Genomic DNA, 45253 nt, shown 5'->3' with positions numbered 1-45253 from the left:
ACGCCAGGAGACGGCTTGTCATGGCTCCAATTTTTTTGGTATCGCTCAGAAGAGACTTGTTTAATGACCGTGCCTTTCGTCGAAGACAGCACATCCATCCAGCGCGCAGTAGTCGGATCGGTTTCACTGCCGCGCAAGTCGACGATATTGGTGCCATGTGCTGTCGCGATCCCAGTGTTCAAGGTGATTGCCAAGGCCAGCAAGCTGACATCCGAATACCCAAGAAGCCATTTCGGCGTAAACTTCTTGAAGTCCAGATGCTCCAGCACTTCCAATAACAGCTCCCCACCCCATGGAGGGATGATAGCGTCGACTGTGGAATCGCGCCAAATGCTGAGGAGTTCTTTTGCGCGGATGGCTTCAGGGGACGACTTGGCTTCTTTTTGGGTCCAGGCATTCGCCGTGGCTTTGATAGCAAATCCTTGCTTCTCCAACTGGGCTGTAGCTCCTTCAAGCAAATGATGAAGTTCTTCGGACACCCCTGAAGAAGGTGCCGTGACGCCGATGGTTCTTAACGCTCGATCGGGATAGCGGATCATCGTCTCTCCTCCTTACCAATTGATATAATTGAACAATACATAAACGATGCCCAGCAGTAAAGCGGCTCCAAAACCGGTTAAGACGACATGGACCAAACCGTCTACCAATAGATTCGGCTGCTTGTCGAGACGCTTGCCCTTGAACTGTGAAAAATCCGGCGGCGTTTCTTTCAAATTGCGTTGCTGGATGGACAGGTCATTTTCCTCGAATTGTTTGCTCATATATAAACACCCCTATAATTTAACATTTTTAAATTATTTTTCTTTTTACAATTATACTAAAAATTGTGCCAAGAAAACATGCTAGTTTTTTGCATCATATCCTATATTTTGGCTATAGCTCGATTTTTCGGGTATAGAGTGTAAGTAGCCATATTTTAAGGAGGAAATTGAAATGAAAACACTCGTAATCGGAGCAAACGGCAAGATCGGACAGCATTTGGTGCGCCTGCTTGCGAAACATCCGGATCACACAGTGAAAGCGATGATTCGCAAACCCGAACAGCGCCCGTTTTTTGAAGAGTTAAAAGCGGAAACAGTCGTGGCAAGCCTAGAAGGAAGCGTGGAAGAACTGCAAAAAGCGATGACTGACTGCGATGCAGTGGTCTTCACTGCTGGCAGTGGCGCTTCGACCGGTGCAGACAAAACGATGACCGTCGATTTAGACGGCGCGGCAAAAGCGGTTGAAGCCGCAGAACTAGCCGGCATCGATCGCTTCATCATGGTCAGCGCCATCCATGCCGATGACCGCTCCCATTGGACAAAGGAAATGACGCCTTACTATATTGCCAAACATCACGCCGATCGCATCTTGCAATCGAGTAGCTTGGCGTATACGATTGTCCGGCCAGGCTTATTGACAGACGATCCGGGAACTGGGCAAATTGCTGCTGGCGGGAAACTCGATCCCGGCAGCATTCCGAGAGAAGACGTCGCAGCTGTCATCGTCGCATGTCTTGAATCAAACGACCTCACAGACAAAGTATTCGAGCTGACTTCAGGCGACAGCCAAATCGAAGACGCCTTAAAACAAATTTGATGAAACGCAAAAGCAGGTGAAGAATTTCTCTTCACCTGCTTTTTTCACGCTTTTGTATACTCCTGGCCTTTCCAATTGCGGTAGCCGATCACCGCTTGGAAAACGAATGCGATCGAACAGACCACAATCGCGATATAGCCGAGTATCGTAATCGGCTGCATCAAAATCGACTGAACGACAAGCAATAGCATCAAAGCCGCGATTCCGAAATTGACGATATAGGGTTTATCGTAGTATTTCTTCGACGCGATCCCGACAAAAACCGCCACCCCGATAATTGCGATAAATAACAAAGTATCCATTGAATTCCATCCTTTTTTGAAAGATTAAGTCATTTTCTAACATCAACTACAGCTACTATAGCATAATTAACATTCGAAAAGCGGCTTGCTTTCGGCTGAAACGACAGCCAAAAACCCCCAATCCATAAATATTGGATCGGGGGTTATTAGTCAATGCGCTTTTAATTCCGCTACAAGCTTCCGGTAGTAGTCAAAATCGAATTCGACGCTTCCTTTTTTATAGAACCATAACACGGCATCTTTATCGCCGCGTTCGAGCATGTGCGTAATGACGGCTTTTGGGCTCGACACATCAACGCCTGCTTGGTCCGCTTCACGCAATTTCGTTAGCATTTCCTGTTTCGTAGCCAATTGGGCTTCCCCCTTTTTCATTTCGGCAGCTCCCTCAAATCAAGCAATACCGGCAGTTCATTGAAATCAGGGCGTTGCATCAACTGGATCAAGCCTGATGCTGTGTCTTCCGGGGTGCTAAGTTTGCCGCTGCGCTTATAATCGCGGAAATGCTCGATTTGCGGAAAATCCTCTTCCCCGCTTTCCCGGATTTTTTCTTGCATGCCGGTATCGATAATGCCCGGCGCGACCGAAACCGCTTTAAGGTTTTCATATTCAGCATCCAGACAGGTCGTGTAATGATCGAGACCCGCCTTGCCGGCGCAATAGGCGCTCCAGCCTTTGACCTGTTTTCTGCCGGCACCTGATGAAATATTGACGATGCGGCGCGTCTTTAAGGACTCTGTCCCGCGCAAGAAAGCGGAAGACAAAGCCATCGGCCCCGTCAAGTTCAAGGTGATGCTCTTCTCGATGTCCTGTCCATCATTCGCAGCGGCAAAGCCGATCGGTTCGACCGTTCCGGCGTTATTGACCAAAGTGACCGCGTCCGCCTCAAGTGCAATTTCTTTTGCCGCTCGTGACATGACTTGGGAAATCCCGGCGATATCGGTCAAATCATGGGTGATGAACAGTGCACCTGTCCAGTCTTCAGGCTGCGTGCGGGCAATGCCGATCACTTGATGGCCGGACGCTGCCAATTGCTTGCTGAGTGCAAGGCCGATGCCTTTCGAAGCACCAGTAATGATAAACGTTTCCATCTTCACACCTCCACTCCATTTTTCTCATACATGACTTCGCCTGCGACGACCGTCATTTCCACTTCGGCGTTAAGCAATTGCTCCTCAGGCCCTTCAAACAAGTCGCGGTCAAACACGGTGAAATCCGCATCGAAGCCTTCTTTGATCAAGCCGCGGCGATGCTCCATGCAAATAGCTTGCGCACTGCCGTACGTATACAAGCGAATCGCTTCGAAGCGGCTGAGTTTTTGTTCCGGCAAATATCCTTCATGCGTCTCTTCAGGCTTTCTGCGTGCAACAGCCGCAAACAAGCCTTGGCGCGGGTCGACTTCTTCAATCGGCGCATCGGAGCCACCTGCACAGATGATGCCCTCATCCAATAGCGTCTTCCACGCATACGATAACGCGAGACGGTCATCGCCGAGGCGCTCCACTACCCACGGGAAATCCGAAGGCACAAAACTCGGTTGTAGATCAAGCGCCACATCAAGACGCTTCAAGCGTTCAAGCAAGTCTTCTCTTAGCACCATCGCATGGATCAGGCGGTCTCTCTTGCCTTCAGGCGTTGGGTGAGCTTCGATCGCATCAAGCGCTTTTTCCATCGCGAAATCCCCGATGACATGGATAGCGACCGCTTCCCCGTGTTTTCTTGCGACCGACACGAGGCGTTTCAATTCTTCATCGGAATGAATCGCCACACCGCTAGTCGATGGGTCGTCTGTATAAGGGCGGCTAAGTAATGCCGTTCTGCCCCCGATTGAACCGTCAGCGAATAATTTCATCGGGCCTGGATCGATAAACGGTTCCAAGTAGTCAGCGTTCTCCATCATCTCCTCAAAAGCGATATGGGCGCGCAGCAAATGGGCGCGGAATTTCGTTTCCTTGCCGATGACATTATGGAAAGCTTGCAGCGGCCGTGAGTAATGGCCGTAATACCCCATATCTTCTGTATGGCCTCCTGTCAGCCCAAGCTTGAGCAAATCGTCGACCGAGGTTTTCAGCGCTTTCGTTAAATAATCGACACTCACTTCCGGCACAACATTCGCAACGAGATCCTGGGCTGCATCGAGCAAATACCCTGTCGGTTCACCATTTGTATCGCGCACAATGACACCGCCTTCTGGATCTTCAGTTTCTTTTGTGATGCCTGCTAGTTCAAGCGCGCGCGAATTGGCGAGCACCGCGTGGCGGCACACGCGTTTTAACATCATCGGCGATTCGCAGATGGCATCGAGTTCGCTACGGTGGAAAATTTTCCGATCGGGGAAATTGTTTTCATTCCATCCTTCTCCGATAAACCATTCATCTCCGGAATGGCCTTCCGTCGAGCGGATCAATTGCTGTTTCATTTCGTCTGAACTGTCGATCTTCGATAAATCGACGCGCATCAACTTTTCTCCGTGCTGGATCAGATGCAGGTGGCTATCGACCAGCCCCGGGTACATAGTACGTCCAACCAAATCGATTTCCTTATCGGCTAGTTGACGCAATTCTTCGTAAGACCCTGTTTTTTCTATGCGGTCGTCAGAGACCAGCACCGCTTCTACGGTCTCGCCTTCTGTTGCCATTGTATAAATTTGTCCCCCATAAATAAGCACCTTCATCTAAAACCACTCCTTTTCTCTTTGTTCATCATAAATATATTTTTCAGTGCATTCAATAAGTTTGGCCGGAAACGGCTAAATTTTTCTACGCCTGCCCGCTGATACAAGATTCCCCATTTATGATATACTATGCACAACTTTAGAAAGCTGAGGTGAGCTCCCGGACATGGGGGACGAATTGGACAGTATATTTTATCTTTATATCGCAACCGCAAGTATTCTTTTATTTTTTACCGCTTTTTTTGTTGGAGCGGAATTCTCCATCATCCGGGTGCGCTTGTCGCGCATCGAACAAGCCTTGTCGGAAGGGCGTAAAAATGCCAATTGGCTGGAAAAAATCAGCAATAATCTGGATTATTATTTATCCGTTTCGCGCTTTGGCATCGCAGTGACAGCAATCGGCCTTGGCTGGCTGTCAAAAAACATTGCCGAATTGCCTTCTGTACAGGCAGTGGCAGACAACGCCGGACCAAATGCGGCAGGCCCAATCGCTTATATCACTGTGCTCGTGCTGGTCTTTTCCATCCGTGCGATCATCGGGGAACTTGCGCCAAAAGCATTGGCGGCCCAGTACGCAGAACGCGCGGCCTTTCGCCTCGCCCCTGCACTGAGTCTTGCAGGCAGTGTATTTGCACCGATTCTATGGCTGCTTAACGCAGCGGCACGGCTCCTATTGCGGCCGCTCGGCATCCGGACTTTACAGCCGGAATACGGCCACTCCGAAGAAGACTTGAAGCATTTGATGCATGAAAGTTACCAAAGCGGTGAAATCAACCAGAATGAATTGGCGTATATGCAAAACATCTTTTCGTTTGATGAACGGCTGGCGAAAGACATCATGCTGCCGAGAACGCAAATGATTACCATTTCACTGGAAATGGAGCATGATGAATTAATGGAAATTATTGAAGAACATCAATATACACGCTATCCCGTAACTGAAGACGGCGATAAAGACGCCATCATCGGCTTTGTCAATATCAAGGAATTGCTGACGAGCTACACGACAGCAGGAGATCTCTCGAAAAGCTTGACGATCCATGACTTGCCGTTCGTCCATGACCAGGCGCCAATCCAGGATGTTTTGCTGCGCATGCAAAGCCAGCACGTCCATATGGCAATTGTCGTCGATGAATACGGCGGGACAGCCGGTGTCATCACCATGGAAGACATCCTGGAAGAAATTGTCGGTGAAATCCGCGATGAATTCGACCATGACGAAACTGATGATATCAAACGGATAGATCATCATAATTTCCTCGTCAACGCCCGGGTGTTGCTGTCAGAACTCGAAGCCCGCTTCCCGATCGAATTCGAAGAAAGTGAAGACATCGACACTATCGGAGGCTGGGTCCAGATGATGGACACGGACATCGCAGAAGGCGGCGTCATTGACTTGACCGACTTCCGCTTTATCGTGCGCGAGATGGAAAACCACCAAATCATCACTGTCCAATTGAACAAGAAAAACAAATCATAGAAAAACGGCATTGCTTGTCATTAGCAATGCCGTTTTTCTATTTACTTTTTATCTTCCAAGAGCGATTTTTCGTATTCGAATTTCTTCATCAGCATCTCACCGGTGTAGCCTTCTTCGATCAACTTCGCCAGTACCGCTTTCGTCTGGTCATCAGCTGCTTCCGGATGCTCATCGCGGTCGATTTCCACGACACTGTCCTCATCAGAGATCCAGTCGGAATAGCTGCCGACATACAGTTTCAAGCCTTCGTACTGTTTTTCGGCAAGCATGGCATACAGCGCAGCCGCCGTTACGCCGCTGCCGCAGTAGACCACCGCCGGCTCTTTCGGCTGCAGCAAGCCGCCGAACTCTTCGTCGGTCCGGAATGCGCCATTGGACACCAATTGCGACCAATCGTAATTGCGTGCACCCGGAATGCGCCCGGCGACGGCGTCGATCGGTTCGTTGATACCAGAGTAGCGCTCAGGAGAACGGGCATCGATCAAGACGCCCAATTCTTTGCCGTCGACGATTTGCTGGACGTCTTTACGCGTCGCAAGCAAGCCATCGTCAAACTCCGGCGTAATGGATGAAGCTGAATAGGATGTTGATTCTGTCGAAGTGGCAATGCCTTGCTGCTTCAGTTCTTCAAAACCGACACGGCTGATAAAAGCGTTTTCGAATCCGGCATAAGAAAGCAGCCACCATGCCCGCGCGGCATAGGGAGAGCCGCCCTGGTCATAGACGACAATCGAATCTGTTAATTCCAGGCCTGCTGCTTGGAATAATTGCGTCAGCTGTTCTTTACTTGGCATCGGGTGGCGGCCGTTTTCAGACGACATATCGGATAAATCGTTCTCCAAGTCCCAATGGATCGCCCCTTCAACATGTTCCGCCGCAAAGCTTTCGCTTCCCCATGCGGAATCCTTTAAGTCAAAGCGTGCATCGATCCAACGGTATTTCTCTGTATCTATCGTTTCAATAAAAACAGTCATATTATCCCCTGCCTTCCATCAATTTTTCGTGCAATTGCTTCCATTGAGCCAAAATTTCGCTTTGCTGCAACAAGCTGCGCTCCGATTCGATCTGCTCGATCGCCTGGCGCAACAGATGCTGACGGAGCCCTTCCGCTTCCTGTTCAATCCAGAATTCCGACCATTCGATCAATGCGGCTTTTTCATGCTCCAAGTAACGGCTTGCGTCCGGTTCCATCATTCCCTGCAAGGCGTCGCGCATCGCTTCTTTTTCGTTTTTCTCAAAAAAGCTCTTGTTGTTTTTATAATACGATTTAGCCGTGGAATAATCAGCATCGTCAAACGGCTGGCCCGCTTCCAGTAACTGTGCTTCTTTCACTTCATATGGAAGGAACGAAAACTCCGAATTCCAGTCCTTCAGTTTGGCAGCATCGTCTTTAAAGCGTTCCGTCAATTTCTTCTCGACAAATCGTGCAAGTCGCAGATTGGTCACTCTCATCTCCTGTTGGAAATCAAAAGCGGTCATTTCCTGCAAATCGCGCAATGCCGTATCAAGCGCTTGCTTCGAGGATTCTCTTGCGAATAGCGAAGGGTTGAATGCTTCCTTGAAGAAATCGTTGAAGCGGTAAAATACGCGTTGTTTCACATAATACAGCAATTCGCCGAGTTCTTGGCTCGCTTCTTGCTCCAATACCGGCGCCATCGTTTCGCTATAGCGTTTGCGTACTTTCTGTTCCAATTGCTTTAATTCTTCCAAGCGTTCGTCTTTGCGTTCCAAGTTCTTTTCGGTCGACTGAATCAAATTGCGGAAACGGTCCACTGTCTTCTGTTCTTCTTCCGACAATGACTGGACCGCCATTCCTTTCAATTCTTCTTTCAGGAAATGCTGGAAGTTTTCTTCGAACTCCGGCATGCCGGAAATGTCGCGGTCTTTCAAGGCTTGCAGGCTCGAAACACCGAATAGGCGCGGGAAGCGGATGCCGAAACGCTGCAATTCGTTGCCGACATAGTCGATGACTGCCTGTTTTTCCTCTTCATTATTCGCCAAATCGATGGCGTTGACGACAAAGAACATCTTATCCATTTCGAACGCGTCTTTCACGCGGCCGAGCTGGATCAAAAATTCGCGGTCCGCGCGGGCAAAGGCGTGGTTGTAGTACGTGATGAACAACACAGCATCAGCATTGCGGATATACTCGAATGCGACATTCGTATGACGCGCATTGATTGAATCCGCACCTGGCGTGTCCACCAAGGTGACGCCGTTTCTTGTCAGTTCACAATCGAAATAAAAATCGATTTCCTCGACAAAACAACTGCGTTCTTCTTTGGCGACGTACAAGCTGAATTCTTCGCGGTTTACGCGCAAGGTTTCGCCAAGATGGCCGGAAAAGGCTTCGTATCCGCCTTTGAAGGCCAGCAAGAACGATTTGTGGATTTGCTGCTCGGTCGTTGCATCGTCTGGCAGCGCATCGGTTTTCGCATAGGCCTGTTCCAATGTCTCCACATTCACGCCGAACACGGCAAATGAGTTTTTGACATCTTCGGTCATCGCCGACACGGTTTTCAAACGCACATCAGCGGTTTCATGCGGATGGGCGTCGGTAACAGGGCGAATCCGGTTGATGGTCGCAGTCGTCGGGTTCGGGGAGACCGGGAGCACCGTCTCACCCATCAATGCATTCGAGAACGAGGATTTCCCGGCACTGAAAGCACCAAATAAGGCGATAGTAAATTCCTGGCCTTCCAAACGCTTCGCTTTGCGTTTCAAATACGCTACTGTTTCCGAGAATCCTCGCACCGGCTCTAAAATATCGGCAGTTGTCTTCACGCGAGACAGTACTTGCTGTTCATCAAAAGATGCCAGTTCGTGTGTCGGGGCACTTTCGCCATCGTCCCATTGTTGCTGTTCTTCCTCTTCAAGCATCGATGGCGTGAATTCCACCATGTCTTCAGCTGACAAATGAAACGCATCTTGCCATCCGGCCACTTGTTTTTCTGCCGCGTCCATCTGCTTCGGCAAAATGGCGGTAAAGGATTTTTTCACTTTATCTATCGCTTCGTCCATTTCCTCGAGCGTGCGGATCGCAAGCACCTTTTGTTCAAGCGACTCGGATTTCATGTCGATCTCTGTTCCCGCATCGTCTGGAAGCCCTTCGAAGCCCTCCTTTTGGCGAGCTTTCCATGGATCGGTTTCCTGGATGAGCCAGCGCTGCACTTGAGCGGTCAGGCTCTTGCTGACATTGAGCACCGTATCCGCAGTCATCGTAGCCGTTTCGGGAACATTCTTCTCGACAACCGAGAACGGCAAGTCGAATTGCATCTTGTCGATTTCAAGCGACTCGGTGTCCGTCAAAAGGCCGGCTTCTCTCAGGGAGGTCTTCATCAATTTTTTTAAATGACCGGACATTTGTGAGTCGATCGTTTTCGACAGCTTGTCCTGCAAGTCTTGTTTACGGTTTTCCCGCTCTTCTTCGGTTTTCTTGCCGCTGAACAACAAGCCCACTTTGAATCCAGGTTGACGCGCTTCTATATAAGCACTGAGCGCATCCCTCACTTCATACGGCATGATATTGGCGTTTTCAAGCAGCTCTTTGCGCTTTTTCTCGAAATTCGATCGCCAATTGTCGTAATCCTGGACAGAACTGCGGCGCTTGATCAGTTCGTGTTCTTTTTTTAGGTCTTCGCGCGCAGCCCATTCTTCTTCAGACAACACATTCGCGAAAGCTTCAAGCCGCTCCGCTTTTTCATCTTCCAAAAACCCGATATGCTCATCTTTTAATTGACGAAGTGCAGACGCCGAAGCTTCGCCGAGATGCCCTTGCCAATTGTCCATAACTGAGGAAACGAGCTGTTTCACTTCTGGAAATTCATTGCCCGGGAAGTCATGGACTTTCAATGAAGTGAAAAAGATGCCTTTCGGTTCGACGCCCCAAGCGGCAAAACTATCCGCAACTGATTGCTGGAATTCCGCGAACGACATCTCGCTTTCCTGATGCTTATCGATTTGGTTAACGATCAAATAAAGATCCGTATATTTCTGCAATTCCTTTGTGAAATTGAAATTGAGTTCGGATTGCACATGGTTGTAATCCATCACGTAAAACACCATGTCGGCCACGTGCAAAGCCGATTCAGTCGACATCCGATGGGCATCGTCCGTTGAGTCGACGCCTGGCGTATCCATGACGGTGATGCCTTCTGGCAACACGGAAGTCGAATGCCCGATGTCGATTTGCGTGACGTCCCCGCTTTTGCAGAAATCTTTCACTGCCTGGAATTCATAGTTTTCAGGGAAATACACTGGACGGTCTCCCCTGCGGTTGACGATGGCATAGTCATTTTCTGCCTTATGGACATTGACGATGTTCGCGCTTGTCGGGATCGGGCTCGATGGCAATAATGTCTCGCCCGTCAAAGCGTTGATCATTGACGATTTTCCGGAGGAGAAATGGCCGGCAAACCCGATGATGAATTGGTCTTTCAAGATTTTGCGCGCAAATAATTCCGCTTTTTCTTCACGTTCCGTGTCTTCATTGTCTTTGAAAATCCGGTAAAGATGCGCTGTTTCGATTAATTCCTGTTTATGGTCTGTCGCTGTCATATGTATATCTCCTTCACCGTTACTTCTATTCATCATATCATTTTTTCCAGCAGAACGAAAAACATCCTTCCATTACTGGAAGGATGTTTCTTCATGAAAATCCGTGGATCGACATGCCACCATCGATGAACAAAGTCTGCCCGGTGATATAGCCCGCTGCATCCGATGCAAGGAACACGACAGGCGAAGCGACTTCCGGCAACTCCCCGACGCGCTTCAGCGGTGTCACTGCAAGGATCGAATCCAGGTATTCCTGATCCGACAGCAAATTCTCCGTAAGCGGCGTACGGAAATACCAAGGGCCGATTGCATTGACGCGGATGCCCCGCTCGCCCCATTCCATTGCCATCACTTTCGTCATTTGAATAATTGCTGCTTTGGAAGCCGCATAGACGACACCTGTTTTCAACGCCCGGTCGCCGCCGACGGAACTGACGTTGATGATCGAAGCCCCTTTAGTCATGTGTTTCGCCGCTTCCTGGGAAAACATGAATACGCTTTGCGCGTTGGTATCCATGATTTTATGCCACTCACTATCGGTCGCATCATCCAGTTTCGAACGAATATTCATTCCTGCATTATTGACTAGGATGTCGACCTTGCCGAACCGCTCAACCGCCGCTTCGACTGCTTTTTGGATATCGCCTCGGTCGGTCACATCAGCCACTGCATAGGATGTCCGATCGCTAGCCATTTCCCCCATCACTTGCTCGAGGTCGCTTTCGGTCCGTGCGACAAGCAAGACATTCGCCCCTGCTTCACCGAGTGCCAATGCAATCGCACGCCCGATGCCTTTGCCGGCTCCGGTGACGATCGCTGTCTTGCCTTCTAAACGAAAAGATGCCAACACAAGTAAATCCCCCTTTTAGTCATTCCTTATTCATCTTTTTGCTTTAATCCAATTGATAGATTTTTGCATATTTCGATTCCAAGTATTCGGCTAGATAATTTCCATTCAAGCCTTCGCCAGTCGCTTCTTCCAAAAGCTCAAGCGGCTTCTTGACAGCTCCGTGTTGGTGGACTTTTTCAGTCAGCCATTCTGTCACTGGGCCGATTTCTCCTTTTGCCAGCAATTCATCGAAATTCGGGATGTCTTTTTGCATGGCATTCTTGAACTGCGCTGCATATAGAAGCCCCAATGCATAGGAAGGGAAATAACCGAAGCTTCCGCCTGCCCAGTGCACATCCTGAAGCACGCCTTCCCCGTCATGTTCCGGTCGGATGCCTAGATATTCCTCGTATTTATCGTTCCATAAAGCTGGAAGATCCTTCACTTCATAGTCGCCGTCGAACAAGCCTTTTTCCAATTCATAACGAATCATGATATGGAGCGCATAAGTCAATTCATCGGCTTCGATGCGGATCAATGAAGGCTTTGATTCATTGATGGCTTTTAAGAATTCATCGAGCGCCACGTGTTTGAATGAATCCGGTGTGTAAGACAGGAATTTTTCGTAGTTATGGCGCCAGAATGATTCGTTGCGCCCGACAAAGTTTTCAAAGAACAATGACTGTGATTCATGGATGCCCATCGACGATCCGCCGTCGACCGGCAAACCGCTCAAATCATTGCTGATGTTCTGTTCGTACAAAGCATGGCCCGCCTCATGGATCGTGCCAAAGACGGCCGTGCGGAAATCCTCTTCATCGTATTTCGTCGTTACCCGGACATCGCCACGGTTCACTGCGATCATGAACGGATGGACTGTTTCATCCAGTCGTCCGGCTTCGAAGTCGTAGCCCAACTGGTTCAACACATCCAAGCTGAAATCCTGCTGGGCTTGTTTCGGGAAATGCCCATATAAGAATTCGGTGTTCGGCTGGTTTCCAGACTCCTGGATTTGTTTGACGAGCGGCACGATGCGCTCTCTCAATTGCCCGAATACCTGATCCAGTTGTTCGGTCGTGACGCCCGGCTCATACTGGTCGAGCAAAGTATTATAGACACTGCCGTTTTTTATTCCCCAATAGCCGACAAAGCGTCGAGTCGTTTCCACGAGCTGCTCAAGGTATGGTTGGAACATGGCGAAATCTGCCTGCTCTTTCGCCTCTTCCCAAACGGATTCCGCTTTGCTCGTCAAGATAACGAAATCGCGGTATTCTTTTGGCGGAATTTTGGCGTTCAATTGGTATTCGCGGTCAGCTTCTTCCACAGAGCGCTGCATTGCAATTGATAAACCGTCCTGTTTTTTCAGCTCAGCGATTAGCTTGCCATATTCCTCGGATGTCGACATCGCAAACAGGTCTGAAGACAAGGTCCCGATCGTCTCTGAACGCAAGTCTTGGCCTTTTTTCGGTGCGCCTGTCCGCATATCCCAATACAGCAAGGAGATAGCTTCGTTATAGCTTGTCATTTTCTGGTGTAGTTCCCTGAATTGTTGTTCCATTGACACAATATTCCTCCTTCTTTACCGGTCTATTGTATCATAAGGAGTCTTTTCCCTGTCCCATCAGCTTTTGAAAATTTCAGTTCTATAGGCAACTTTTCGGAAAAAGACAAAAAAATCAGCGGGGAAGTTCCCCGCTGATTCGTCACGTATTCTATTTAGCGATTTTTCGCCGGCACTGGCAAGACATTCTGCCAGAGGTGTTCAATGCGCAATTCCTCTTCGGTCAATAGCAAGTGGATTTCGCCGTGATCGGAAGAAGAACGGATGAGTCGTCCGACGCCTTGCTGCAGGCGCAGCTGCATGAACGGCAAGTCGATCTCTTCTAGCGGATGTTCGCTGAATTTACGTTTCGCGTCGAATACCGGATCGCTCGGCGGCATCGGCAAGTCGACGATAATGACTTTCGTCAAGGCATCGCCAGGCAAATCCATCCCTTCCCATAGATGATGGGAACACAGCACTTGGAATTTGCCTTCCTGGAAATCGCGCACGACGGACGATAGCTCACGGTCACCTTCGAACTCAATGGCAAGTGGAGAGTCTGTCGGCACTGCGCGTTTGAAAGATTGCATGGCAGCTTTTGATTTGAACAACACTAAGGTTTGTCCGCCTTCCGCTGCCAACTCCAGTACTTTTTGCGCTTTTGCTTGCTGTTCAACCGGATGCTTGAAGATCTCCATTACTTCTTCGTATTCAAATGGTGATGGCACCGAGAATGATTCAAAATTGTCGATTCCCAAAGTATCCGCGAGATAAGTGAAATCCTTCGCGACGGACAATGTGGCGGAAGAAAAGACGATCGGCAGTTTGCCATCGAATAATTTCTCATCGAGAATATCCGTCACAAGGCGTGGCATGATGACCAAGGTTTCAATTTCATCTTTTTCTTCAAGCCAACTGATTGCGTCGCCATTTTCGACAAACAAGCCCATCGAGAAGTTATACTGCTCGAAATACTCCTCAGCCAAATTGAGTTCATATTCAGGAATGCTGAACAATTCCCCCTCAAAGACGAATTCTTCCAACAGGCTGTCGACGGTGCGGATCAATTCTGTCCCGATGCGTTTCAGCAACGGGTCTTCCTGGATCGCTTTGCGGTCTTCTTCGCTTGGGATCAAGTTACTGCGCAGTACACGGAAAAACTCGGTATGCAAATCGATGGTCCGTTCAATGAGGCCAAGTGTCTTTTCACGGACGCCGTCGACCATGACTTTTTCCGTCACATCGTAAAGCGAGCTTTCCTGCACTTCATAAGTAAGCGCGCGCTGTGCAGCGAATTCCAGTAAGTGGCCTTCATCGAGCACGATTTGTGAAACTTCCGGAAGCAATGGCGCCTGGCCTTCGTGCTTGCGGTTTTCTTTCGTCCAAATATGCTCCATCAAGAAATCATGTGAACAAATGACCAGGTCAGTCGCTTCCCGGTAATGGTTGCGGTGCAAGGTCAATCCGCATTTATTGCGCATATCGCAAGCGTTGCAGTTTTGGATCGGATGGTAATTGACTTGCTGCCACTGGTCATCCGTGAGTTCCGGATAACTTGAGCGTTCGCCATATGGATACATCTGCTGCATCGAATAGGTTTTGTTGACGAATTCGGGAAGCGTGTCTTCGATATGGTCGAGAAAATCCGCTTCGCTGCGTTTTTTCGCCCCTTCGAAACGCTGCAGGCATAAATACTGGTCGCGCGATTTCGCAAGGCGCACGTCCAGGTTCAAATTGAACAATTCATCTAACCGGTCGATATCGCCGCCTTTTTTCACCAATTGCTCGATCAATGCCTCATCGGCACAAGAAATGAGCGCCGGCTTGCCTGTGTAGCGGGCATAGGCAATCGCTGGCAATAAATACGCCATTGTCTTGCCTGTGCCGACGCCAGCTTCTGCAAATAGCACTTGACGTTCTTTCAGCGCTTTTTCCAATTGAAACGACATGAAAATCTGTTCATCGCGAAGTTCATACCCTTTTTCAGGCAGAATATCGTAGAAGATATCCCCGATCCAGTCGTTCAATGAGTCAAAGAACGTTTTATCTTTGGATAACGGAAATGGCAATGCTTGTCTCATATAAAACCCCTCACAGAGAAACGGAAGGGCTAGCGCCCTTCCGTTTTCCTCATTTATTTTTTGGACGTTCTCCCCAGAATTGGAACAGGTCCGTGCGGATAAAGCCATTATATAATTTGCGTTTTTTCGTCGCTTTTTGGCCGTAGAGTTTTTCAAAGCCTTCCATCGAAGACAGCATATAAACAGACCATGTAGGGTATTTCGAGAACATTTGTCCCATATCCCCAATCATTTCTTCGATGACTTCCACTTCACCGATCCGCTCGCCGTACGGCGGGTTCCCGATGACAACACCGTTCTCTTCAGTTGTTGTGAAATCTGTCACTTGGCGCTGCTGCAAGCGGACAATCCCTGCAAATCCAGCTTCAATGACGTTTTCTTCGGCGATTTGGATCATCCGGTGGTCGATATCCGTGCCGAGAATATTAAGCGGCTGGTCGTAATCCGCTTGTTCTTCAGCCTCTGCACGAACTTCTTCCCAGATCTTGGAACCGATCCATGGCCATTGTTCGCTATCGAATTCCCGGTTATAGCCCGGCGCGATGTTCTGGCCGATCATTGCTGCTTCGATGACGATTGTTCCTGAACCGCAGAACGGGTCGACAAATGGGCGATCTGGGCTCCAGCGCGACAATTTGATAAGCGCTGCCGCTAAAGTTTCCTTTAGTGGTGCTTCCCCTTGCCCGACGCGGTAGCCGCGTTTATGGAGTCCGGCTCCGCTTGTATCGATCGATAACTGCACTTTGTCTTTCAGGATCGATACCTCAATCTTGAAGCGCGGTCCCGATTCATCCAAAAAGGCGTTGCGGTGATATGCTTTTTTCATGCGTTCAACAATCGCTTTTTTGACGATCGATTGGCAAGTCGGGACGCTGTGAAGTTTCGATTTGACCGATTTCCCTTGAACCGGGAATTCTGCATCGACAGGCAAGTATTTCTCCCATTCGATCGCTTTTGTCTGTTCGAACAGATCATCGAATGTCGTCGCTTCGAATTCGCCGGCGATCAATTTTACGCGGTCAGCGGTGCGCAGCCAGAGATTCGTTTTCGCGATATCGCGGGCAGTTCCTTCGAAAAATACTTTGCCGTTGTCTGTCGTCGTTTCGTACCCAAGTTCTTTTACTTCATTTGCCACGATGGATTCCAGACCCATCGCCGCAGTGGCCAGTAATTTATAACTAGTCATAACAACTTCCTTTCCGTCTTCCTAATACCTGTTTTAGTCATATAGCAACGACTGCTGAAAATACCGGATGTTGATAGACAGCAGCTTGAACCATATATAATTTTTCACTTCAAATTTTTCTTCATTCATATGAAGAAAGGCTCCCCAGCAGGAGAGCCTTTCAAAGATAATAAGTTAAGACCATTCAAAATTCTATAAGCCATGTTTTGTCTCCACGTACTCAAACAGCCAAAGCCTCGTACTAGCGGATGGCAATCATCTATCTGCGGATTCACTCCGCCTCTTCCGTCGGTTCATTTCCCTTGGAAAAGTGCCCCTACCATAATTTGGGTTTCTCACTCGCGGGGTTTACCTCGTTCCACCTGCATAGTTTCCTATACAGCTCCGTCACTGTGGCACCTTCAGGGTATTTCGGCCATATCCGAAGACTTAGGCGTTCTACCCGCCGTCAGCATAAATGCTGCCCCAGCTTATTGTTTCGCTGGGCGCGATCACTACGGTCATCGCAGATCCGTGTGAGCATGGACTTTCCTCTCCTGCATCAAGTGCAGGAGCGATTGCCAGAATTTCAAATGGCTAACTAAGTATACGCTATTCGGCTGCCGTTGACAAGCTTGTTATCGATTGTCGAGCTTATTGCCGAAGACGTGATTCTCCAGATGGGACAATCTGCGCAAAATATCAAAATTGGTCGTTCCAGGCGCGGGAGTTGCTTGCTTTTTTGGCGATTCCTCCAGCTCCGCTCGCAATCGGCGGTTTTCATTTTGCAATTGTTCGATTTTTTTGTTGTACAATTCATAGTCTTGAATGATTTCATCCAGGAAATGGTCCACTTCGTCCTGGTTGTAGCCGCGCATGGCTGTTTTAAAGTCTTTTTCAAGAATGTCTTTTGCTGCGTATTTAATATCCATTCGAATCGTCCTTCCATTAAAAGAAACTTCATGAAATATGTCTATTCCTTACGGCTAGTATAGCATAAGCGATATTTAACGTGTTCTGTGAACCGTAGATTCGGCGGCTTTTTTTCGTTTTTTCTCCTCAAGCCGCAATTCGCGCTTGGCCAAGTCATCCGATATCGATTTTCTGACTTTCGTATGGTTGGCTGCTTCTTTTGCAAAGCCGGTCATGACGAGCGCTTGCGCCGGGTCTTTAAATTGATGTTCATGGAGTTTTGCTAAATGCACCCACGCCTCCACTTCCACCGGACCACGCAAATGAGGCGCCGCTTCTTTGAACAATTGAAGCGCTTCCTCAAATTCGCCTTTGCGCTTTTTTTGCACTGCCAGTAAAAAGCGGGCAAGCGCACCGGCGTCTCCGCGCTCAAGCGTGACATGTTCGAGATAAGCGGCGCTTTGGTCGAATTGTTTCAAGTCTGCATACCATTTGCCGATATTCGTATAGGCGCCGCTCGATTCGCTCGAGAGATCCTCCATCAGCAAATCGGATGAACGGATGTACAGCGAAACGAGCGACAGGATGTCCAGTTCATTATGATACAGCACTTTCGCCAAGCCTTCCGGAAAGCCGCTTTTGACCGCATCGAGGTAAATCGCGGGAATCAAATATCCCGGAACGTCCCCGCTGCGGGCAAAGCCGAGCTTTTCTTCTTCGATGACGCTGAGCTTGAGCCGCTGCAATTCGTTTTTCCAGATCCGTTTCGTGCCGTGGAATAAATCGATCTGCTTCGGGTCTGGCAGTTTCGGCAAGGCCCCGCGGTGCATCGTCCAGCGCGAATGAAGCTGCGGCCAGTCAAAGCTTTTGCCATTATAGGAAAAAATAACCGAATCCTGGGCCTGCCACAAATTCGACTCATAGAGAAAAGCCGCTTCCTGCGAAGGGTCCGGCATGATCCATTGGGTCATTTCAAAACCGCCTTGTTTCCGTTCCAATACGCCAAGCAGGAAAATATACGCCCCCGTCCCACCGAGCCCCGTCGTTTCCGTATCGAAAAATACCAAAGGGGCTTCTTCGGAGAGTTTGAACGGATGATCATACTCGGTATTCTGCCATGCTTCAAGCACACGGTCGAGTTCGCCCAGCACGACATTGCCGTGGCGGTAATCAATCGGATACTCGATTTTCTTCTCAAACACAAAACCGAATTTATTTTCCTTTAAGGTCAAGCCGATTTCTTTCCATTGCGTTTCGTGAGGCGGCCGTACAGGAGTCGTAGTTTTTTATTCAGCATGCCTTTCATCTGCATCAACTTGTTTTCAAAAGACATACGCTCACCCCTCTTTCTCCAATTCCACGAGCAATTCGATGACGCGCCCTTTCATATCCATCGCCGCATCCTGAGCGCCGATGCATGACGGGCAACCATCAAAGCATGGGCATTCCGAGACGTGCTGGCGCGCTTTTTCAAGTAGCGGCTGCCATAACTCATAGATGCGTTCGCTGATGCCGATGCCGCCCGGGTAGGAATCATGAATAAAAAACGATGGCTGGTCGTTATGCGGTGATTTCACTTGCGGTACGACGTGGACATCGCGCCGGTCGCATTGTACGAATATCGGGATAAAGCTTTCGATTGCATAAGCTGCGCCGGTCATCATATCCGACAAATCCGAATCGCTGAAATCGGCTGGCTTGTCAAAACTGAGCCAAGTCGATGAGGTATGCAATTCTTCGGCTGGAAGTGAAATCGGCCCTGAGCCGATATTGTCATGTGTATCAAAGCGTATTTTCTTGAATATCGTCGGCATAGCAAGAACCGCCACATCTCCGTAAAAAACGTTGGACTGGTGGAGCTTGCGATGCTTGTCTTCGCTGATCACTTTCAGTTCGATCGCCAAGTTCGCGTCCGTGAAATAATCGACGTCCACTTCGCGCACATACGCTTTTTTCTCTTCCCAATCCAAGATCTCTACTTGGAACTGAGTGCCTTGGTGAAGGTAGATCGCTTCTTCGTGCAAAAGCGTCATGGCACTGAAGCGGTCCATCTCGCCGATGACTTTTGTGTCGGCCGGAACCGATTGGTCGACGATGACGACATTTTCCTGCGTTGCCGAACGCAAGGAGATATCATGCGCCGGGAAACGGTCGCTCATCCAATGCCAGCGGTCTGATGTCCGGACGAGCACCCCTTCTTCCTGAAGGTATTCAAGCAAAGACTGGACATCAAATTCCCCGTACATATCATCTGTCGAAAACGGCAGTTCGAATGACGCGCATTTCAGATGGTCCATCAAGATGATGATGTTCTCCGGATGGATGCGCGCTTCCTCCGGTGATTGGTCGAGAAGATATTCCGGATGATTGATGATGTACTGATCGAGTGCCGTTGACTGGGCGACATAGACAACGAGCGATTCGTCCTGGCGCCTGCCTGCACGCCCTGCCTGCTGCCAGGCGCTTGCGATATTCCCTGGATAGCCGGTCATGATGCACGCCTGCAATTGGCCGATGTCTACACCGAGTTCGAGTGCATTGGTCGATACGACGCATTGGATGGAACCGTCGCGCAAACCTTTTTCGATGGCGCGCCGCTCCGAAGGCAAATAGCCGCCGCGGTAGCCTTTAATCGATTCGTCCTGCAACTTATATTTTGTAATTTCGTTTAAATAAGTTACCAGCATTTCCACACGCACGCGTGATTTGGCAAACACGATTGTCTGGACGCCTTGCTTGACGAGATATGTCGCGAGATCACGCACTTCGAGCACCGCACTGCGCCGGACGCCGAATGTTGGGTGGACGATCGGAGGATTGTAGAACAAGATATGCTTTTTGCCTGCTGGCGCGCCGTTCCGGTCGATCAACTCGTGGTCGGTATTGGTCAAACTTTCAGCCAGCTGCTTCGGATTGGCAATGGTCGCCGACGTACAGATAAAGACCGGATCGCTGCCGTAAAAGTTGCAGATTCGTTTCAGGCGGCGGATAACGTGTGCCACATGGGTGCCAAATACCCCTTTGTAAGTGTGCAGTTCATCGATCACTATATAATGAAGGTTCTCAAAAAGAGACACCCATTTCGTATGATGCGGCAAAATGCCGGAATGGAGCATGTCGGGATTGGTCATGACGATTTGCCCGGCTTTCCGCACTTTCGTCCGGATCGACGGGGAAGTGTCGCCGTCATAGGTATAGGACAAGATCGACTGCTCGGTCTTTTCAATTAAATCGTGCAAATCACTTTTTTGGTCTTGCGCCAAAGCTTTTGTCGGAAACAAGTACAATGCCCGCGCATTCGGGTCATTCAATATTTTGTGCAGCACCGGCAAATGATAACAATACGATTTACCGGATGCGGTCGGCGTTACGGCCGTAAACGAATTGCCCGCTTGCGCCAAGTCGAACGCCTGCCTTTGATGGGTATACAATTGTTCGATGCCTTTTTTGCGTAAAGCCTGTTTCAGGCTATCGTGCATCGCTTCCGGAAAATCGGCATAGCTTGCCGGTTTCTCAGGCTTCGTATGCCAATGGTAAATGCGTTCCATCATCTCCGGCTCAACTTTCCACTCTTTAAGGATTTCCGGTATTGTCTTTTTGATTCTCATTGTTTCTCATCGCCCTTTTCATCTATCGCTGTAAGCAAGGTCTGTATCGTGTACTGAGCCGCTTGGATCGTCTGGACAAAACGTTTTTTGCTCGTATCTTTATAGAAACTCTGGACGAATACTTGCCCCATGCCTTCTGCCGCATTGTCGATTTGCAGCTTGTGGACGTATTTCGGCCGTTCGCTCCGGATAAACATAAGCGAAGCATCTTTCCATTCATCTATGGCAGCATGCCATTTATCGGCATATGGTTTTACATCTTGAAAAAAATCAGGATCTGCATCCAGCTCACGCATTTTCTTAAAGCGCGCGAGACACATATCGCATTCGTGGTAAAGATCGGTTGATAATTGCTTGAGGTCCATTTTCTTCCCCCTCCATAGCCATTAGTTTATCACAATCCGGCAACCCATATACAGTATGCCGAACAAGCATTCTTTTCAGTTGGAGATGGCTCAAAAATCCGCTATTATTAGGAATAAAGTTCGGAAACCTTTCATCATATTTATCGTCTAGGTGCGTGTGATATGATAAAGTAAGCGAGGTGTATCACAAATGGCAATCAATTACCCAAATGGAAAGAAATTTTCTCCACCGAAAGATCAGCCGGTGCAGAAGAAGAAAAAAGATGTTTCATTCAGCAATCGCGGGAAAACCCTGGAGGATGAACTGAACGAAACGAATAGTTTTTATTTACAGCGCGGGCTCGCCGTTATCCACAAAAAGCCCGTGCCGGTGCAAATCGTGCGTGTCGAATACCCCTCTAGGAGCGCTGCGGTTATACGGGAAGCTTATTTCCAAGCCCCGTCTACGACCGATTATAACGGCATCTGGCAAGGCCGCTACGTCGATTTCGAAGCGAAAGAAACCGAAATCCGGACTTCTTTCCCGTTGAAGAACATCCACGAACACCAAGTGCACCATATGGCAGACATCATCCGCCACGGGGGCCTGGCCTTTTTGATCATCCGATTCTCTTCCCTCGACCGCTATTTTGTCTTGCCATTCGAAATACTGGAAACCTATTGGAAGCGAATGGCCTCAGGCGGAAGGAAATCGATGACTTTAGCGGAAGTCGAAGAAGCTTCGGTTGAAGTAAAGCCAGGTGCTTTCCCGAGAATCGATTATCTGTCCGTGCTCCATCAGCTAATGAAATAGCATATACATGAAAGTGAGGAAGCGCATGTGAGTGATAAGAAAATATCGCGTGAAGAACGCAGAAAATCAATTGAACGGCAACGGAAAAACTCGAACAAACAAAAGAAATCCGGTGCAAAAACGTGGATTAAAAGAGGGTTACTGGCTATTGTAGCCTTGGCCGTCGCCGGCTTTCTATTCGGGGTCGTCTTATTCGCTGTCTATGCGTCCAGTGCGCCTGAACTCGACGAAGAACTGTTGAGAGACCCGATCAGCCCTGTTTTCCTGGCAAATGACGGTGAAACTGAAATTCCGTATTTCACTGCCCAAAACCGGGAATATGTCGAATATGACGATATTCCGCAAGTAATGGAAGATGCGATTCTTGCAACTGAAGACAATCGCTTCTATGACCATTCCGGAATCGATTTGATCCGCCTCGGCGGCGCGGTTGTCGCCAACATCACAGGCGGTTTTGGATCTCAAGGTGCCAGCACCATCACCCAGCAAGTCATCAAGAACTCCTTCCTGTCCAATGAAAAAACTTTGAAGCGTAAAGCACAGGAAGCCTACTTGGCATTCAAGCTTGAACAGGAATATTCCAAAGAAGAAATTTTTGAAATGTATTTCAACAAAATCCTGATGTCAGGCAATACTTATGGCTTTGGTACTGCTGCTGAGCAGTTCTTCGGGAAACCCGCAGCTGAGCTTGAACTTCACGAAGCTGCCCTTCTTGCCGGAATGCCGCAAAGCCCGAACCGTTATAATCCGTTCAAGAACCCGCAAGCAGCTGAAGAGCGCCGCGATATCGTCTTGAATTTGATGGAACAGCACGGGAAAATCGATGCAGCTCAAAAAGAAGAAGCGTGGAACACGCCAGTCGAATCCACACTTCTTCCTGAAGATCAGCGCACCACAACGGAAGAAAGCACGGAATACACAGCATTCATGGAAATGGTTGTTGATGAGCTCGAAGCCCTCGAAGGCGATTATTCGCTCGATGAAGGCTTGACGATTTATACGACACTCGAACCGTATGTACAAGAACGCGTCAATGAAACGATGTCTTCAGATCTCTTCTTCGATGACGAAGTTGAATCCGCCATGACAGTCGTCGATACACAAACCGGCGGCATCAGTGCAGTCGGGGCGGCCCGTGAATACGAAGGTGATGTGCGCAGAAACTTTGCAACATCCAGAGACCGCGTCATCGGTTCAACAATTAAGCCGCTTGTCAGCTATGGACCGGCCATCGAGTACCTGGATTGGTCAACCGGACAGACATTGGTCGATGAAGAATATTCTTATAGCGATGGCCAAGAAATCCGCAACGTCGATGGCCAGTTCCTTGGGCCAATGACAGCGCGCGAAGCCTTGTACCGCTCACGAAATATTCCGGCAGTTAAAGCGCTAGCGGAAGTTGGATCTGATAACGCTAGCGATTTCACTCAAAAACTCGGCTTGGACTTTGGTAGCATTTATGAATCCGCAGCACTAGGAACTCCTGAATTCAATATTTCTACTGTCGAACTGGCCGGTGCTTTCGCGGCTTTTGGCAACAATGGGGTATTCACTGAACCGCATACTATCAAAAAAATCGTCTTCCGCGATGGTTCAACAGAAGAAGTAGTCGCCCCTGAACCAGTGACGGCGATGAAAGACAGCACCGCTTATATGGTGACAGACATGCTTCGTGATGTCGTCGACACAAGTATTTCGGGATCGACAGGCAAAGAAGCCGCCATCAGCGGATTGGACATGGCCGGCAAGACTGGTACTTCTAACTACAGAGAAGACGACTTGACCAAATATGGCTTAGATGCAAGTTCCGCGCCGGATGTCTGGTTTGCAGGTTATACGACCGATTATTCCATTTCGGTCTGGAGCGGATACCCATCTATAGCTACACCAATCGACACCGCTTCAAACGAACGTCTGCTTGCACAGCGTTTGTTCAAGCAAGTGATGAGCCAGATCTCTTCACCGGAAACGGCAAGCTTTCAACAGCCGGACTCGGTATCCCAGGAAGTGATCGAAGTCGGCACTGAACCGCTTCGCCTGGCAAGCCCGTTCACCCCGTGGAGCATGCGCAGTGAAGAATTGTTTGCAAGGGGGACGGAGCCCAGTACAATATCAGAGCGATTTGTGGCAGACCCTGACCGACCTTCTGGATTAAGAGCAGACGTCAGCGGCTCAACAGCTAACTTGAGCTGGAGCCATGGTTCGGATGATGTGTCATTTGAAGTTTCCGTCAACGGCGAAGTGCTGACGACGACAGATGACACCAGCTATTCTTATGATGGCCTTGAAGAAGGCGTCACATATACATTCCGCGTCGTCGCCACTCAAAATGGCAGACGCAGTGACCCGGCTTCCACGACCATCGAGATCACGCCTCCTCCTGAAGAGGAGCCTGAGGAAGAGCCGGAAGAAGAACCTGTTGAAGAAGAACCAGTAGAAGAAGAACCGACTGAAGAAGAGCCAGCTGAAGAACAACCGGCCGAGGAAGAACCTACTGAAGAAGAACCTACTGAAGAAGAGCCTACTGAAGAGGAACCGGCTGAGGAAGAAGAAGCCACTGAAACTCCAGATGATCTCGTAGACATTCCTGAGCAGCCGGAAGAACCGGAAGAAGGAAACCAAGAAGGGTCAGGCAGCAATGCCTCATCCAACGAAAACGGCAATCGCAATGGAAACGAGAATGGAAATGACGATGATAACGGAAACAACTCAAACAATGAGGACGATGAAGACGCAACTTGATTTTCGTCCCAATTTTAAAAGGCCTGCTCTAGAATTCTAGGGCAGGCCTTTTTTTACGCAAAAACCTCGGGCAGAAATGGTTTCTGCCCGAGGTTCAATCATTCACTCAGCTGGGTAGCCGATCTTTATGCGTGCGATTTTCTTCTTTAGCTCCACGAATAATTGCTCCAGCTGTCGAGAAGCTGCGTGTGCACTTTTGGAGTTTCTCACAAACTCAAGCCGCTCGCGTTCATTCAATGGAGACGGAGCAGAGCTCCCGAACAAGTCATCAAGCGTTTTTCGCAATGCTTCGTAGACCTCATAACCTTCTGCAATGAGCTCGTGGCAGTCACCGGCCTGCTGCTGAAAACAGGATTGGATATCCTGCCCTAAGCCAGCCCAGGCTTCGTAGAACGGCGAAACGGCTTGGTCAATTGATTTCCGTGACAGCGTCATGTTTCACAAGTCCTTTTTTATCGCGTTTTTTCCCTTCGCGGCAACGGTCGAACAACGGACAGACGTGACAGCCGGGGTTTTGCGCCTTGCAGTGGTAGCGGCCGAAGAAGATGATTTGGTGATGGGTTTTCGACCAATCCTCTGCAGGGGTTTTTTTCATAATCGTCTCTTCGACTTGCAAGGGAGAATCTTTCCAGCGGCATAAGCCGAGACGTTTCGAGACGCGTTCGACATGGGTATCGACGGCCAGCGCCGGCTTATTGAATGCGACGGAAACGACCACATTGGCGGTCTTTCTTCCGACGCCTGGCAAAGTCATCAATAGGTCGCGGTCTTCCGGCACACGCCCGCCGTGCTGCTCGATCAGTATTCGGCTAAGCGCCTGGATGTTCTTCGCTTTATTGCGGAACAAGCCGATCGAACGGATATCCTGTTGCAATTCTTCCAAAGGAACCGAAAGATAATCTTCCGGTGTATGGTACTTCTCGAAAAGATTTGCCGTCACTTTGTTGACGAGCTTGTCGGTGCATTGTGCAGACAATAATACCGCAATGACCAAATCGAACGGGTTGCGGTGGATCAATTCACAATGGGCATCAGGAAACATATGGTCCATTTCCTCCAGGCAAGCGAGCCATTCTTTTTTCGTCATCATCCTATCACCTGCTAATTCCGTTCTTCCAGCCAATTATAGAATTGCACTTTTTTTGCGGTGCTTTCCTGCGGCTGGATGCGGATGTTTTTTTCCCGGAACGAATTCGCATGCCGTGACACTTGGCTCGACGTCCGGATATTCTTTTTCTTCCACTCGAACAAAATGCGGTCGACATAGCGCAAGCTGATCTTCTGCGCGATGACGGCTTCCTTCAAAGCCATGCGGATGACTTCCGGCGTATGGCCGTCCTGGTCCATCCACATGGAAATCGTTTCGATCTCCATCGGCGATAGAAAACGGCCAAATTCTTGTTCAAACAGCTGGAAGATCTCGCCTTCCTGTTCTTTTTGCGTATGCTCTTTTTCGGTTTGCGCTTTAAGCTCTAAGCAGTCGACGAGTTTGTCCCATAAAGGCTGGAGCGAAATCGTCTCGGTCAGCATCCCGTCGGCCGTTTCCTGGTGTATCGACAGATAGCCTTGCTGCATCAATTTCTGCAGCATCGTCGTCACGCTGTTCTGGCTGGCAGACATCCTTGCGGCGATTTCATCCGGTGTCGGAAACACGTTTCCTGCCTGTTGGAAGGAATGGATTTGCAATAGCATAATCGCTTCCTCGTCACTAATCTTCAAGCGCCGGTAAAACTGAAAAAAAAGCTGGGAAATGGTCACATTTCCCTGCTCAATCCATTGTTGCAATCGGTCAGACTGTCTCATATCCCAACCACCTTTCTGTATGCAAATTTCTAGCTGTCTAAATCTATTAGGATATTTCATCCACCGCAGCAGAAATCCTGTTTAAGGGGTTTCTGCCGGGCAGTTTCTTGTTGTCTTGTTTAACTTTTTTAAGGGTATAGACGGTTCAACAAACGCGGGAATGGAATCGATTCGCGGACATGTTCTGCTCCGCTGATCCAAGCGACTGTGCGCTCAAGGCCCAAACCGAATCCGGAATGCGGCACCGCTCCATATTTGCTGAGGTCCAAATACCATTCATACGCAGCTTCGTCCAAATTATGCTCTTGGATGCGCTGTTTCATCAACTCGTAATCATGGATGCGTTCAGATCCGCCGATGATCTCGCCGTAGCCTTCAGGCGCGATCATGTCAGCGCACAACACGACATCATCGCGGTCGGGATGCGGCTGCATATAGAACGGTTTGATGCCAATCGGGTAATGCGTGATGAAGATCGGCATATCGTAGCTTTCAGCTAACGCAGTCTCGTGAGGCGCGCCGAAATCTTCGCCCCATTTGATATCGTCAAAGCCATTGTCGTTCAGCCATTTGATCGCTTCATCATATGTGACGCGCGGGAACGGTGCTTGGATTTTTTCCAATTTCGTCGTGTCGCGGCCAAGGCGCTCGAGTTCAAGCTGGCAATTCTTCAAGACGGATTGTACGATATGGGCCACGTATTGCTCTTGGACTTCCAAGCTCTCTGCATGTTCCACAAAGGCCATTTCCGGTTCGATCATCCAGAATTCGATCAAGTGGCGGCGGGTTTTCGATTTTTCGGCACGGAATGTCGGCCCGAACGAGAACACTTTTCCTAATGCCATCGCAGCCGCTTCCATATAAAGCTGGCCGGATTGTGACAGATAGGCATCTTCATCGAAGTATTTTGTTGCAAACAATTCCGATGTGCCTTCAGGAGACGATCCTGTGAGAATCGGCGGGTCCACTTTGACGAATCCATTGTCATTGAAGAATTCGTAAGTGGCACGGATGATTTCGTTGCGGATTTTCATGATGGCGTGCTGTTTTCTTGAACGCAGCCACAGGTGGCGGTTGTCCATCAAGAACTCAGTACCGTGTTCTTTCGGCGTGATCGGGAAATCTTTCGCTTCCTGGATCACTTCGATCTCTGAAATGGCCAACTCGTAGCCGAACGCAGAGCGCTCGTCTTCTTTCACTTCACCAGTCACATATAATGAAGTTTCTTGCGTCAATGCTTTCGCTTTGGCAAAGATCTCTTCGCCCGCTTCTGCTTTGACAACGACGCCTTGCACGAAGCCGGATCCATCGCGCAATTGAAGAAAGGCGATTTTTCCGCTGGAGCGTTTATTGGCGACCCATGCGCCGAGCTTGATGGTTTGTCCGTTATATTTTGCCATTTCGGCGATAGTGATTTTTTTCATCTATTCAATAGCCTCCAAATGTATAGTGCTTATTCTTTCCAATTCTTGTGGACGAATTGGCTGATGCGTTCTACTGCCTCTTCCAACAATTCAAGAGATGTTGCATAGGACAAACGGATAGTCGAATGCGCGCCGAATCCAGATCCTGGAATCACCGCTACGTTCGCTTCTTCGAGCAATGCTTTCGCAAAATCATCCACTGATGAAAAACCGGTTTTCGCTGCAGCTTCAGAAACGTCCGGCAGCAAATAGAATGCCCCTTGAGGACGCAAAACGGTGAATCCTAGAATTTCTTCCAGTTTAGGGAAAATAGCTTCCAGACGGCTTTCAAATGCCTGGCGCATTTCTTCCACGGCATCTTGAGGCCCATTATACGCCTCGATTGCAGCATATTGTGATGTGGTCGTCGGGTTTGAAGTCGAATGGCTCGCAAGGTCAGTCATTGCTTTGATCAATTCCTTATCGCCAGCTGCATAGCCGATGCGCCATCCGGTCATTGAATGCGATTTCGACACGCCATTAATGATGACCGTGCGGTTTTTAGCATCTTCTGACAGCTCTGCCACTGAAATATGGACAGCATCGCCGTAGATCAATTTTTCGTAAATTTCATCGGAAACGATGAGGATATCTGCTTCGCGGCACACTTCAGCGAGTGCTTCAAGCTCTTCTTTCGAGTACAGCATGCCTGTTGGATTGCTTGGCGAGTTGATGATAACGGCTTTCGTGCGGTCTGTAATCGCTTCGCGCAATTGTTGGGGAGTGATTTTATACGATTGCCCGGCTGTCGCTTCTATGTAAACCGGCACGCCTCCAGCCAATTTCACCTGTTCCGGATAGCTGACCCAATAAGGAATCGGGATGATGACTTCGTCGCCTTCGTTCAACAATACTTGGAATAGCGTATAAAGTACATGTTTTGCCCCGACGCCGACCAGGATTTCATTTTTATCATAGCTTAGTCCCTGGTCGCGCTGCAATTTGTCCTGGATCGCTTGTTTTAGCGCCGGCAACCCGCCCGCAGGCGTATACTTCGTCTTGCCTTCTTCCATCGAGCGCTCGGCTGCATCGAGAATGTTTTGAGGCGTATTATAATCCGGTTCTCCTGCCCCAAGCCCGATGACGTCAACGCCTTGCGCTTTTAGTTCATTCGCTTTTGCCGTAATCGCCAATGTCGTGGATGGCGTTAAGGTCTGTACGCGGTTTGCTAATTTCAACAAATTGATCAACCCTTTCACAAATTCAATATGCGTTTCCACCAAGTGCCGTCTTCGGCTAAAAGATAGACGTAGTTCAAGCGTCCCGCTTCGTTCAAAAAGGCGATTTCCCATACAGCCCCGGCCTCTTCCATGCCAAGCTTTGTATGGAGGATTTCCTCGACTTCCATATCTTCCTGAACGATTTCGCGCGCTTGTTGAGCGGTCAATTGGTCTTCAAGCATTAATGCTTCCATGTCCCCTTCTTCAGGAACGAAGGCGGCTTTTATCTGTCCTTCCCCGTCCGTTCCAAGAACCGTCACGGATTGGGTCGAGCTGGAATAGACGTATGCCCGCTCCACTTCATCGAGCAGCCCTTCCGCCTCCACTTTTTCTACGGCTGCTTGTTCCGCTTCTGAGAACGGTTTATTGCCGAGGAATAAAATGACCAGCACAATAGCTACAGCCAAAAAAGACAGAAAAACAACGATGAATTTCATCCATTCTTTCATATGATCACCTAGGTTTTATAAATTGTGAAAACCGCTTTTGTCTGGTCGTCTTTATCAAGCGCCAGGCCAAACATCAAATCACGGTCTTTCAATGTCCGGTTCAATGCATCGACCACTTTGTACAGGTCGGATTGATACTCGACTTGCACAGTGTTTAATACTTCGATCTTGGATTCCATTGTTCGGCACTTCCTTTCGATTGAGGGAACCGTTCTTCCCTCTTTATCCTTGCTTATTATACCAATGTTCAATATCGGTTACCATCTTTTCCAAAGACACTTTGGCGACCGGCACGTCCGGCAAGGCATGAAGGAATTCCTCGCCGTATGATTTCGTTTCAATGCGGCGGTCCAGCACGATAAACAAGCCCTTGTCCTTTTTCGAGCGGATCAGCCGCCCGAACCCTTGGCGCAAACGCAGCACAGCTTCTGGCAAGGCATAATGCATAAATGGATTAATGCCTTCTTTCGAGATGATCCGTGATTTCGCTTTAAAAACAGGCTCTTCAGGCGATGTAAAGGGCAACCTTACGACGACAACAGCTCGCAGCGCATCACCAGGCACATCGACGCCTTCCCAAAAACTATTCGTCCCGAACAATACCGATTTCTGGAATCGCTGGAACGACTTCAATAATTTCATACGGCTTCCCGAAGACATGCCTTGCGCAAACAGCATATAATCATCGAGCAGCTGGGAATCCTGGATCAAATCGACCGTTTTCCTCAGCATGTCCTGTGAAGTGAACAACACAAAACAGCGCCCTTCGGTGACAAGCACCGTCTGGGTGACCGCGTCCGCCACGGATTCGATGTATTCCTGCTGGGACACTTGCTGGATGTCCGGCATGTCTTCAACGATATAGACTTTTGCGCCGCTGTAAAATTGATCGGCAGGTTCAAACTTTTCGATCGGCACCTGATTCGGTATGCCGAGCTGGTTGACGATAAAGCGTTCGTTCGATGGGACGCTCATCGTGCCTGACAGCCAAATGACCGCTTTTTCGCCTCTCGCCTGGCCGATGACCTTATCGACCAGCGACGCGACTTCATAGGGCCGTTTGTAGAGCGATAAGCTCGTCGGCATGCTGCGTAAGTCTCCTTCGATCCAGGAAACTTCATCTTCTTTCGGGAACAGGAAAATTTCACTGAACTCCACCGATTTCAGCATCAATTCTTCTGTCCAATAACGGAAATCTGCGAGCACGAGCCGTTCATTCATCGTCAGTTCCGTGAAGCGTTCTGCTTTTTGCAGGATGGTCTGGGCGATGTCGATCCAACTATTCAAGAATCTCAGCAAATCCATGAAACTTTCCCGTTCGAAATCCAATTCATCCAATAAAGATGCGCATTTCCGTGTGCGGCTATTATGGAATTTGTTCTGGAAAGCCTGCGCAAGATAGAGCGTCACTTCATCGAATAAACTGGTGTACTTCAAATACAAAGATTCCATTTGCAAAAGCTCAGGTACCCTGGCAAAGCCGTGCGATTCGGCGACGCGGTAGAATTTTGAAAACAGCTGATTTTCATCAAAGCTCCCCAACTGGCCGAATACATAGCGCCATTGCGTGTAGACGAAAGTCTTCTCTTTATAGGCAACTGCTGCCTGCACGACTTGATGTGCTTCATCCCATATATAGGCCTCAACGTTCTTCAATATTGCGCGCTTTTGGTTATGTGGATTCAATAGGAATGCGTGGTTGGTCACAATGACATCGGCATGTTCGGCTTCTGTCAGTGCGTGTTCGTAGAAATCGACGGTTTTTTCAAGCTTTGTCAATTTCCTCAAATGTGAACGGCGCACTTTGTCGACCAGCAACTGGCCGCCGCTCGACACGTTCAATTCATTTAAATCGCCCGTCTTGGTCGAAGTCAGCCAGACCATGATCTGCATGATCGTGAACGTTTCATCATAAGACTCATCTTCCCCGTGAAGCAACTCGAAAAAGCGTCCCAAATCGATATAATGCGACAGCCCTTTAATGAGCGCGACGTGGATGTTTGCGCCGAGAAACTCTTCTGCGAGCTTGACTTCCTTGGAGACGAGCTGGTCCTGCAGGTGGGTCGTATACGTACTGATGACCACTTGCTTGCCGGATTCCTTAGCATAGGCCCCTGCTGGTAATAGGTAGCCCAGTGTCTTGCCCATGCCGGTCGATGCTTCAATTACCAGTTCACTTCGCTCATGGATGGCCCGTTCCACCGCTTGCATCATCGCGACTTGGCTCGGCCGCTGTTCGTATTCCGGCTTAACCGTTTCCAATCCATTTCGCCAAGCCGACTGCTGCGGCGAATCATTGAAGACTTGCGCGCGCTCCGCTTTCGGGACAATCGGAATGCCGCGGAAGCGACCATATCGATCGGCTTGGCCGTTGCGTTTTTGCTGCGTAATTTCAAATAGCAGCCGCGACAGGTCCGATTTCAATTGGAAAGACCGTTTATGCAAAAGGACAAGCGTATCATAAGGAAGTTCAGCCAACTCCTGTTTCGCACCTAAAAACAGTTCAGCCGTCGCCAAGGCATCATCATCAGCACGATGTGCGTTGTTCAAGCGAATGCCTTGTTCTGCCGCAATGTCCTGCAATTTATAACTGAAGGCAGTCGGATAAACCAGGCGCGAAAGCTCTACGGTATCCATGGCCAGCCCCTGCCATTTCGGCATGCCGGCACGGCTCAGTTCTGCCTGAAGAAACGGTAAATCAAAATGGATATTATGGGCAATGAAAATAGCGCCTTCCAATTGCCTGTAGATTTCCTCGGCGTACGCTTCAAAAGGCTCTGCACCTTCCACGTCCCGCTCCGTTATATTGGTCAGATCCTGTATGAACGCCGGAATTTTCCGTTGCGGATTGATAAATTTCGTATATGTATCAACGATTTCTCCTTGTTCGATCGCCACCATCGCCAGTTGGATGATCCGGTCACCTTTTGCAGGGGAATGGCCCGTTGTTTCGATATCGACAACGACATATTTTTGGGAATTCATGATAACCCCTCTTTCTCAGGTGATTCTCTCAGGAAAAATTGTAACATATTCGCCAGCTGTTCGCCGGCGGGAACACGCCAAAAAAAGAAACACTCCAAAAGGGGGAGCTTTTCCCTTTTGGAGTGTTCAAGGATCGATCCTTACATGACCGTCGCTTCCGGTTCGTAATGGATGATTTCTTTGATGGAATTGTCTGCGTCCATAATTGCCACAGTCGGTTTATGGCTGCGCGCATCTTTATCCATGACATAGCCGTAAGATAAGATGATGACGATGTCTCCGCGCTGCACGAGGCGCGCTGCTGCCCCGTTGACACAGATAACGCCGCTGCCGCGTTCTCCGGCGATGATATACGTTTCGAAGCGGGCGCCATTATTATTATTGACGATATGGACTTTCTCATTCGGCAACATGCCGACTGCATCCAATAGATCCTGGTCAATCGTGATGCTGCCGACATAATTCAAATCGGCTTCAGTTACTGTCGCACGGTGGATTTTGGAATTGAGCATCATTCTAAGCATAGGTCAGTTCTCCTTTAAATTGAAAATGATATTGTCGATAAGCCGGGCTTTTGGGAATTGGACAGCGAGCGCGAGGATCGCTTGCCCGTTCGGCGCTTCGGTCAAGTCCGGATAAGACAGCAGCTCGATGTAATCGATTTTGCCGGAAGTTTCCGACTGGATAAAACGGGTCATCTCCGGAATCGGATTTTCTCCATCGCGAGCGGCTGTCACTCCCCGTTGCAAGGCTTGATAAAGTTTCGGTGCTTCCACACGTTCTGTTTCGCTCAGATAGACATTACGCGAGCTTTTGGCAAGCCCGTCCTGTTCACGGACTGTTGCGATGCGGCGGATTTCAAGCGGGAAATCGAAATCCCGCACAAGCGACTCAATGATCGCCAGCTGCTGTGCATCTTTCTGGCCAAAATAGGCTAGGTCGGGTTGAACAAGATGGAATAATTTCGTCACTACTTTCAACACGCCATCAAAATGTCCCGGGCGGCTTTCCAGCTCCCATCGTGATTTGCGATTTACGCGGGTACATCTCTTCTACAGACGGCGCAAAGATCACGTCGACGCCTGCTTTTTCAGCGAGCATGCTGTCGCGGTCAAAATTGCGTGGATAGCGGTCAAAATCTTCATTCGGGCCGAATTGCGCCGGGTTGACGAAAATGCTCATGGCCACCACGTCGTTTTCCGATTTTGCGGATTCAACAAGTGCCAGATGCCCTTCGTGCAAAAAGCCCATCGTCGGCACCAATCCAATCGACTGACCGCTTTCTTTTGTGCTCAGGACCCAGTTTCTTAAGTCCTTCACCGTGTTTACGACTTTCATGTTTTCCTCTCCTTTTTAGGAGAAAACCATATAAAAAGCCCTCTGTCAGAAGACAGAAGGACAGAAAATTCAAATTCGGTTTCCTCCGTCCCTGTCACGTAATGATCAAGGCAGAATCATATTCATTTATTGTTTGTTGTTGCGTGCCACGGTGCAGTTCCCATCGGATACTGCCCGTTATTTTCACTATAGCAGAATTTCTGAAAAATGCCTATATCCTTTACTTTAGCTCGATATCTGCGGAATAAATGCCATGAAGCTTGCCGTCTGCTGTACGGAGCTGCAAGACGCCGTCTTCTGTAATGCCTTCCGCTATGCCTTCTAAGGTTTCACGCGACATGCGGGCGCGAACCGCTTTGCCGATTGTCGCGGAATGCCCTTCCCATAATATTTTTAACGGGGCAAATCCTTTTTCAATATAGAGCTCTGTATAGATTTCAAGAAAGTGCAGGATTTCCTGCACTAATTCCCTGCGGTTTACCAGCTCACCGGACTCAAGGCGCAAAGAAGTGGCGATGTCCTGAACGCCAGCATCAAAATCTTCCCGTTCTTGATTGACGTTGACGCCGATGCCGATGATCAAAGCTTGGATGCCATCAGCGTCCGATTGCAGCTCTGTCAGGATGCCTGTCGCTTTTTTGGTACCGAACAGGATATCGTTCGGCCATTTGATCGATGCTTCTAAACCCGTCACCGATTGAATCGCCCGGACGATCGCTACCGCAGCGACCAATGTGAACTGGGGGGCTTTATGGGGCGGGACGTCGGGACGCAAGATGATGCTCATCCAGATTCCTTGCCCCTTCGCCGAATCCCATTTTCTCATCAAGCGGCCTCTGCCTTCTGTCTGAAGCTCCGCAATGACCACCGTTCCATCCGGCGCGCCTTCTTGTGCCAGTTGGTGCGCAACGATTTGAGTCGATGCACATTGTTCCATATACTCGATCTGCTTGCCGATTTTTTTCGTTTTGAGGTCGGCCTGGACAAGAAAAGCTTCCAGGCTGTCTGGGCTTTTTTGGATGCGGTAGCCTTTTTTGCGCACCGATTCGATTTCATAGCCCATTTCCTCAAGTTCTTTCATATGTTTCCAAATCGCCGTTCTAGAAACCCCGAACTCGTCTGCCAATTGCTGGCCTGACACCGGTTCAGATCCCGCTTCCAATAGCCGTGTCGCCAATTTATGTGTGACGGTGATATTCATCTATGAACCAGTCCTTTATCCGTTCTTTATCATTGGCCAAGCGGCGTTCGACCACTGCTTTTTCAATATGCAAGGTCCATTCTTTCAGCCATGGCCCCGCCTTTTTTCCAGTCCATTCCATCAAATCACGCCCATTCGCCGCAAGTTCTGATTTCGATTGGATTGGCAATGCCTGTTGCCGCTCTTTCACCGCTTGCGTTTTATGCGATGTAGTCTGTGCAATCGTCAATTGGCGTTCGGTGAAGCTGTAATAGACCCAGTCGTCCCAAAGCGACAGCCGGCTCGCTTCAAGCGCCCGTTGAAGGTCTTTTTTGTCTTGGTTGGAGAAACGGTATTCACGTATTGCACCGAAAGTCTCGCCATTTTGATGCAATAGGTAAAACCAGCCCGACAATGGATCTTTGTTGGATGTGTATCCAGACCAATCCAGCTCAAAAAGTCCGCCGGATGGCAAAAATTGGTTCAGGCGGGTTTCGATCAAATAACGCATGCTGATGTGCGGGGCTGCAGAAACCATGACTTTGTCCAATTCCGCCTTGATGCGCTCCATCGCGACGGACTGTATCTTCTCTGCATGTTCGATGATAGCTTGTTTGGTCGCGGGCTCGATATGGAAATTCAGCTGCCCAGAAAAGCGGATCGCCCGCAGCATGCGCAAAGCATCTTCTGCGAAACGCTCTTGTGGAACACCGACGGCACGGATGATGCCTGCACTTAGATCTTCTTTGCCGCCGAAAGGATCGATGATTTTCATTTGTTCAGTCATCGCCATTGAATTGATGGTAAAATCACGGCGTTTTAGATCTTCTTGCAACGAATTGACGAATTCCACTTTATCCGGCCTCCGATTATCCGAATAGCCGCTTTCTGTTCGGAATGTCGTGACTTCGGTTCCTTGGCCCTCAATGAGGATCATAACCGTCCCATGCTCGATTCCTGTATCGATCGACCGTTCGAATAGGGCTTTCACTTGTTCGGGTGACGCCGATGTCGCTACATCGATATCATGAGGCACGGATCCGCGCAAATAATCCCGCACCGCGCCGCCAACCATATAGGCTTCAAATCCCGCTTCTTTTAAACGCGCGATAATCTGCTTGGCCCGTTTCATTGCTTATCGGCCTTTTTCAGCAAGCGCGCGTATAGCGTTTCGTATTCGGCGAGGATTTTCTCTGAGCTAAAGCGTTTGGTCGCGGTTTCCAAAGCCGTCACCGACAATTTTTCATGGAGCATATCGTCGGTCAATATGCGGATTGCCGCATCAGCCGCAGCATCAATATCGCCCAGTTCCACCAAAAAGCCGTTTTCGCCCGGTTCGATGATTTCCGGAATGCCTCCGATTTGCGTACCGATTGCCGGCACGCCGCAAGCCATTGCCTCAAGCAACACAAGGCCAAACGCCTCTTTTTCCGACATCAGCAATTTCACATCGCTCATGCTGTAAAGCTCGGATAGATTGTCGCGCTTGCCGAGGAACAAGACCTCCTGTTCAATATGGAGGTCTTTCACTTGCTGGTGGATGCGGCTCATTTCAGGGCCGTCGCCGACCAGCAATAATTTGGCGCCGACCGTCTTTTGCACTATTGCAAAAGTGGAGACGACATCTTCCACCCGCTTCACTTTGCGGAAATTCGACACATGGATCAATACTTTTTCATGCGCTTCAATGCCTAGCTCTTCCTTCAACTTAGCTGAATCGTGCAGATGATATTCCCGTTCGTCGACAAAATTATGGACGGTTTCAATCTCTTTGTCCGGTGCGATCATGTCATAGGTCTGCTGTTTCAATGAATCCGACACTGCCGTCACGATATCGGATTTCTCGATGCCGTAACGGATTGCATCTTTTAAAGAGCTGTCTGTACCGAGGACTGTAATATCGGTGCCGTGCAAAGTCGTGACAATGCCGATATCGGACCCTGCCATATCGCGTCCCAATATCGCACAAACGGCATGAGGGATCGCGTAATGCACATGCAGAAGGTCAAGTTCTTCGTTTTTGATCACTTCCGCAATCTTCGTTGCCAGCGCGATATCATACGGTGCATATTGAAACACTGAATAGCTGTTGACATCCACTTGGTGGCTGAATATATTCGCATACAGCCGGTTTAGCCGGAACGGTGTACTCGAGGTGATGAAATGGATTTCATGGCCTTTTTCAGCCAGCATTTTCCCCAGTTCCGTCGCCACTACACCAGATCCGCCGACTGTCGGGTAACATGTAATTCCGATTTTCATTTTTCGCAAAATTTCTCCTCCTATTTCCGGCGGTCGCTGAGGAGCCGCCAATCGACCAAGCCATTTTCCAAACCTTTCAGGAGGACTTCGGCTGTTCCCATATTGGTCGCAAGCGGGATTTGGTATACATCACAAAGGCGGATTAAAGCCGTAACGTCCGGCTCGTGCGGCTGGGCTGTCAGCGGATCACGGAAAAAAATGATCATATCCATTTCATTCTGTGCAATCATCGCCCCGATCTGCTGGTCACCGCCAAGCGGCCCGGATTGAAAACGATGGACCGATAGGCCAGTTCCTTCTACCAAGCGGGAGCCGGTCGTTCCTGTTGCGTACAACTGATGCTTCGCCAAGATAGGTTTATAAGCTAATGCAAATTGTATCAAATCATCTTTTTTTCGATCGTGCGCAACCAATGCGATATTCATCAAATCGCCTCCATTATTTTAGCCTATGATATGTTCCAGGCCGTAAATTAATTCTTTGCGTTCTACCACTTCGCGAATCGACAAACTGACGCCAGACATGAACGAACCGCGGTTGAACGAATCGTGGCGCAATGTCAAAAGCTGTCCTTCGCCGCCAAGCAGCACTTGCTGATGGGCAACTAATCCCGGCAGGCGGACGCTATGGATGCGCATACCTTCGTAGTCTGCACCGCGAGCGCCTTGCAAAGTTTCTTTCTCATCTAGATGCCCTTGCTGATGCACGGGCCGCGTTTCACTCATCATATGCGCTGTCTTCATTGCGGTACCTGACGGGGCATCCAGTTTTTGGTCATGATGCATTTCGATGATTTCCACATCCGGCAAATATCTTGCCGCCTGTTCTGCAAATTTCATCATCAAGACTGCCCCCACCGCAAAATTAGGCGCGATGATGCAGCCAAGCGCTGAGGTTTTGGCAAGTTCTTTCAATTCTTCCAATTCCTCAGTGGAAAATCCTGTTGTCCCGACGACCGGGCGGATACCGAGCTGCAGCGCTTGTTTGGTATGCGCATAGACATGCTCGGGCGTCGTCAAATCGACGAGGACATCCGGTGCATGCTGGCCGTGAAGCTTTTCTAGATCGGTAAAGACCGGCACTTGAAAACTTTCAGGAAACAAGCCTGTCTCCGCCAACGTTGCACCGATATCTTTATAATCCAGTGCTGCCACGAGTTCCATATCGGTATTTTCCATTACAGTATGTACAGCTTCTTTGCCCATTTTCCCGCGGGCTCCGGCAATCGCTACTTTTATCGTCATCATTGTTCTTCCTTTCTTGTCCAGCGGTCTTTATCACGGGTCCGGAATTTTTCCATGACCCCGTCGTGGGCTTCCTGCAAATCGATATTCATAGAGTTGGCCATGGAAATCAAGACAAATAGCACATCGCCCATTTCCTCTGCAATCAGCTTTTCGGCCTCTGTCTCTTTTTTCTTTTTCGGCCCGTACACATGATTGACTTCACGCGCCAATTCCCCAAGCTCTTCGGTCATTCGCGCAAGCATTTCCATCGGCTCAAAATATCCTTCTTTAAACTGCCCGATATGGCGGTCCACTTCTTGCTGTAATTGCCTCATGCTTTTATCTGCGTTCACTGTCATCACACTCCCATTCAATCGTAAAGAAAACGGGGGGTGTTGTCAAAAACGGCATCATGGCAGATAATACAGAAGTTAATGACAAAAAAGGGAGGCTGCTTTTTTATGAAAGATCTTCAGTTGAAAAATATCTTTTTCATCCTTCTCGGCTCAGCTATCTATAGTTTCGGCTTTGTTCATTTTAATATCCAAAATGAGCTCGGTGAAGGCGGCTTCGCAGGGATCACGCTGATCCTGTATTTCCTTTGGAACTGGGATCCTGCACTGATGAACCTGTTATTGAACATTCCCTTATTCTTTATCGGCTGGAAGCTGCTTGGTCGCAAGATATTTCTTTATACGATCATCGGCACGGTCGCTGTTTCTGCTTTCTTGAAAATCTTCCTTGTCTACGAAGTCCAAATCCCCTTGCGTGATGATTTGTTTCTCGCCGCTTTGTTTGCCGGCGTCTTTGTCGGGATGGGGCTAGGTATCATCTTCCGCTACGGAGGGACGACCGGCGGGGTTGATATTATCGCCAGGCTCGTTCAAAAATACCTCGGCTGGAGCATGGGCAAGACGATGTTCCTGTTCGATGCCATGGTCATCATGCTATCGTGGCTGACGTTCCTCGACTACCGCTCCATGATGTATACGCTCGTCGCAGTCTTCGTTGGCGCCCGCGTTATTGATTTCGTCCAAGAAGGGGCCTATTCCGGACGCGGCGCGTTAATCATTTCCAATTCACAAGAAGAGATTGCAAGCCGCATTGCCATCGAAATGGATCGCGGCATCACGATTCTTCGCGGCTATGGCCATTTCACGAAAGAAGAGCGCGAAGTCCTTTACTGCGTCGTAGCGCGCAACGAACTCGTCAGATTGAAGAACATTGTCAATTCCGTCGATCCCCACGCATTCGTCTCATTAATTGAAGTGCATGATGTCATGGGTGAAGGGTTTACGCTCGATGAACAAAAACAGCCTCTTTAATGAAATTGGGCCAAATAAAAAACGGTCCCGTTTCGTTTTATTATGAACGGTCCATGCTTGTGTAGATCAAGATCAGACGAGCAAGTTCGATCACGGCAACTGCAGTCGCTGCTACATAAGTCATCGCTGCTGCGTTCAATACTTTTTTCGCATGTCTCTCTTCATCGTTGCGGATGATGTTATGCGACAACAGCTGGTCCATCGCGCGGTTTGAAGCGTTAAACTCCACCGGCAAAGTGACCAATTGGAACAACACACCAACTGCAAGAAGCGCGATACCGATCAACAAGGCTCCGCTCATCTGTGCGAACAAGCCGATCATGATAAACACCCAAGACATATTCGATGAAATATTGACCATCGGCACAAGGCGGTGGCGGAAACGCAGGAACGAATAATCCGTCGCATCCTGGATCGCGTGCCCCACTTCGTGCGCTGCGACAGCCGTGCCGGCTACCGATGGCTCATGGTAGTTATGGCTGCTGAGCGCAACCGTTTTGGTCATCGGGTTGTAATGGTCGCTAAGCATGCCGCGGCTTTCGACTACTTTCACATTACTCAGGCCGTTCTGGTCAAGGATGATGCGAGCCACTTCGGCCCCTGTATGCCCGGAAGTCGACCGGACTTTGGAATACTTCTTATATGTGCTTTTCAATTTCATTTGAGCCCAAATCGGCACAATCAACAAGACGATAAAATAAATCAAATAGCCGCCCAATCCCATTTTAATGATCAACCTCTCTTTTTGTTTCTATATCCCTATTTTACTTGTTTTTCTGACTTTCGGTCAACTAATACGCCGCGGTTCTAGATGGCGGTTCTGTGACGCCGTGAACCATGCAAACGCGATGCAGGCAATCGACAGCCAGAAGGTAAAATAGCCGATTTCTGAGCTGAATTCGCTCAAACTCGAATAGATTGGCATTTGCCCGAAAACATAATCGATGACATCGTTATGCAAAGTCCAGATCGCGGTGAGTGCCACCGATATATAGCCGAAGCGGTAATGCTCGAAATAAAGCACCGCTTGCAGTGCCATGGCGAAATGAGAAGCGACGAGCATCCAGCCCAGCCACCCGATCGACCCGGTGTGCACGAGCGTCAACAAATTCATGACGACCGCCCATAGGCCATATTTGATCAAGGTGACAAAAGCGAGTGCTTCGATGAGCGGACTGTGCTTGCCGATGATCCATAGTCCAAGGACAATCGTAAAAAACAAGCTCGCGGTCGGGCTATCCGGCACGAAGATGAGAAATATCGGCTCCGTAATGCGCAATTGCCAACCATACCATATGTATCCGTAAATGGTTCCGCCCAAATTGACGAAAAACAGCAATATCAAAAACGGACGGAACATTAGCCAAGCCGAAATTTTTGCTGTGAATTCCACCATCCAATCTCCCTTTCCTGTGCAAAAAAAAGAGCCGGTTTCCCGGCTCTTTTACATTGCATTATTCAGCTTCAAGTCCAGCAATAAACTCAGTCATAACTTGAAGATCTTCTTCTGAACCATCCCAAGATGGCGGCATGGATTGAACTCCGCCAGCTTCGATACCATTCACGGCAATTTCAGCGATTTCTTCTGCTGACAAGCCAGTTCCGATTAAGCTCGGCCCGACTGCCCCTTCCAAATTGTCGCCGTGGCAGCTGATACAAGCCGCTGCTGAATAGATTTCATATCCAGGGTCCGCTGTATCAATTTCAACTTCTTCCGTGATTTCCCCTTGGCGAGCCGCTGCTTCCCAGTCATGGTTAGCTACGGATTCCCAAGTAAGGAAAACGATGGATGCGATTGCCAAAAGCATGAAGCCCGTCGGCAATGGGCGTTTCGATGGACGGCGTTCCGGTCCGCGATCAAGGAACGGAGCAAGCATCAAGGCACCGAACGCAAGGCCCGGCATGATGATTGCGCCGACGATGTTAAATGGGCCGGACGCAAATTCATATTTCAATAATTGGTATAAGAACAAGAAATACCAGTCTGGCAATGGAATATATGCCGTGTCTGTCGGATCAGCCTGGCCTTCAAGAGGCGAAGGGTGGGCGACAGTCAAGAGCAAATAGCCAATTAGGAAGACAGAACCGATCATCCATTCTTTTAGAAGGAAGTTCGGCCAGAAGGCTTCTGTTTTGCCAGGATATTCGGAGTAATCTTTCGGGATATTCGGTTTCCGAAACTCCTTGCTCGGAACACGTGAATCCCCTACAAATTTCATCCCTTTTCCGCGGTGCATAGTGTCCCCTCCTTAAAATCCTTGGTCAAGGATGAATTACAATGGTCCTGAAATACCTTGTCTTCTGATCATGATAAAGTGTGCTGCGAGCAACCCAAGCAAAGCAGCAGGCAAGAAGAAGACGTGGATCGCGAAGAAGCGTGTCAAAGTTTGTGCGCCGAGAATCGTTGAATCCCCTGCAAGCAAAATTTTGATCGTTTCGCCGATCACCGGTACAGAAGCTGCAATTTCAATCCCAACTTTTGTTGCGAACAATGCTTTCATATCCCATGGAAGCAAGTAACCTGTGAAAGATAGGCCGAGGATTACGCCAAATAGCATAACGCCGACTACCCAGTTGAGCTCACGAGGTTTCTTATAAGACCCTGTGAAGAATACGCGCAGTGTATGAAGGAAAATCATAACTACTACTAAAGAAGCTCCCCAGTGGTGCATCCCACGCACGATTTCTCCAAAAGCGACTTCATTCTGGAGATAATAAACCGACTGCCAAGCATTTTCAATATCCGGCACGTAATACATGGTAAGGAACATGCCAGACAGGATCTGGATGACTGTGATAAAGAACGTCAGTCCTCCGAAACAATAGACAAATGCTGAAAAGTGGTGTGCGGGGTTAACGTGTTCCGGTACTTCATGGTCTGCAATATCGCGCCAGATCGGCGTGATGTCCAATCGCTCGTCTACCCAATCATATAACTTGTTTAGCACTGGTGTCGTACCCCCTAACTATTAAACTAAAGTATTTGGTTTTACTTGTCCGATGGCTACAAAACCATCCTGCTCTTGAACGTCGTACTCATCAAGAGGTCCGAGCGGTGGCGTACCTGGAATGTTCTGGCCGTTTTTCTCATAGCGTCCAGCGTGGCACGGGCAGAAGAACTGTGTTGGCTGTTCTGGGTCCCCGCCCCAGTTGACTGTGCATCCCAAGTGTTTGCAGACAGGCGAGAGTGCGATTAGCTTGTCGCCTTCTTTGTAAACCCATGCAGAATTTGTGACTTCAGATGTATACCATGCGTCCACTTGTTCAAATGTAAAGTCGACACGTACAGGCTCTTCTGTGATATCGGCAACAGCCTGGTCAGTCAAAACATAATCTCCAGCGTCTTTTTGCTGCAACACCGGATCGACTGCAAAACGCACCATCGGCATTAACATTCCTGCTGCCATGAAACCACCTACACCAGTCAGTGTGTAACCTAAAAATTGGCGTCGTGATACACGATTATTACTCATTCTTTTCCCCCCTCTAACATTCAAGGTCAGTCCAATGGACATACTCATTCAAATATAATTACTAGGACAACCTAATGATATATCAATCAAAACTTAAGGTCAATATCGCATTCAGTCTAATGGAATAGTTTGTGAACATTTCATGAATGATGTGTCCATTCTTTGGTAAACAGCGGCAACACTTGGCGCAGCTGGTCTTCCATGACCGATTTTTTGAAGGATTGGTCCATATCTCCCGTTGGAATGGCCGGCAGCCAGAGAACATTGTCAAGTTCTTCGACCGAGCGCCATTTCGGGTCAGTCGTTAGGTAGAAAATATGCTTGAATCCTGTTTCCGACAGTTCTTTTTTCAATTGTTCGCCCAGCTCTGTTCGGTCTGCCGCCCGGACATAAGAAATAGGCGGAAGCAAAAGAATCCGCCCTTTGAATTGCTTTTCCAGTATAACAGTTAGCGATTGCAAATATTCGGAAGCCCCAGCGCTCGCCTTCATGCCTGAAGCAGTCAAGTCCAATTCGATCAGCGGCACGACCGCCGTATCGACATAATCTTTTTGGCTTGCGTATAAATCGATGTCTTTGCTGTTGAAATGCATGTATTCAGTCACTCTCCATTTTTTTGGCCGATTTCACTACAGACAGCAAGGCAGACAGTTCAAAGAACCGGTCTTTATCTCCTGCGTCCAGTGCTTCGTCGATTTTTTTGAGGATCGTTTCTTCCTGGTAAGACGATAAACTCTCATTCAGTACCTTTTCTGCTATCAAGCGGTCCTGTTCGCTGACCGATGCCCCTTTTGGCATGTGTGGATTCTCTTCCAACACCGCGAGATACAACGGTGCAGGCGGAATGCTCGGGAAATTCAATTGCACAAATAAAGGTTCATCGGGATGGAGCCTGAGGTCGTGGAAGGACTTTTCGGCATCAGCGGTCATCAACTTGCCTTTATAGAATTGGAACGGGATTTGTTTGGATTCAGTCGTCGACATGACCATGGCACGGGGACAATAATGCGCTTCTTCCACAAAATGCGTTTTCTCCAGCAATTCATCATTGCTCAACAAGTAGTTGAGGATCCAAATGCATTCACGCCTTTTCATCTTATAAGACCCGAGGAACCAGCGGACAAATTGTTTTTTCTCCCCTACAGAAACAGATGCAGTCATATCGTCTCCCCCTTTCATTCAAACGATTGCAGCCAATCGAACCATTGTGGATTTTCGGGCTCCAGCGCTTGAAGTTGTTTAATTATTTCGAGAGCGCGGTCGCGTTTCCCTTCCTCTACTAAAAATAAGGCGAAGGACTCGAGGAACTCGGGATCGTCGGAAAATGCCGGATAGGCCTTGTCGTAATACTCCAGAGCTTTGCCGAACTGTTCTGTCCGGTCATACGCTTTAGCAATCATCGGATACAGTGCATGCCAGTCATTGCCGCTTTCGACAGCCATGGAGGCGAGTTCGAGCAACTCCTCGTCACGCTCTTCTGCATGGAAATAAGAGATCAGGGCATACAAGGCTTCCATATATTCGGGATCGAGCGCGATTGCCTGGCGCAGCATCTCCACGCCTTCCTCCCCTTTGCCGAGTTTCAGCGCGAGTTTCCCTGCGAACAAATACAATTCCTTGTCAAACTCATCACGCGCGAGTCCTTCTTTGATGGCATCGTAAGCACGTTTGTAATCTTCCATCATATTGAAGCATTGCGCTTTCAATAGATAAGCAGAAAAATAATCGGGATCGGCTGCCAACAGATCATCCAGCCGCTTCACCGACAATTCATATTGTTTCGCCTGAAAAGCGGCAAATGCAGCGCCGAACAAAACATCCGGCTGCGCTTCATCTTCGAGTGCGCGTTCATAATAAGGCAAAGCTTCCTCATAAGCCGCACCCGCACTGTATACTTCAGCCA

Annotated in this window: 44 protein-coding genes, 1 other RNA gene and 1 pseudogene; 5 read left to right on the top strand and 41 right to left on the bottom strand. The window is 49.0% G+C overall.

Annotated elements, in window-relative coordinates:
- Window positions 1–539: LD-carboxypeptidase (locus ON064_RS02675; RefSeq protein ID WP_274623501.1), on the bottom strand; the 539-nt coding region annotated here is incomplete at its 3' end.
- 12 nt (window positions 540–551) lie between these two features.
- The gene (locus ON064_RS02670; protein ID WP_058380604.1) at window positions 552–761 is read right to left on the bottom strand and encodes a hypothetical protein; all 210 of its coding nucleotides are present in this window, start codon (window positions 759–761) and stop codon (window positions 552–554) included.
- A 172-nt stretch (window positions 762–933) separates the two neighbouring features.
- On the opposite strand from ON064_RS02670, the gene ON064_RS02665 reads away from it, so the two are divergent.
- Window positions 934–1578 carry an SDR family oxidoreductase gene (locus ON064_RS02665; protein ID WP_274623500.1) on the top strand — a complete coding sequence of 215 codons (645 nt, stop codon included), beginning with the start codon at window positions 934–936 and terminating at the stop codon, window positions 1576–1578.
- A 44-nt stretch (window positions 1579–1622) separates the two neighbouring features.
- On the opposite strand, the gene ON064_RS02660 is transcribed toward ON064_RS02665, so the two are convergent.
- The 4 genes from ON064_RS02660 to ON064_RS02645 form a co-directional block, all read right to left on the bottom strand.
- Window positions 1623–1880, bottom strand: coding sequence for a hypothetical protein (locus ON064_RS02660; RefSeq protein WP_274623499.1), 258 nt, complete (start codon window positions 1878–1880; stop codon window positions 1623–1625).
- Between the two features lie 150 nt (window positions 1881–2030).
- Window positions 2031–2231 carry a hypothetical protein gene (locus ON064_RS02655; protein WP_274623498.1) on the bottom strand — a complete coding sequence of 67 codons (201 nt, stop codon included), beginning with the start codon at window positions 2229–2231 and terminating at the stop codon, window positions 2031–2033.
- Between the two features lie 17 nt (window positions 2232–2248).
- Entirely contained in the window at window positions 2249–2968 is a 720-nt protein-coding gene (locus ON064_RS02650) for an SDR family NAD(P)-dependent oxidoreductase (protein WP_274623497.1), read from the bottom strand.
- Window positions 2969–2970: 2 nt separating this feature from the next.
- On the bottom strand, window positions 2971–4551 hold the full coding sequence (locus ON064_RS02645) for an amidohydrolase (RefSeq protein ID WP_274623496.1): 1581 nt from the start codon (window positions 4549–4551) through the stop codon (window positions 2971–2973).
- A 166-nt stretch (window positions 4552–4717) separates the two neighbouring features.
- On the opposite strand from ON064_RS02645, the gene ON064_RS02640 reads away from it, so the two are divergent.
- Window positions 4718–6031, top strand: coding sequence for a hemolysin family protein (locus ON064_RS02640; RefSeq protein ID WP_274623495.1), 1314 nt, complete (start codon window positions 4718–4720; stop codon window positions 6029–6031).
- A 41-nt stretch (window positions 6032–6072) separates the two neighbouring features.
- Here ON064_RS02640 and ON064_RS02635 read toward each other — a convergent pair whose 3' ends face one another.
- From ON064_RS02635 to ON064_RS02585, 11 genes are all read right to left on the bottom strand, one after another.
- On the bottom strand, window positions 6073–7005 hold the full coding sequence (locus ON064_RS02635; protein WP_274623494.1) for a sulfurtransferase: 933 nt from the start codon (window positions 7003–7005) through the stop codon (window positions 6073–6075).
- 1 nt (window position 7006) lies between these two features.
- Window positions 7007–10588 carry a dynamin family protein gene (locus ON064_RS02630; protein ID WP_274623493.1) on the bottom strand — a complete coding sequence of 1194 codons (3582 nt, stop codon included), beginning with the start codon at window positions 10586–10588 and terminating at the stop codon, window positions 7007–7009.
- Window positions 10589–10679: 91 nt separating this feature from the next.
- Window positions 10680–11438, bottom strand: coding sequence for an SDR family NAD(P)-dependent oxidoreductase (locus ON064_RS02625; protein WP_274623492.1), 759 nt, complete (start codon window positions 11436–11438; stop codon window positions 10680–10682).
- A 43-nt stretch (window positions 11439–11481) separates the two neighbouring features.
- The gene (locus ON064_RS02620; RefSeq protein WP_274623505.1) at window positions 11482–12975 is read right to left on the bottom strand and encodes a carboxypeptidase M32; all 1494 of its coding nucleotides are present in this window, start codon (window positions 12973–12975) and stop codon (window positions 11482–11484) included.
- 158 nt (window positions 12976–13133) lie between these two features.
- Entirely contained in the window at window positions 13134–15041 is a 1908-nt protein-coding gene (locus ON064_RS02615; RefSeq protein ID WP_274623491.1) for an ATP-dependent DNA helicase, read from the bottom strand.
- A gap of 49 nt (window positions 15042–15090) precedes the next feature.
- Complete coding sequence (locus ON064_RS02610; protein WP_274623490.1) at window positions 15091–16227, bottom strand: THUMP domain-containing class I SAM-dependent RNA methyltransferase; 1137 nt, start codon at window positions 16225–16227, stop codon at window positions 15091–15093.
- Window positions 16228–16417: 190 nt separating this feature from the next.
- Window positions 16418–16796, bottom strand: an RNA gene (gene rnpB / locus ON064_RS02605) — RNase P RNA component class B.
- 48 nt (window positions 16797–16844) lie between these two features.
- A complete protein-coding gene (gpsB, locus tag ON064_RS02600) occupies window positions 16845–17138 on the bottom strand; it encodes a cell division regulator GpsB (protein WP_068869266.1) in 294 nt (97 codons plus the stop codon).
- Between the two features lie 75 nt (window positions 17139–17213).
- A complete protein-coding gene (locus ON064_RS02595) occupies window positions 17214–18350 on the bottom strand; it encodes a ribonuclease H-like domain-containing protein (protein WP_274623489.1) in 1137 nt (378 codons plus the stop codon).
- 105 nt (window positions 18351–18455) lie between these two features.
- On the bottom strand, window positions 18456–20726 hold the full coding sequence (locus ON064_RS02590) for a DEAD/DEAH box helicase (protein WP_274623488.1): 2271 nt from the start codon (window positions 20724–20726) through the stop codon (window positions 18456–18458).
- A complete protein-coding gene (locus ON064_RS02585; protein WP_274623487.1) occupies window positions 20723–21091 on the bottom strand; it encodes a YppE family protein in 369 nt (122 codons plus the stop codon). Before ON064_RS02585 ends, ON064_RS02590 begins: the two co-directional genes overlap by 4 nt.
- Before the next feature lie 190 nt (window positions 21092–21281).
- On the opposite strand from ON064_RS02585, the gene recU reads away from it, so the two are divergent.
- Window positions 21282–21884, top strand: coding sequence for a Holliday junction resolvase RecU (gene recU, locus ON064_RS02580; RefSeq protein ID WP_274623486.1), 603 nt, complete (start codon window positions 21282–21284; stop codon window positions 21882–21884).
- 27 nt (window positions 21885–21911) lie between these two features.
- On the top strand, window positions 21912–24626 hold the full coding sequence (locus tag ON064_RS02575; protein ID WP_274623485.1) for a penicillin-binding protein 1A: 2715 nt from the start codon (window positions 21912–21914) through the stop codon (window positions 24624–24626).
- Between the two features lie 102 nt (window positions 24627–24728).
- On the opposite strand, the gene ON064_RS02570 is transcribed toward ON064_RS02575, so the two are convergent.
- From ON064_RS02570 to ON064_RS02495, 16 genes and pseudogenes are all read right to left on the bottom strand, one after another.
- Window positions 24729–25061, bottom strand: coding sequence for a YpoC family protein (locus tag ON064_RS02570; protein ID WP_274623484.1), 333 nt, complete (start codon window positions 25059–25061; stop codon window positions 24729–24731).
- Window positions 25036–25716 carry an endonuclease III gene (nth, locus tag ON064_RS02565; protein WP_121297559.1) on the bottom strand — a complete coding sequence of 227 codons (681 nt, stop codon included), beginning with the start codon at window positions 25714–25716 and terminating at the stop codon, window positions 25036–25038. Before nth ends, ON064_RS02570 begins: the two co-directional genes overlap by 26 nt.
- Before the next feature lie 11 nt (window positions 25717–25727).
- Window positions 25728–26429 carry a DnaD domain-containing protein gene (locus ON064_RS02560; protein ID WP_274623483.1) on the bottom strand — a complete coding sequence of 234 codons (702 nt, stop codon included), beginning with the start codon at window positions 26427–26429 and terminating at the stop codon, window positions 25728–25730.
- A gap of 128 nt (window positions 26430–26557) precedes the next feature.
- Complete coding sequence (gene asnS / locus ON064_RS02555) at window positions 26558–27853, bottom strand: asparagine--tRNA ligase (RefSeq protein ID WP_274623482.1); 1296 nt, start codon at window positions 27851–27853, stop codon at window positions 26558–26560.
- Window positions 27854–27882: 29 nt separating this feature from the next.
- Window positions 27883–29073: a pyridoxal phosphate-dependent aminotransferase gene (locus ON064_RS02550; protein ID WP_407951588.1), complete on the bottom strand. Its 1191-nt coding sequence runs from the start codon at window positions 29071–29073 to the stop codon at window positions 27883–27885.
- Window positions 29074–29087: 14 nt separating this feature from the next.
- Window positions 29088–29561 (bottom strand): cell wall elongation regulator TseB-like domain-containing protein, encoded by a 474-nt coding sequence (locus ON064_RS02545; protein WP_274623481.1) that lies wholly within the window; start codon window positions 29559–29561, stop codon window positions 29088–29090.
- An 8-nt stretch (window positions 29562–29569) separates the two neighbouring features.
- Window positions 29570–29740, bottom strand: a complete 171-nt coding sequence (locus tag ON064_RS02540; RefSeq protein ID WP_101190435.1) for a YpmA family protein — start codon at window positions 29738–29740, stop codon at window positions 29570–29572.
- A 43-nt stretch (window positions 29741–29783) separates the two neighbouring features.
- The gene (gene dinG, locus ON064_RS02535) at window positions 29784–32546 is read right to left on the bottom strand and encodes an ATP-dependent DNA helicase DinG (protein ID WP_274623480.1); all 2763 of its coding nucleotides are present in this window, start codon (window positions 32544–32546) and stop codon (window positions 29784–29786) included.
- Between the two features lie 140 nt (window positions 32547–32686).
- The gene (panD, locus tag ON064_RS02530) at window positions 32687–33070 is read right to left on the bottom strand and encodes an aspartate 1-decarboxylase (RefSeq protein ID WP_058380581.1); all 384 of its coding nucleotides are present in this window, start codon (window positions 33068–33070) and stop codon (window positions 32687–32689) included.
- Window positions 33071–33073: 3 nt separating this feature from the next.
- Window positions 33074–33884 (bottom strand): annotated as a pseudogene (panC, locus tag ON064_RS02525) (pantoate--beta-alanine ligase).
- A 220-nt stretch (window positions 33885–34104) separates the two neighbouring features.
- Window positions 34105–35085, bottom strand: coding sequence for a biotin--[acetyl-CoA-carboxylase] ligase (locus ON064_RS02520; protein ID WP_274623479.1), 981 nt, complete (start codon window positions 35083–35085; stop codon window positions 34105–34107).
- Window positions 35063–36196, bottom strand: coding sequence for a CCA tRNA nucleotidyltransferase (locus ON064_RS02515; RefSeq protein WP_274623478.1), 1134 nt, complete (start codon window positions 36194–36196; stop codon window positions 35063–35065). The genes ON064_RS02520 and ON064_RS02515 overlap by 23 nt, the downstream gene beginning before the upstream one ends.
- Window positions 36193–37335: an N-acetyl-alpha-D-glucosaminyl L-malate synthase BshA gene (gene bshA / locus ON064_RS02510; RefSeq protein WP_274623477.1), complete on the bottom strand. Its 1143-nt coding sequence runs from the start codon at window positions 37333–37335 to the stop codon at window positions 36193–36195. Before bshA ends, ON064_RS02515 begins: the two co-directional genes overlap by 4 nt.
- Before the next feature lie 11 nt (window positions 37336–37346).
- Complete coding sequence (gene mgsA, locus ON064_RS02505) at window positions 37347–37751, bottom strand: methylglyoxal synthase (protein WP_058380577.1); 405 nt, start codon at window positions 37749–37751, stop codon at window positions 37347–37349.
- A gap of 18 nt (window positions 37752–37769) precedes the next feature.
- Entirely contained in the window at window positions 37770–38570 is an 801-nt protein-coding gene (gene dapB, locus ON064_RS02500) for a 4-hydroxy-tetrahydrodipicolinate reductase (protein ID WP_274623476.1), read from the bottom strand.
- Entirely contained in the window at window positions 38570–38887 is a 318-nt protein-coding gene (locus ON064_RS02495; protein WP_407951587.1) for a nucleotide pyrophosphohydrolase, read from the bottom strand. The genes dapB and ON064_RS02495 overlap by 1 nt, the downstream gene beginning before the upstream one ends.
- Window positions 38888–39013: 126 nt before the next feature.
- On the opposite strand from ON064_RS02495, the gene ON064_RS02490 reads away from it, so the two are divergent.
- Entirely contained in the window at window positions 39014–39877 is an 864-nt protein-coding gene (locus tag ON064_RS02490; RefSeq protein WP_274623475.1) for a YitT family protein, read from the top strand.
- A 40-nt stretch (window positions 39878–39917) separates the two neighbouring features.
- On the opposite strand, the gene ON064_RS02485 is transcribed toward ON064_RS02490, so the two are convergent.
- The 8 genes from ON064_RS02485 to ON064_RS02450 form a co-directional block, all read right to left on the bottom strand.
- Entirely contained in the window at window positions 39918–40601 is a 684-nt protein-coding gene (locus ON064_RS02485) for a zinc metallopeptidase (protein WP_274623502.1), read from the bottom strand.
- 63 nt (window positions 40602–40664) lie between these two features.
- The gene (lhaT, locus tag ON064_RS02480) at window positions 40665–41273 is read right to left on the bottom strand and encodes a lipoprotein heptaprenylglyceryl N-acetyltransferase LhaT (protein WP_274623474.1); all 609 of its coding nucleotides are present in this window, start codon (window positions 41271–41273) and stop codon (window positions 40665–40667) included.
- A gap of 58 nt (window positions 41274–41331) precedes the next feature.
- A complete protein-coding gene (locus ON064_RS02475) occupies window positions 41332–42114 on the bottom strand; it encodes a menaquinol-cytochrome c reductase cytochrome b/c subunit (protein ID WP_274623473.1) in 783 nt (260 codons plus the stop codon).
- Between the two features lie 36 nt (window positions 42115–42150).
- Window positions 42151–42825 (bottom strand): menaquinol-cytochrome c reductase cytochrome b subunit, encoded by a 675-nt coding sequence (qcrB, locus tag ON064_RS02470; protein WP_058380570.1) that lies wholly within the window; start codon window positions 42823–42825, stop codon window positions 42151–42153.
- Window positions 42826–42846: 21 nt separating this feature from the next.
- Window positions 42847–43350: a QcrA and Rieske domain-containing protein gene (locus ON064_RS02465; protein ID WP_274623472.1), complete on the bottom strand. Its 504-nt coding sequence runs from the start codon at window positions 43348–43350 to the stop codon at window positions 42847–42849.
- Between the two features lie 140 nt (window positions 43351–43490).
- Window positions 43491–43955, bottom strand: a complete 465-nt coding sequence (locus ON064_RS02460; RefSeq protein WP_274623471.1) for a YpiF family protein — start codon at window positions 43953–43955, stop codon at window positions 43491–43493.
- Window positions 43948–44511, bottom strand: a complete 564-nt coding sequence (locus tag ON064_RS02455) for a ReoY family proteolytic degradation factor (protein ID WP_274623470.1) — start codon at window positions 44509–44511, stop codon at window positions 43948–43950. The genes ON064_RS02460 and ON064_RS02455 overlap by 8 nt, the downstream gene beginning before the upstream one ends.
- Before the next feature lie 14 nt (window positions 44512–44525).
- A partial coding sequence (locus ON064_RS02450; protein WP_274623469.1) for a tetratricopeptide repeat protein occupies window positions 44526–45253 on the bottom strand: 728 nt, incomplete at its 5' end.

Source organism: Planococcus sp. A6 (assembly GCF_028823615.1).
Classification (GTDB): Bacteria; Bacillota; Bacilli; order Bacillales_A; family Planococcaceae; genus Planococcus.
This window is presented reverse-complemented; position numbering and strand designations above follow the sequence as displayed.

Bases quoted from the DNA above. Each gene is read 5' to 3' on its own strand.
- ON064_RS02670 (WP_058380604.1), bottom strand. From the start codon at position 761: ATGAGCAAACAATTCGAGGAAAATGACCTGTCCATCCAGCAACGCAAT.
- ON064_RS02665 (WP_274623500.1), top strand. From the start codon at position 934: ATGAAAACACTCGTAATCGGAGCAAACGGCAAGATCGGACAGCATTTG.
- ON064_RS02660 (WP_274623499.1), bottom strand. From the start codon at position 1,880: ATGGATACTTTGTTATTTATCGCAATTATCGGGGTGGCGGTTTTTGTC.
- ON064_RS02650 (WP_274623497.1), bottom strand. From the start codon at position 2,968: ATGGAAACGTTTATCATTACTGGTGCTTCGAAAGGCATCGGCCTTGCA.
- ON064_RS02645 (WP_274623496.1), bottom strand. From the start codon at position 4,551: ATGAAGGTGCTTATTTATGGGGGACAAATTTATACAATGGCAACAGAA.
- ON064_RS02640 (WP_274623495.1), top strand. From the start codon at position 4,718: ATGGGGGACGAATTGGACAGTATATTTTATCTTTATATCGCAACCGCA.
- ON064_RS02635 (WP_274623494.1), bottom strand. From the start codon at position 7,005: ATGACTGTTTTTATTGAAACGATAGATACAGAGAAATACCGTTGGATC.
- ON064_RS02630 (WP_274623493.1), bottom strand. From the start codon at position 10,588: ATGACAGCGACAGACCATAAACAGGAATTAATCGAAACAGCGCATCTT.
- ON064_RS02620 (WP_274623505.1), bottom strand. From the start codon at position 12,975: ATGGAACAACAATTCAGGGAACTACACCAGAAAATGACAAGCTATAAC.
- ON064_RS02615 (WP_274623491.1), bottom strand. From the start codon at position 15,041: ATGAGACAAGCATTGCCATTTCCGTTATCCAAAGATAAAACGTTCTTT.
- ON064_RS02610 (WP_274623490.1), bottom strand. From the start codon at position 16,227: ATGACTAGTTATAAATTACTGGCCACTGCGGCGATGGGTCTGGAATCC.
- gpsB (WP_068869266.1), bottom strand. From the start codon at position 17,138: ATGGATATTAAATACGCAGCAAAAGACATTCTTGAAAAAGACTTTAAA.
- ON064_RS02590 (WP_274623488.1), bottom strand. From the start codon at position 20,726: ATGAGAATCAAAAAGACAATACCGGAAATCCTTAAAGAGTGGAAAGTT.
- ON064_RS02585 (WP_274623487.1), bottom strand. From the start codon at position 21,091: ATGGACCTCAAGCAATTATCAACCGATCTTTACCACGAATGCGATATG.
- recU (WP_274623486.1), top strand. From the start codon at position 21,282: ATGGCAATCAATTACCCAAATGGAAAGAAATTTTCTCCACCGAAAGAT.
- ON064_RS02570 (WP_274623484.1), bottom strand. From the start codon at position 25,061: ATGACGCTGTCACGGAAATCAATTGACCAAGCCGTTTCGCCGTTCTAC.
- nth (WP_121297559.1), bottom strand. From the start codon at position 25,716: ATGATGACGAAAAAAGAATGGCTCGCTTGCCTGGAGGAAATGGACCAT.
- ON064_RS02560 (WP_274623483.1), bottom strand. From the start codon at position 26,429: ATGAGACAGTCTGACCGATTGCAACAATGGATTGAGCAGGGAAATGTG.
- asnS (WP_274623482.1), bottom strand. From the start codon at position 27,853: ATGAAAAAAATCACTATCGCCGAAATGGCAAAATATAACGGACAAACC.
- ON064_RS02545 (WP_274623481.1), bottom strand. From the start codon at position 29,561: ATGAAAGAATGGATGAAATTCATCGTTGTTTTTCTGTCTTTTTTGGCT.
- ON064_RS02540 (WP_101190435.1), bottom strand. From the start codon at position 29,740: ATGGAATCCAAGATCGAAGTATTAAACACTGTGCAAGTCGAGTATCAA.
- dinG (WP_274623480.1), bottom strand. From the start codon at position 32,546: ATGAATTCCCAAAAATATGTCGTTGTCGATATCGAAACAACGGGCCAT.
- panD (WP_058380581.1), bottom strand. From the start codon at position 33,070: ATGCTTAGAATGATGCTCAATTCCAAAATCCACCGTGCGACAGTAACT.
- ON064_RS02520 (WP_274623479.1), bottom strand. From the start codon at position 35,085: ATGAATATCACCGTCACACATAAATTGGCGACACGGCTATTGGAAGCG.
- ON064_RS02515 (WP_274623478.1), bottom strand. From the start codon at position 36,196: ATGAAACGGGCCAAGCAGATTATCGCGCGTTTAAAAGAAGCGGGATTT.
- mgsA (WP_058380577.1), bottom strand. From the start codon at position 37,751: ATGAATATCGCATTGGTTGCGCACGATCGAAAAAAAGATGATTTGATA.
- dapB (WP_274623476.1), bottom strand. From the start codon at position 38,570: ATGACGATAAAAGTAGCGATTGCCGGAGCCCGCGGGAAAATGGGCAAA.
- ON064_RS02495 (WP_407951587.1), bottom strand. From the start codon at position 38,887: ATGAGGCAATTACAGCAAGAAGTGGACCGCCATATCGGGCAGTTTAAA.
- ON064_RS02490 (WP_274623475.1), top strand. From the start codon at position 39,014: ATGAAAGATCTTCAGTTGAAAAATATCTTTTTCATCCTTCTCGGCTCA.
- ON064_RS02485 (WP_274623502.1), bottom strand. From the start codon at position 40,601: ATGGGATTGGGCGGCTATTTGATTTATTTTATCGTCTTGTTGATTGTG.
- lhaT (WP_274623474.1), bottom strand. From the start codon at position 41,273: ATGGTGGAATTCACAGCAAAAATTTCGGCTTGGCTAATGTTCCGTCCG.
- ON064_RS02475 (WP_274623473.1), bottom strand. From the start codon at position 42,114: ATGCACCGCGGAAAAGGGATGAAATTTGTAGGGGATTCACGTGTTCCG.
- ON064_RS02465 (WP_274623472.1), bottom strand. From the start codon at position 43,350: ATGAGTAATAATCGTGTATCACGACGCCAATTTTTAGGTTACACACTG.
- ON064_RS02455 (WP_274623470.1), bottom strand. From the start codon at position 44,511: ATGACTGCATCTGTTTCTGTAGGGGAGAAAAAACAATTTGTCCGCTGG.